Raw genomic sequence first — 56,790 nt, 5'->3', positions numbered from 1 at the left:
ACCTGCGCGGCGATCGCACCCGCGAGTTCCTGCGACGGCTGGTCGCCAACTCGGTCGACAAGCTGAGCAAGCCGGGCAAGGCGCTCTACACCTGCATGCTCAACGAGCAGGGTGGCGTCATCGACGACCTCATCATCTATTTCCTCGCCGAGGACTTCTTCCGCCTCGTGGTCAACGCCTCCACCCGTGAGAAGGATCTGGCCTGGATCCGCCAGCAGGCCGAGCCCTTCGGTGTCGAGGTCGGCGAGCGCGAGGACTTCGGCATGATCGCGGTGCAGGGGCCGCAGGCACGCGAGAAGGTCATCGCCCTGCTGCGCGAAGACGACCGCGCGGCGATCTCCAAACTCGGTCGGTTCGCCGCGCGTACCGCGCAGATGGACGACGGCACCGAGTTGTTCGTCGCCCGCACCGGCTACACCGGTGAGGATGGGTTCGAAGTGGTGGTGCCGCAGGACCGCGCCGTCGCCCTCTGGGAAGCCCTGCTCGCCGCAGGGGTGAAGCCGGCCGGCCTGGGCGCGCGGGACACCCTGCGGCTGGAGGCGGGCATGAACCTGTATGGCCAGGACATGGACGATGCCGTTTCGCCTTACGAGGCCGCGCTCGGATGGACGGTCGCACTCGACGAGGGACGCGACTTCATCGGCCGCGACGTACTGGAGCGGCAGAAGGCGAGCGGTGCCGCGCGCCAGATGATCGGCCTGGTCATGGACGAGCGGGGCGTGCTCCGCCACGGCCAGAAGGTGCTGACCCCGCACGGCGAAGGCGAGATCCTGTCGGGCACGTTCTCGCCGACGCTCGGCAAGGCGATCGCGTTCGCGCGGGTTCCGGCAGGCGACCTCGCGCCCGGCGCCGCGGGCGATGTCCGGGTCGACATCCGCGGCAAGGAAGTGCCGGTGCGGGTGGTGCGATTCCCGTTCGTGCGCGAGGGCCAGGCACAGGACGGCGTGCTTGCCTGACCGCCACGCGCCGGCAATCCCGCCGGCGCCTTCGCTACACTACTTTCCCCTTCCTTCCATCCCGCATCCGGAGCACCCATGAGCGAGATTCCCGGCGACCTGAAGTTCCTGAAATCCCACGAATGGGTCCGCGTCGAAGGCGACGGCAAGGCCACCATCGGCATCTCCGAGCATGCGCAGGGTCTGCTGGGCGACCTGGTCTACGTCGAACTGCCCAACGTCGGCGACCGCATCGAGGCGGGCACCGCGTGCGCGGTGGTCGAGTCGGTGAAGGCGGCGTCGGATGTCTACGCGCCGGTGTCCGGCACCGTGCTCGAGGTCAACACGGCGTTGAACGACAAGCCCGAGACCATCAACGAGGATGCGTTCGGCGACGGCTGGATCTTCACCCTCCAGATGGAGGAGCCGGAGCAGGCGAACGAGCTGCTCGACCCCGACGCCTACGCCGAGCTGCTCGAAGACGACGAGCACTGAGTCGTCGCGCCGCGCAACCGTCCCGGTCGGAACGGGAGCGGTGACCGGAATCCGCGTCGGCGACGGCGCGGATTTTTTGTTGCACGGATGGAGGCGAGCCCGATGCGCGGCTCGAAAACACGGTGGCGGGTTCGCGCAAAAACGTCGCAATCGTGCTTGTGCGTTGCGAAACACGTACCGGACACCCACCCTCCGCACGGAAAACCGGGTGGTGAAATTATCGCCAACCCGGTGCCGCGGGAATTTCCGGTCGCGTTCGCCTGCGCGCGGCAAGCATCGACGACCGATACGCTGCAGGCCACGCTGCGCTTGGCTTTCAGCGCGTGCCACCACCATCGCTTTGCCATTCCTCCAAACGCGCCGATCGCAGCAGATGACACGGGCGCTGGAAGCCAAGCACAGCAGGCCTTGCAGCCATCGAAAAAAAATCGCGGACACTTGTTGACACTATGAAAAACCGTGATTAGGTTTCGCCAAGCAGACGTTTCCTGCGGAAGCGAGTGAGCAAAGACAACGCGACAACGCGGGCAACAAACCGGACCTCCGCCCTGATGCTCAAAACGGTGGACGCGGCATTCCTGTCCCCGGCGGAATCGGCACTCGCGAAATCGCGGAAACCTCCCTTGCATGCAACCCGGTTCGCCAACGGCGGATCGGGTTTTTGTTTGCCCGGCAGCCGCGGTTCCGGCGGGCGGCATCATGCGAGGCGAGGTGCGGATCCGATCCGGTGCCGACAGGTGCCGGCGGTTGGTCGCGGGGTCGCCCCCCGCGGCATTGCTACTGGGCTGTACACCCCGATAGACCACTGACGAGGAGCCATCACATGGCCACGAAGAAAGCTGCGAAGAAGAAGCCTGCTGCCAAGAAGGCGGCGAAGAAGACTGCCAAGCCGGCAGCCAAGAAGGCCGCTGCCAAGAAGACCGCAGGCAAGTCCGCGGCCAAGAAGGCGGTGAAGAAGCCGGCCGCCAAGAAGGCCGTCAAGAAGAGCGCCGCCAAGAAGTCGGTGAAGAAGGCGACCGCCAAGAAGGCGGCGACCAAGAAGACCGCCAGCAAGAAGACCGCGACCAGGAAGACCGCCAAGAAGGCCACCGCGAAGAAGGCGACGGCAAAGAAGGCCACGGCCAAGAAGGCGGTGAAGAAGTCGGCCAGCAAGAAGACCGCGACCAAGAAGACCGCCAAGAAGGCGGCGACCAAGCGTCCGGCCGCCAAGAAGACGGCTGCCAAGAAGCCGGCGGCGAAGAAGGCTGCCGCGAAGAAGCCGGCCGCCAAGAAGACGGCTGCGAAGAAGCCGACCCGCCGCGCCACCAAGAAGCAGCAGGCCCCGACCGCGATGCCGGCCACTCCGGCACCGATGATCTAAGCCGACCCGGTACCGCAACACCGCAAATGCACCCTCCCCCGCGGCCCAGGCGGGGGAGGGTTTTTTAATGGGCAGGATCAGGCGTGGTGAAGCGCTACCCGCGCAATGCCGGGCAACGCGCAATCCGCGCGAAGTCGCCCGCTACCAGCGACGCGGGTGCATCACCGTGGCGCGGCGGTTGCGCGGGTCGCGGTGCTGCCGGGGGCGGTGCGGCCGTTCTCCGCGTACCAGGTCGGCTGGTCGAAATCGATATCGAGCCAGGCGGTCGCTTCCGACGGAATGCCCAGGGCCCGGTCGACCATCGTCGGCAGCAGGCCGGACGGCAGCGAGCTTTCGCCGTTCCACAACACGGCGATGCCGAGGTCCTGCCCGGGGAGCACGGCGATCATGCCGCGATAGCCCTGCACCGCGCCGGCGTGGTAGACGAGGCGCTCGCCGGCGTAGTCGTACAGTCGCCAGCCCAGGCCGTAGCCGGCCCAGTCCAGCCGCGCGCGCCGCCACGCGGAGCTGCGGGTCTGGTACGGCGTGTCGACCAGCGGCTGGTGCAGGGTGGCCAGCAACGGAGCCGGGATGACATCGGTGCGATGGCCGGTCTGGGCGATCAGCCACTGCGCCATGTCGGTGGCGCTGGCGTTGACACCGGCCGCCGGGGCGACTTCGTAGTAGGTCGGCTTGGGCATCACCGACACCCAGCCGCCGCGGCCGCGCACGTGCGGCTTGGCCCAGCGGGCGCTCGATTCGATGCCTTCCAGGCCGAGGCTGGCGTCGTTCATCCCGAGCGGCTTCAGCAGCCGGTGCTGCACTTCCTGGCTGTAGAAGTCGCCGGTGGTGGCGAACACGATGTCGCCGATCAGGCTGAAGGCGACATTCTGGTAGGCATAGCAGGTGCCCGGTTCGCACTTGAGCGGCGCGTTGGCGAGCTTGCGGGTCAGGGTGCGGTAATCGACGTAGTTTTCGAGGTCACGGTCGTAGGCGTTGTGCGACAGGCCGACGCGGTGGCTGAGCAGGTCGGCCACGGTGATCTTCTGCGCCGCGCCGGGCTGGCTCAGGTGGAAGCCGGGCATGTAGTCGGTGAGCTTGCTGTCCCAGCGGAGCATGCCGTCGCTGACCAGCAGGCCGGTGAGCGTGCCGGCGAACGCCTTCGACAAAGAAGCCAGGCGGAACACCGTATGGGCGTCGACCGGTTCGGCGTCGCTGACGTCGGTGATGCCGTAGCCGCGCGCACTCAGCACCTTGCCGTCGTGGACGATCGCCATGGCCAGGCCGGGCACACGCTGATTAACGACGATCTGCTGCGCCATCGCCTCGAACATGCGTACGTCGAACTCGGGCGGCAGGGGCGCGGCCGGCGGACGAGCCGGTGGCTGCGGAACCGCGGCGGTCGGCGCGGGTGCGGCCTCAGTCGTGCCGGAAGCCGGGACGGCCGATCCGGACGTTGCCGTATCCGGCGCGGGATGAGCACCCCAGGGCAGTGACGTCTGCGCGGCCGAACCCAGGGTCAGGGTCAGCAGGAAAGCGAGCGCACCCAAGCGCCCACCAATGCGAGGGAGCCGGCCGGCTTCGTCTTTCATAGGTCGCTATGCCTGCGTATGCTCGGGGCAACCGATCATAGCGCCGAATTTCCGGACTACGCGAGCAAACATGTTCAGCTTCATGATTTTGTTGGCTTTGTTCCTCCTGTTCATGTTCTGGGCGATCGGCATGTACAACGGCCTCGTCACCGCGCGCAACGCGTTCCGCAACGCGTTCGCCCAGATCGACGTCCAGCTGCAGCGGCGCTTCGAGCTGATCCCCAATCTTGTCGAAACCGCCAGGGCGTATCTCGGCCACGAGCGCGAAACGCTGGAGTCGGTCATCCAGGCGCGCGCGGCCGCGGTGTCCGGACTGGCGGCGGCCAAGTCGCGGCCCGGCGACGCCGGGGCGATGGCGCAGCTGGATGCGGGCGAGCGCCAGCTCGACGGTGCGCTGGGCCGGCTGATGGTGGTGGCCGAGGCGTATCCGGAGCTCAAGGCGGACCGGACCATGGCGCAGCTCACCGAGGAGCTGACCAGTACCGAGAACCGGGTGGCCTTCGCGCGTCAGGCCTACAACGACGCTGTCATGGCATACAACAACAAGCGCGAGGTCTTCCCGTCGAGCCTGATCGCGGGCAACTTCGGCTTTGCCGCGGCCGCACCGCTGTCGTTGCCGGCCGACCAGCCGCAGATGCGGCTGGCCCCGCAGGTGCGGTTCTGACGACCGGCGTGGCGGCTTCCGGCCGCTGACGCCCGGGTGGGGGCCCGGCCATGAACTTCTTCGAACGCCAGGCGTCCGCGCGCCGGACGACGACGCGGCTGGTGGTGCTGTTCGCGCTCGCGGTCGGCGCCATCGTGCTGGCAGTCGACGCGCTGGCGTGGCTGGTGACCGGCGGCAGCGTTGCCGCGGTGGGGGTCGCCACGGTCCTGACCCTGATGGTGATCGGTTGCGGGTCGCTGTACCGCATCGCCGGCCTGGCCGGCGGCGGCGAGGCGATCGCCGCGCAACTCGGCGGTATGCCGGTAGCGGAGGACTGCACCGACGCCGACCTGCGCCGCCTGCGCAACGTCGCCGAAGAGGTCGCCATCGCCTCGGGCGTGCCCGTGCCGCGATTGTACGTGCTCGACCACGAACCGGGCATCAACGCCTTTGCCGCCGGCCACACGCCCGCCGACGCGGTGGTGGCGGTCACCCGGGGCGCGCTGGAACGGCTCAACCGCGACGAGCTGCAAGGCGTGATCGCGCACGAGTTCGCCCACGTCCTCAACGGTGACATGCGCATCAATCTGCGGCTGGTGGGCGTGCTGTACGGCATTTCCATGCTGGGGCTGATCGGCCGGCACGTACTGGATTTCGGCAGCGCCGGCCTGAGCACCCGGGGGCGCGGTCTGGCGTTCGGGGTGATGACGGTCGGAGGGCTGATGATCGTGATCGGCTGGATCGGCTTGCTTTTCGCGCGGCTGATCCGGGCCGGCGTGAGCCGCAGCCGTGAGCGGCTGGCCGACGCCAGCGCGGTGCAGTTCACCCGCCAGAACGCGGGCTTGGCCGGGGCGCTGAAGAAGATCGGCGGGCTGGAGGACGGCTCCGCACTCGCGTCGGGCGGCGCGGAGGAGATCAGTCACATGCTGTTCGGCGAAGGCTCGGGGTGGGGCGGGCGACTCGAGTCCTGGTTCGCCACCCACCCGCCGCTGCTCGAGCGCATCCGCGCACTGGAACCGGGCTTCAACGCGCCCCGGCTGGAGGCGCTTTCGCGCCAGTGGGCAGATCAGCCGCCACACGGCCTGCCGGAAGACATGGCCCTGGGGTTGCATGTTCCCGCGGGCCTGCCGGGAACGGATGCCGAACAGGGCATCAGCGCGGCGATGGTGGCCGCGCACGTCGGCAGCCCGGACGGCGACGACCAGCGCCGTGCGGATGCGGTCGTCGGTGGATTGGGCGAGCCCTTGAGGGCGTTGGCACGCGACCGCGAAGCGGTGATGCCGATGCTGCTCGGGCTGCTCCTCGACCGCGACGGTGCCGTGGCGCGACGGCAGTTGTTCGGGATCGGAGGGCGGCTCGGCGCGCCCGTGGCGGAACGTGCGCGTGACCTGCACGAGCGCCACCTCGCGCCGCTGCACCCCATGCTGCGCCTGCCGCTGGCCGAGCTCGCGTTTCCGGTGCTGCGGCGGCGCCCGCGTCCGCAACGCGAACTCTTCCTCGACGCGGTGGACGCCATGGTGTCGGCCGACGGTGGCGTTTCCCTGTTCGAGCACTGTCTGGGGCGTCTGCTGGTGGTCCAGCTGCGCGAATCACTCGACCCGGGACGCCACGTCGCTTTCGGACGTCGCAAGCCGGGGGCGCTCAGAAACGAGATCGCGACCCTGCTTGGGGTGGTCGCGCAGGCGGGGCATGCCGACCAGGCATCCGCCCGCCATGCCTATCTCGCCGGCATGCAGCGCGTCCTCCCGCGCGAGCACATCCCCTACCAGCCGCCGCGTGATTTCGTGCGCGCGCTCGACACGGTGTGGTCGCCGCTGGACGCGCTCGACCCGCTGGCCAAGCAGGTGCTCGTCGAGGCGGTCACCGTGGCGATCAGCCACGACGGCCGGGTCAGCGTCGCCGAAGCCGAGCTGCTGCGCACCGTATGCGCCGTGCTGCATTGCCCGTTGCCGCCGGTATTCGGTGCCGTCCACTGACAGCGGCGGCCGTCTTCGGCTACCGTGCCGCATCGTCCGCCGGCCTCCGTCCTTGACCTCCGTTGCCACCTCACGCCTGCATCGCTTCCGTGGTGCGCTGGCCGAGTCGCCGCCGTTGTGGTGGTCGCTGCTGTACTTCTTCAGCCTGCTGTGCGGCTACTACGTGCTGCGGCCGGTGCGCGATGCGATGGGCGCGTCGGGCGACGCCGCAACGGTGTTTCCGCGCTGGCTGGTCGAGCTCTCTGCAGGTGCCGGTTTCCCGCTTGGCGACTACACGCTGCAGGTGCTGTTCAGCGTGGTGTTCGTCGCGATGGTGTTGCTGCAACCGGTGTACGGCGCGCTGGTCGCGCGATTCCCGCGGCGGGTGTTCCTGCCGGTGGTGTACCTGGTCTTCATCGCTTGCCTTGGCGGCTTTTACTGGCTGTTCGACACCGGCGTGTCCGGCCGCGGCGCCGCCTTCTACATCTGGAGCGCGGTGTTCAACCTGTTCGCGGTCGCCGTGTTCTGGAGCTTCATGGCCGACGTGTTCGACAACGAGCACGCCAAGCGCTTCTACGGCTACATCGGCGCGGGAGGCACGATCGGCGCGCTGGTGGGGCCGGCGATCACGCGCTGGCTGGTCGGACCGCTCGGCGTGGCGAACCTGCTGCTGGTGTCCGCCGGATTCCTTGCCGTGTGCCTGCTGTGCATCCTGCGCCTGCGTCCCTGGGCGTTGCAGCGCGAACGCCTGCACGGCGAGCGCAGCGGCGAGGTGGCGATGGGCGGTTCGGTGCTGGCGGGGCTGCGCCTGGTGTGGGAACGCCCGCTGCTGCGCGCGCTCGCCCTCATGATGCTGTTCGGCGTCGGGGTCGGCACCCTGCTCTACAACGAGCAGGCGGCGATCGTCCGCGAGTTCTACCCGACGGCCGAAGCGGCCACGCGCTACTACGCGACGATCGACTGGGCGGTCAACGGGCTCACCCTGGTGGTCCAGCTGTTCCTGACCCGCTGGCTGCTGCGCCGGCACGGCGTGGCGCCGTCGCTGATGATTCCCGCGTTCGCGATCCTGCTCGGCTACTGCATGCTGACCGCCTCGCCCCTGCCGTTGATGGTGGCGGTGGTGCAGGTGGCGACCCGCGCCGGCGAGTTCTCGTTGGCCAAGCCCGGTCGCGAAACCCTGTACACCCGGGTCGACCGCGAGGCCCGCTACAAGGCCAAGGCGGTGATCGACACCGTGGTCTACCGCGGCGGCGACCTTACGTTCGTATGGGTGCACAAGGCGGTGGCGGTGCTCGGTTCCACGGCGGTGTTCGCGACCGGCGTGGTCGTGGCGCTGGGCTTTGCCGCTGGGGCGTGGGGCGTGGTGCGGGCACAGCGCAGCCTTCCGGCGGATCGCGCGGCCGCCGGGGAGCCCTAGCGGGCAAAAAAAACGGCGGGCCCGGGCCCGCCGTTCTCCATCAATCCGCGGTGGTGGTCAGGCGACCGCGCGCCGGTCTGGCGATTCGTCGCGATAGCCGGCCGAGCGCAGTTCCTCGGGGTCGAAGTCGTCGACGCTGATCGTGTCGACGGTCATCGCGCGCAGCGCTTCCAGCTGGCGGCGCTCGTCGGCGTTGATCCAGCCTTCCCGCACGCCTTCATCTAGCTGCTCGGCGAAGCTCAACGACTCGATGTCGCTGTTCTTGATCGCCTTCAGGAACTTGCGCTCGACCGGTTCGGCCAGCACCACGGCCTGCAGGTAGCTGTTGACCCGGCCGGCCGGGTTGTTCGGGCCCGGGGTGGTGAACACCCCCTCGGCCAGGCGGTCGCGCGCCTCGTTGGGCGACATCAGCAGCGAGGCGGCACGGCGGCCGAGACGGTCGCCCGGCGGGGTGGCGCGACGGCCGAACGGGAAGATCAGGGCCCACAGCAGCCAGCCGACCGGCCGCACCGGGAAGTTGCGCAGCGCGCCCGACAGCGCGACCTCGATCTTGTGCACGGCGTTGAGCAGCGACCAGGCCAGCAGCGGCTGGTCGGCCTCGGGCCGGCCCTGGTCTTCGTAGCGCTTGAGCACGGCGCTGGCGATGTACAGCTGGCTCAGCACGTCGCCGAGGCGACCCGACAGCGACTCCTTGAACTTGAGCTTGCCGCCGAGCAGCAGCATCGAGGTGTCCGCGCAGAGCGCCAGCGCCGCCGAGTAGCGGTTGAGCTTGCGGTAGTAGCGGCGTGTGTAGGCGTCGCCAGGCGCCTTGCCGAGCCGCGCGGCGGTCAGGCCGAACCACAGCGATCGCACCGCGTTGGAGATCGCGAAGCCGATGTGGCCGAACAGGTTGCGGTCGAACTCGCGCACGCGCTCGTCTTCGTCCGCCAGCGTGGTGGCCTTCATCTCCTTGAGCACCCACGGATGGCACAGGATGGCACCCTGGCCGAAGATCATCAGCGAGCGGGTCATGATGTTGGCGCCCTCGACCGTGATCGCGATCGGCGAGGCCTGCCAGCTACGGCCGAGGTAGTTCTTCGGGCCAAGGATGATGCCCTTGCCGCCGTGGATGTCCATCGCATCCTGCGCGACCTGGCGGCCCATCTCGGTGCAGTGGTACTTGGAGATCGTCGACGGCACCGCCGGCAGTTCGCCACGGGTCACCGCCGCGGCGGACGCCTCGGACAACGCACTGATCGTGTACGCGTTGCCGGCGATCCGCGCCAGCGCCTCCTGCACGCCCTCGAAGCGGCCGATCGACAGGCCGAACTGCTTGCGGATCCGCGCGTACGCGCCGGTGACGATGGCGCCGAGCTTGGCGCCGCCACTGGCGGTGGAGGGCAGGGTGATCGAGCGGCCGATCGACAGGCATTCGACCAGCATCTGCCAGCCCTTGCCGGCATAGGTCTCGCCACCGATCAGCTGGCTCAGCGGGATGAACACCTCGCGACCGTGCAGCGGACCGTTCTGGAACGGGCTGTTGAGCGGGAAGTGGCGGCGGCCGATGTCGATCCCCGGGGTTTCGCGCGGCAGCAACGCCAGGCTGATGCCGATGTCGCGCCGGTCGCCGAGCAGGCCGTCCGGGTCGTACATCCGGAACGCCATGCCGATCAGGGTCGCGACCGGCGCGAGGGTGATGTAGCGCTTGTCGAACGTGAGCTTGACCCCGACCACGTTCGCGCCGTTCCAGTCACCCATGCAGACGACGCCGAAGTCCGGGATCGAAGTCGCGTCGGAACCGGCCCACGGGCCGGTCAGGGCGAAGCACGGCACTTCACGGCCATCGGCCAGGCGCGGCAGGTAATGATCCTTCTGCTCCCGGGTGCCGTAGTGCATCAGCAGCTCGGCCGGGCCGAGCGAGTTGGGAACGCCTACGGTCGAGCTGACCACCGAGGAGATCGATGCCAGCTTCTGGATCACCTTGTGGTTGGCCAGCGCGGAGAAGCCGAGGCCGCCATACTCCTTGGGCACGATCATCCCGAAGAACTTGTTCTTCTTGATGAAGTCCCAGACCTGCGGAGGCAGGTCCGCGCGCACGTGGGTGATGTCCCAGTCGTCGGTCATCCGGCATAGCTCTTCGCACGGGCCGTCGAGGAAGGCCTGCTCCTCGGCGGTCAGGGTCGGGGCGGGTTGGTCGAGCAGCACCTGCCAGTCGGGGCGACCCGAGAACAGTTCGCCCTCGAAACCGACCGTGCCCGCCTCGAGCGCCGAGCGCTCGGTCTCCGACAGCGGCGGCAGGATCCTGGTGTAGAAGCCGAGCAACGGTTTGCTGATGAAGGGCAGGCGGATCTGCGGCAGAAGCAGCGGCACCGCGATGATCGCGGCGATCACGCCGGCCACGACGGTGGCCACACCGCTGGCGCCGAGCAGCCAGCACGCCAACAGGACGACGGCGGTCAATACGGCCCAAGTCGGCAACCGCAGGCGATGGTAGGCGGCGAACCCGCCCACCAGGAGGAGGGCAAGGAAAGGGACGGCAATGCTCATGTGGACGCTCCAGCGGCGGTGCGACTGACAATTAAAGGTAATCACTGCGGCGTGACAGGCGCGGGCACTGCCCCGCCGATCAACATACGCACGAGTATGGTAGTCTCTCCGGCACCGTGTCAACTTCACGCGCCTGGCCGCGCTTCAGTACGCTCCCCGTCGGTGCCGTACGGTTGCTACAATCGTGACCTCATGAACACGCCCGCCGCCACCGCCCGTCCCGAACGCAATGGCCGCCTCAGCGCCGACGACTGGGGCCAGGCCGCGCTCGACCTGATCGCCGAGCAGGGCGTGGCCGCGGTGGCTGTCGAACCGCTGGCCCGGCGCCTGGGCGTGACCAAGGGCAGCTTCTACTGGCACTTTCCCTCGCGCGACGCCCTGCTGGTGGCGGCGCTGGAGCGCTGGGAGAAGGTCGAGCAGGAGCAGGTGTTCGGCCAGCTGGAAGCCATCGCCGATCCCAGCGAGCGCCTGCGCGCGCTGTTCAACCTGGTCGCGCACGAATACAAGTCGCACGTCATCTATTCGGAACTGCTCAAGGCCCTCGACCACCCGGCCGTGCAGCCGGTGATCGGGCGGGTGTCCGAGCGCCGGATGGAATACCTGACCGCCTCGTTCCGCCAGGCCGGCCTGGGGCGTACGGATGCCCAGCACCGTGCCCGGCTGGCGTATGCCGCCTACATCGGCTTCCTGCAGCTCAACCTGCAGCTGCACCAGGCCCGGCTGCAGCACGACGAGTTCGAAGCCTACGTCGAGCACGTAATGGCGACCCTGATTCCCTCCGAGTGACCGGCGCGTCCGGGTCCACTCCGTTCCCGTTTTCGAAACCCACCGGCTGGAGGCCAATGCCGTGAATGCCATTTCCGAAGCTGTACCCGTCGCCGCGACTGCCGGCAGCAAACTCGAGGCGCTGAACGCCTGGGTCGCCGAGGTCGCCGCGTTGACCCGTCCCGACCGGATCCACTGGTGCGACGGCAGCGACGCGGAGAACGCGGAACTGGTGCGCGCGATGGAGGCCGACGGCACCCTGATCCGGCTCAACGAGCAGACCCATCCCAACAGCTGGCTGCACCGCTCCAGCCCGGACGACGTGGCGCGCGTCGAGCACCTGACCTTCGTCTGCACGCCCGAGCGCGACGACGCCGGCCCGAACAACCACTGGATGGCCCCGGCCGAGGCCCACGCCAAGATCGACGCGCTGTTCGAAGGCTGCATGGAAGGGCGCACGATGTACGTGATCCCGTACTGCATGGGCCCGATCGATTCGCCGTTGTCGCGTTGCGGCGTCGAGATCACCGACAGCCCGTACGTGGTCGCCAACATGCGCATCATGACCCGCATGGGCGCGCCGGCGCTGGCGCGGATCGAGCGTGAGGCCAGCTTCGTCAAGGGCCTGCACTCCACCGGCGAGCTCGACCCCGATCGCCGCTTCATCATGCATTTCCCCGAGGACCTGACGATCAAGTCATACGGCTCGGGCTACGGCGGCAACGCGCTGCTGGGCAAGAAGTGCCACGCCCTGCGCATCGCCTCCCACCAGGCGCGCAATGAGGGCTGGCTGGCCGAGCACATGCTGATCCTCGGCATCACCAACCCGCAGGGCGAGACCCACCACATTGCCGCGGCCTTCCCGTCGGCCTGTGGCAAGACCAACCTGGCGATGCTGATCCCGCCGGAGGGGTACCTGAAGGACGGCTGGAAGATCACCACGGTCGGTGACGACATCTGCTGGATGCGTCCGGGCAAGGACGGCCGCCTGTACGCGATCAACCCGGAAGCCGGCTTCTTCGGCGTCGCTCCGGGCACCAGCAGGAAGTCCAACCCCAACGCACTGGCCTGCCTGCAGCGCGATGCGATCTTCACCAACGTCGGCGTTACCGCGGACAACCAGCCGTGGTGGGAGGGCCTGGGCTACGGCGAGCCCGCCACCGACTGGCGCGGCGAACCTTACGACGCCGACAAGCGCCCGGCCGCGCACCCCAACTCTCGCTTCACCGTCAGCGCCAAGGCCTGCCCGAGCTACTCGCCGGAAGCCGAGAACCCCGAGGGCGTGCCGATCAGCGCGATTGTCTTCGGCGGCCGTCGCGCCTCGCTGGTGCCGCTGGTGTTCGAGGCCCGCGACTGGACCCACGGCGTCCTCGTCGGCGCCGCGATGGGGTCGGAGACCACCGCCGCCGCGACCGGCGCGGTCGGCGTGATGCGCCGCGACCCGATGGCGATGAAGCCGTTCTGCGGCTACAACTTCGCCGACTACTTCAGCCATTGGCTGTCGTTCGACAACGGCGAGAACAAGCTGCCGAAGATCTTCCACGTCAACTGGTTCCGCAAGGGCGACGACGGCAAGTTCCTCTGGCCCGGCTTCGGCGACAACCTGCGCGTGCTGGAGTGGATGATCGGCCGGGTAAAGGGCGAGGCCAGCGCGGTCGAGACCCCGATCGGCCACCTGCCGTCCACCGCCGACCTCAACCTCGACGGAGTCGAACTGGGCGACGAGGCGCGCGAGAAGCTGTTCGGTTTCGAGCGCGAGGGCTGGAAGGCCGAATTCGACAGCATCGGCGAATACCTCGACACCTACGGTCCGCGGATGCCGCAGGCTTTGAAGGATGAGCAGCAGCGGGTGGCGGAGTCGCTGTAGCCTGCGCGCTTCTAAGACCTCGAAAGCCCCGGCCGAACCCGGGGCTTTCCATTTCCGAAGTCACATCGCCTCAGCGTCGAGGTCGCCCATGGCGGCCACCAGCTCCGCCAGCGCGATCTGCTCCACCTCGGTCAGGTGGGGATTCCAGACGTCGAACAACAGGATCACGCGGGTCGCCGTGCCCTTGTTCCACGCCTCGTGTTCAAACGTGTCGTCGAAGGTGAAACAGCGCCCGGGCTCCCAGGTGTGGACATGGTCGGCCACCCGCAGCCGGCAATCAGGCGGAACTATCAGGGGCAGGTGGGTGACGACGCGGGTGTTGGTGACACCGTGGTGGGGACGGATGTGCGACCCGGGACCCAACACCGAGAACAGCGCTTCGGGCGCGTGCTGGCGGATCCTCACTATCGGCGCCTGGTCGAGTGCTTCAACCGTGCGGGGACACTTGGCAACGTTCTCTTCGAAAGTCTGCCCATGCCGGTAGAAAAAGAACGCGTCCCAGCGTGGCGCGTCCGATTCGCCGTTCCCGCCCAGATAGCTGGACTTCATTCCCGGCGGTGGCTCGCCCAGGAAAGGTTCCAGTTGTGGCTGGTCCCCGAGTACCGCGAGCAGCTCTTCGCGAATCGCGTCGGTGGCGGCCTCCAGCTTCGGATACCACGGGAACAGTTCGCGCGACAGCACGGGCTCCGATGGAAGGTCCGGGAAGTAGAGGAACTGGGGCTTCTGTCTGCTGTCCGGAGGTGTGGCGCGTGTCCCCCCCAGATGGCTGGCGAGGCATCGCTCGACCCGGTCCAGCGATCCGGCGCCAAAGCGCTCCTTCAGCGGGGCCAGCACCGCCGCGAGCAGACGGCCCCTGCCGTCACGGGCGGCCGCCATGGCGTGCTCGACCGCGGACCGGATGCCGGGAGGGGTGGTTGCGGGTGAAGTCCAGTAGCCCAGCGACTGCGCCCTGGAGACAGCGCTGAAGTATTCGATGGTGGCGCCACGGGCATCGCCGCGTCGTTCGAGGATGACGCCAAGATACAGCCGCGCCACGAAGAATTCGGGATCGTTTTTGATCAGTCCACGGAATACCTGCTCGGATTCGTCGAGCTGTCCGGTCCGCAACAGCAGCAGCCCCTTGTTCTTGAGAGTGGGCACGTCGCCCGGATGTGCCAGCAGCGCTCTGTGCAGCAGGTGGCCGGCCTCGGCGACGCGGCCGGCCGACAGCTCAAGGACGGCAACGTAGTTGAGTGCCTCGGCATCGTCGGGCACGGCCTCCAGCAGTGCGCGGAAGTGTTGGAGAGCCTCGCCCGCGCGTCCACTTTCGGCCGCGCTCCGGGCGCGGGCGCGGTGGACGTCTGAAACCGCGGATGGTGTGGTTCCACGCATGTCGGCGGTTGGTCGTTGGTCGAATTTCAATTCTACGTCTCCACAGTATCGCGCCGCCCAAAAGAGAAGCGGCCCCGTTGCCGGGGCCGCCTCCTGACACTCACTTCGATCGACGGATCGATCAGAAGCGCTGGCGGTACTCCATGTAGTAGAACTGCCCGGGGGTGTCGTACTGGTAGTCGAACGAGTTGGAGTTCGCCTGCTGGTACGAAACCGGCGGGTCCTTGTCAAACACGTTGTTCACACCGACCGACACGGTCGCGTTCCAAGGCGTGTTGTAGCGCGCCTGGACGTCGTGGTAGGTGGTGGCGCCAATGTGGTTGCGCGGCTCGGCGCCCGCTTCGACGCGACGATCCGGATCCGAGCAGTGCGACAGCGCGAACGTCGGGCAGTCTTCCTCCATGCCGGAGAAGTAACGGGTAGTCCAGCTCAGACCGAAATCGCCCATGGTCCAGTCGGCATTGAGGTTGGAACGCAGACGCCAGGTCGGCGCACCTGCGCTGTACAGGCCAACCACGTAGTTGAACTCGCCCTCGGGCGTGGAGCGGGACTCGTAGTTGGAGATGTACGAGCTGTCCCACATGAACGAGAAACGGCCCCAAGCGGTCTCGGCCGTACGGTAGCGGGCGCTGACGTCCCAACCTTCGACGTTGGTCTGGGCAAGATTGCGCAGGCCGCGGGCGAGATAGGTGATCGTGCCGAACTGATCGCGGGTCAGCTCACCGTCGACATAGAGAATGTCGCAGAAACCCTGGTCGCCCTCGACGAAGCACTGATCAAGCATGTAGGTCGCGGTCGGACGGCTGATCGCTTCCTCCAGTTCGATTTGCCACCAGTCGACGGAGATGTCGAAGCCGGCCAGGAACTCCGGGCTGTACACAAAGCCCAAGGTCTTGTTGGTCGCGGTCTCCGGACCGAGGTTCTGATTCGGCACCCAGTCAAACGGGAATACCGTTTGGCCGAAGTAGGCTTCGCCCGAGTTCGTGCGCTGGACGTAGTCGGTCGGAATGCCTGCGGCAGCGCAACGCTCCTGCACCTCGGGACGCTCGTAGTACGGGCTGTCGATGGAGCAGGGATCGCCGAACGTATCGTAGCTGGCTGCTGCACCACCGAAGAGATCGTTGATGGTGGGGGCGCGGAAGCCCTGCGCCCAGTTACCACGAACCAGCAGCGAGTCGATCGGCTTCCATTTGAAACCGAACTTGCTGTTGGTGGTCTCGCCGAAGTTGCTGTAGTCGGAGTAGCGGCTGGCAAGGCTGAACTCGAGCAACTGCGCGCCCGGCACATCGGACAGTACCGGCAGCAGGATTTCCGCGTAGAAGTCGTCGAGCGAGTATGCACCCGAGGTCGCCTGGCGGGCATTGCCCGACGTCAGGCCAGCGGACACGAACGCGTCCGGGATGTCGTAACCCGATTCCTTACGGTGCTCGTAACCGGCCGCGAAACCGGCCATGCCACCCGGCAGTTCGAACAGGTCGCCGCTGATGTTCGCGGTGTAGCTCTTGGACGTGTTCTGGTACTTGTCCTTCGCGTTGAACAGGATGTAGCTGAGCATGTCGCCCTGGATTTCGCCCGGGGAGCTCAGCGGGTTGAACGGCGTGCAGCCTTCAATCACGTCGCCGGGAGTACCGCAGACGATGTTGCCGTCGGCATCCATGAAAGACGGGCCGGTGGCATTGCGAAGGTTCTGCATGTTGACGTCGCCAACCTGGGTGTCGATCTGGTCGTTGCGATTGAACGCATAGCCCATATCCCAGTTGAAACCCCGATCGCCGATGTCGAAGAAGCCTTCGAAACCGCCGTAGAAGTGCCACGTCTTGACGTCCTGCTCATAGAAGCGCGCCTGTTCAACCAGGCGGCGGCTCCAGTTCAGCTCGCGCGCCTCGGGCGTGCCGTTGGTCGGGTTGTAGTAGCTGTCCGCCGACAGTCCCTGCTCACCCGACAGATAGCTACCTTCGCCGAGCGGGAAGCCCGCAAGCTGCTGGGCCGACAGGCGCTCGTTGTAGAGAGCGTCCGTCTTGAACGAAACGCTGTCGGTCAGGTCGAAGCGACCCTGCACATACAGCGACGTACGCTCCTGCGGCGTCCGGAGGAAATTGTCCTGCGCGAAGTTGTAGCCATCGCCGCCAGCGCTGCTGAACGGATGGTAGTTGTCCAGGTCGCGTCCATCGGCGCCGTCGTCGAGTACGTACTGGGCAACGGATTCGGCTTCGCTGATGTCGCCGGTGGGGTTGCCAGCGGCATCAAGGAGCTCCCAGATCTGACCGTGGTCGTCGAGCGCGCTGTAGCGCGAGCGACCGAAGCCGAACGCCGGATCGGCGGAGATCTCACGATCACCAGCCATGACCGACTTTTCTTCGTGATGCGAGATGCCGAGCACGATGTTGCCGCGGTCGCTGTTGGCGCCGAGGGTGAAGTCCGCCGAGGTGCGCTCGCCGTCGCCCTGCGAGAACTGGCCGACGTAGGCGTGTGCTTCGGCACCTTCGAAGTTCTGGCGGGTGATGACGTTGACCACACCGGCGATTGCGTCGGAGCCGTAGATGGAGGAAGCGCCGTCCTTCAGGACCTCGATGCGCTCGACCATGGCCGACGGGATGGTGTTGAGGTCGACGCTGCCGCCCAGACCGGTCACCCAGCGACGACCGTTGACCAGCACCAGAGTGCGGTTGGAACCGAGACCACGCAGGTCCACGGTCGACGAGCCGTCGCCGCCATTGTTGACCTGGGTGTTGATCGGAGCACCGTTGACGGCGATGTTCTGCAGCAGTTCGGCGACCGACGTGCGGCCCGACTGCTCGATGTCTTCACGATCCAGCAACAGAATCGGCTGCGAGGTTTCGGCGTCGACCTGGCGGATGCGCGAACCGGTGACTTCGATGCGGTCGAGCGTGGTGGCTTCCTGCTCGGCCGGGGCGGCGTCCTGCGCGAACGCAGAGCCGGTGACGGCGGTGGCGCCCACGACGAGCGCGAAGGAGATCGCGTCGCGGAGCTTGGTGGTCTTCAAGGTCATCTCTCTCTCCAAGTGAGTCTTGGTGTCCCATGGGAACCCCGCCGGTGAAGTCAAGAAAGACGCCAAATCCGGCAAGGTCGGCCGATGGTAGCCCTGCTTTGGAGAAAATTAAAGTGTCGTTAACAAATCGGTCCGAAACCGTTTTTCGTCGCGATAATTACTGTCAAATCAGTAACTTGCTATAAATTCGCGAACGCGAACAGGGTCGGCGGTCGCATTCAGCGTCCAAGCGAGCGAAAAAAAGCGCGATCGGAAGACGTCCGACGTGCACGGTGGTGTAGTCGCTGTACCCGTCCCGCGCGCCTGCGCAGGCATGCGGAAACGCTGCGTATGCAGGTATGGGCCGCCGTCCGGAATTCAGAAGAGGGCAGGCGCGACAAAAAATCCGCCGCCGCGACCGGTCGCTGGACTCAGAGGTCCTGTTCGTAACGGACGTAGGGCACGGTGCCTTCGTCCTGGTCCGCGTTGTCGGGCGCGAACGGGTTCTTGCCGCGGGTGACCACGTTCTCGGCGCCAACGGTGAGCTGGCCGCTCCAGGGGGTGCGCCAGGTCAGCCCGACCCCGAGGCCTTCCCAATGCCCGGGTTCGTCCGGCGTGTCGACGACGCGGCCGACGATATTCGCGCCGAAGTCTCCCAGCCCGGCGCCCACCGTGATGCTCTGGCTGTTCCAGCGATCGGCGAGGGTGGGGACGTCGCCGGCGGGGATGAGTCGCGCGCGTGCCCAGGTGCCGCCGATCGAAACAGTGGCTTCGCGGCCGATGTTCTGCTGGCCGTAGACAGTGAGGGTGTTCTGGTCGAACTGGTTGCTGCGGCCACCGGGGCTGAGCCAGGCCGGCAGGGTGTCGTGGCCCTTGCCGATCGCCAGGGCGAGCCGGGTCCCGGCGCGACTGATGCCGGCGCCGATGCTGGACTGGCGACTGCCGTTGGCGCGCGGACCGTCCTGCTCCAGCGCGGCGAGCAGGCAGTGGTTGGCCAGGTTGCCGATGGTGCCCGCGAGCCCGGTCTTGCGGTCGCACAGCAGGCCGAGTGTGTCCCCGGCCTCGAGTCCGAACGCCGCATCGAGCGTCGTGCGACCTGCACGCCAGCGCGCGCTGGTGGTGGAGCTGCCGGTCGGTTCCAGCAACAGCACGGCTTCGAGCTTGCCGCTGGCGTTGTTCCACACCGGAAGCACGGTGGCGTCCTTGCGTGCGGCCGGTTTGGACTGTGCGTGCACGCCCGTTGCCACGCCAAGGGCGAGCAGCAGGGCTAACGGCAGGCGGAGCAGGCGCACGTCCATCGGTGTCGATACGACCGGAGCGAACCGGCGTAGTTCCCCAATCCAGGTGGATCGATCTTATCGGGTTTATGAATCCTTAACAATCAACGCAGCGTGAAGACGGACTCACTGGGAGCGCGGCGGAGCGCCCAGTTCGGACGCGGAGACGGCCAGCAACCCGCGGATCGCGTCCTCGCTGAAACGATACTGCTCCCCACAGAACTCGCAACGCACCTTGGCCTCGCCTCCGGCCGCCGCCGCGAGCGCCTCGTCTTCGCCCAGCGAGACCAGCATGGATTCGACCCGCTCCCGCGAGCACGAGCAGGCAAACGACAGCGGCTTGTGCCCCAGCAACCGCACACCGTCTTCGTGGAACAGCCGGTCGATGAGGACGTCGCCCGGTACCCGCAGCAGTTCCTCCACGCCCAGCGTGTCGAACAGCGCCCCCACCCGGGTCCACCCGTCGTCATCGCCCGCGTCACCGGGCAGCTTCTGCAGCATCAGTCCGACCGCATGGCCGGCGTCGCTGGCCAGCAGCAACCGTGTGGGGAGTTGCTCGGATTGCCGGAAGTAGTCTTCGAACGCCTCCGACAACGAGGGCGACTGCAGCGACACCAGTCCCTGATAGCGCACCGGCTCGCGGCCGCCGCGGGCGGGATTCTCGATGGTGATCGCCAGTACCGCGCCGTCGCCGAGCTCGCGCAGGTCGCGGGAGACCGCTCCCCCGTCCTCGGAGAGCTGCACGATGCCGCGCGCGGTTCCGGCGGCGGTGCATTCGGCGAAGACCGTGCGCAGGGTGCCGGTACCGCGCAACTGCACCGACAGCCGTCCGTCGACCTTGGCATGACCGGTGAACAGCGCGGCCGCGGCGGTGGCTTCGCCCAGCATCTCCACCGAGGCCGGCGCCTGCGCGAAGGCATCGTCCACGCGCGCGCGGATCTGCTGCCAGGTGTCCTGCAGGCGTACGTGCACGCCGCGCACGCCGGCCTGTTCGATCAGGAACCGGGTAAGGCTGTCGGACGGGGCCGTGGTGGGTTCGGGCCGGTCGGTGGCTCGGGTCATGGGCAGGCACTCCGGTATCGGGCGCATGGCGGATAATGCGCGCGGGATGGCGACGAATGCCCGAAATGGGGGCTCAGGCGGACCGGTGCAAGCAACACGAGAAAACAGGACACCCCGCTGCCGTCGATGGCTGCGCTGGCTGTTCGCACTGCCGTTGCTGTTCGTGCTGGTCACGACGTTGCAGGTGGCGGTGCTGCGTTTCCTGGACCCGCCGTTCACTGCGTTCATGCTGGCTCGCCAGGTCCAGGCGTGGGGCGCGGGCGAGGGGGGCTTCCGGCTCGCCTACGACTGGCGCGACCGCGACGAGGTCTCCACGCACCTGCCGGTGGCGGTGATCGCTTCGGAGGACCAGCGCTTCGCCGACCACCACGGTTTCGACCTGGATGCGATCGAGCAGGCGCGGCGCAGCAACGCGCGCGGCGGCAAGGTGCGCGGCGCCAGCACGATCAGCCAGCAACTGGCCAAGAACCTGTTCCTGTGGAGTGGCCGCAGCTGGGTGCGCAAGGGCATCGAGGCCTGGTACACGCTGCTGATCGAAGCGCTGTGGCCGAAGGCGCGCATCCTCGAGGTGTACGTCAACGTCGCCGAGTTCGGCGACGGGGTTTACGGCGCACAGGCCGCCGCGCGAACGTACTTCGGCAAGGACGCCTCGAAGCTGGGACCGGCCGAAGCGGCGCGGCTGGCCGCGGTGCTGCCGAGCCCCAGGCGGTACAGTGCGGCCCGTCCCGGCCCTTACGTGCAGCGGCGGACCCGGGCCATCCAGCGCCAGATGCGGCAGATCGGCGGAGCGGGTTATCTGGAACGCTTGGACTGACCGGATCTTCCAGTCCGAGGATCTCGACCGTAGGCCTGTAGGAGCGGCTTCAGCCGCGATCGGATGATTGCCCGTCCGCGCCGGTTCCACGATCGCGGCTGAAGCCGCTCCTACAGAGGCCCGGCTGGCGGCTAACATGCCGGCATGAGCGCGAACGCCCCGCACGACTGCCTGACCATCGTCGTCGCCGCCTTCAACGAGGCCGACAGCCTGCCGTTGCTGCAGCCGCGCATCGATGCCGCGCTGGAGGCCGTGCGTGCCGACCACCGCCTCGAGTGCCGCGTGCTCTATGTCGACGACGGCAGCTCGGACGCGACCTGGGCCGTGCTGCAATCGCTGGCGGCACACAACCCGCGCATTGCGCTGCTGCGGTTGTCGCGCAACTTCGGCAAGGAACTCGCGCTGACCGCCGGGCTCGACCACGTCGAGCGCGGCGCGGCATTGATCCTCGACGCCGACGGCCAGGACCCGCCGGAGCTGATTCCGCAATTCGTCGCCAAATGGCGCGAAGGCTTCGACGACGTGTTCGGCACCCGGCTCGAACGCGAGGGCGAGGGCTGGCTCAAGCGCGGCACCGCGCACGCGTTCTACCGGGTGATCGGTCGCCTGTCGAAAACGCCCATTCCCGCCGACACCGGGGATTTCCGCCTGTTGTCGCCGCGCGCACTGGCCGCACTGAGGCAGCTGCGCGAGCGCCACCGCTTCATGAAGGGGCTGTTCGGCTGGGTCGGCTTCAACCGCATCGCGATCCCGTACCACCGGGAACCGCGCGCGGCCGGCGCCAGCAAGTTCAATTTCTGGCGCCTGTGGAACCTGGCCCTGGAGGGCATCACCAGCTTCTCGACCGCGCCATTGCGGCTGGCCACGTACCTGGGCCTGCTGACCGCGGTGGTGGCCTTTGCCTACGGCGCGTGGGTGATCGCCAAGGCGCTGCTGTTCGGCGATCCGGTACAGGGCTGGCCGACCATGATGGCGGTGATCCTGTTCCTCGGCGGGGTGCAATTGATCGCCCTGGGACTGATCGGCGAGTACCTGGGCCGGCTCTACGAAGAGTCCAAGCAGCGGCCGCTCTACCTTGTTGACGCGTGGCTGCCCGGCGCGGGCGTATCCTCCGGGCAGGTCACGGCCCAAGGAGGCAGCCATGCGCAGCGTGCGGCACCTGCTCGAAGCGAAAGCGCCTGAGGTTTTTGCGATCGGCCCCGATGCGCCGGTCATCGACGCGATCCGGCTGATGGCCGAGAAGCGGATCGGCGCGTTGCTGGTGATCCACGAGGGACAGCTGGCCGGAATCATGTCCGAGCGCGACTACGCCCGGAAGATCGTGCTGCAGGGACGCTCCTCGTCGACCACCGCGGTACGCGAGATCATGACCGCGGACGTGGTCAGCGTCGGCCTCGACGACACCGTCGACCGTTGCATGCAGCTGGTGACCCATCGGCGGATCCGCCACCTGCCGGTGGTCCGCGATGGCGAGGTGCTGGGGGTGGTGTCGATCGGCGATCTGGTCAAGGCGGTGATCGAGGACCAGCAGGTCGAGCTGGACCAGTTGCAGCGTTACATCGCCAGCTAGGCTGCTACGCGGTTGTGGTGGCTGTGCTGGCAGGATGACCGACCAGCTCTATTCGCTGCGCGGACGCTCGGCGGCATTCGTCCCTCACACCCGGATAGCGGATTGCTGGAAGTGCCGAGCTGGCCGGCAAGCTTGGCGGAAACCACCGGCCGGGTCGCCTGTCCCTCCACGGCGTTGATCCAGGGCCCCGTTGTCAGCGGGTCGCGACTGACGTCGCTGCTATTCGGCGTACTGGCCGCCGCAGGAGGCGTTCTCGCCCGGTCCGAGTTCCAGCGTGGCCAGCAAAGCGGCGGGGGGCGCGATATTGCCCAGCGTCAGGGCGATCGCCGCGCGCAGGCCGATCCGCCCCAGGTCCGGGCGGAAGCTGGGGTTCTTGAAGGTGCCGTCGACTAGCAGCGGCGAGCGGAACGCGAACAGGCTGCGGTCCTTCGGGCGTGGCTTGATGGTCAGGTCCAGCTGCTCGTCCCGCAGGTTGATCGTGCCTTCGCCGACGAGGATCGTGTCGGTGGTGTCGAAGGCGAGCGAGCGCACGGTCATCAGGCCGTTTTCGACCTTGAAGTCGCCGAAGGCGCAACGTACCGGGATCAGGCGGTCCTCGGTGAGCTTGAACTTGATGATCTCGGCCAGGTCGATGCCGGCCAGTTCCATCAGGAGGTTGCTGATCTTTCCCTGCCCCATGCCGACCGCGAGTTCGCCGTCGCTGCTGCCGAGCATGGCCGCAATCGAGTTGCCGGTGCCGTCCAGCGTGGCGTGTCCACCCACCTGGCCGATCGCGTTCCGTGCGAGTTCCACATCGGGAAGCAGGCTCGACAGGTCCAGGCCCCGCGCGTTGACGTCGGCGCGGGTACTGATCGGAGACTCCCGTGCGTTCATGCGGATCGTCGAGCGGATGTCGCCGCCGGCCACGCCGAAGTTGAGCGGATCCAGCCGCAGCAGGCCGTTTTCCAGCAGCAGGTGCGCGTCCATGTCGTCGATCGGCAATGACGGCGCGTTGATGCGCGTGGCCTTGAGCCGCACATCCGCGTCCATCGCCTGCAGCTTGTCGAGTTCGTAGGGCGTATCGGGCAGGACCCGGGCGCTCGCCTCGCGCGCGGCGTCCTTGGCTGCAAGCTCGGGATTGGTGGTCTCGTCGCCTTCCGCATCGGGTGCGCCACCCACGAAGCCGGCGAGGTCGTCGAAATCCAGCCGCTGCGAGCGCAGGTCGGCGCGCAGGTAGGGGCGCTCACCGCCGGTGTCCACGTTGGCGTCGCCGCCCAGGTCGCTGTCGCCGACCGCGCCGCTGAAATCGTTGAAGAACCAGGTGGTGCCGTCGCGGGTGAAATGGCCCTCGAGGGTGTAGGGCGGGGTCGGCGGCATCGCGATGCCGATGAGCGGGTACAGGTGTTCGAGATTCGCGCCGGCGAGTTCCATCTGGAGGTCGAAGTCGCGCAGGCGCAGCGGATCCAGCAGGGTGCCGCGGGCGTGTGCCCGGGTCGCGCCGGCGCGGGCACGGACGTCGACCCGATAGGGGCTGTCGGGGTCCTGCAGGGCCAGGGGCGACTCGGCCGAGCCTTCCACCGAGAAATCGTTGCCCTGCCACTGGCCACCGCCCTTGACGACGATGGGTGGGGCGACGTCCGCACGGCCGGGGTCGGTGGTGGACACGGCCACGTCGATACTGGTGTTGTTGGCCGCATCGAGGAACGTGAGCCGGCCGTCGTCGACCCAGACCCGGCGGAACTCGACGTCACTGCCACCGGTGGACTCGCCGAACTGCCAGTTGCCGCCGTCCGGGCCCGTTTCAAGATGCAGGCGCGGGGTGGTCAGCCTGATTTCCGGGATACGCACCTGGCCGCGGAACAGCGGCTTGAGGGCGATGCCGATGTCCACGCGGTCGGCCTGTGCCATCACCGGCTGCGCGGCCCATTCGGCGTTGCCGAAACTGAGCCGCTCGGCACTGATCACCGGCACCCAGCCGAGGTCCACGTCCAGGTCGCCGCCGATCTCGAAGTCGCGCCCGGTGCGCGCTTCGACCTCACGCTCGACGGGACCTTTGAACCAGTTCCAGTCCCACAGCACGATCAGGATGACGATGCCCAGCACGAGCAGTGCGAAGGCGGTCAGCCATGGATGCCGGCGGGGCCAGTGCAGTGCGCCGCGTCCATCGGGAGCGGGTTCCGGGCCGCGGACGCGGGGTTCCTCCGGCGGGGGCGTGTGATCGGCCACGGTGCCGCGGTCAGACCGCTTCCTCGCAGGTGAAGGGCCCGCCTTCGTCCTGGCCCAGGACGGCGCCGTCGCCATCGATCGAGAACTCCAGCGCTTCACCGGCAAACAGGGGCGGGCTGCGATCGGCAACCCGGTGCAGTTCGATCACCCGGCCGTCGTCGGCGGTGACCTGCACCACGTCGCCACGCACCGCGACATTCCACCCGCCCTCGCAGCTGTAGCGCATGGTGGTGCTGTCGTCGTCGCTGGCGTCGACGTCCGGCAGGGTCGGCTGCACCGGCGCGGCGCCCGGCTCGGTGGCCGCCGGGGGAGCGAGGTCGTCGTTCCCGGTCTGCCCGCATCCGGCCACGGCCAGGACGCCCAGGCACGCGATCAACAGCAGGGATGTCCTGGCGGCGAAGGTGGAATCAGGGCGCATGCAGCTCTCCGGGCAATCGGGTGTCCACCATCGGCAGCGCGCGGTCAAGCGTGGGTGAACGCGTTGCGAAGGATTCAGCGGTGACATCAATCCGAGCCGGGCAGCGCGTGGCAGTTCAGCGAACTGCCGGTTCGCATCAACCGGATCGAGCGGCCTTCGCGTTGCAGCCCCAGTTCCCCGCCGACATAGGCGTCGATGCCGCCCGCGGAAGCCGATTCCGCGCGCGGCAAGGTGCTCGTGGTGCCGTCCGACAGGTGGACGGTGGCGTCGTAATGACCGTAGCGCACCCGCACCGTGCTGCCGTCGCTGCAGGCGTAGGAGAGCCGGACGCTGCCGCCCCACGGTTCGGGCCCGGCGGATTCGGCGGGCGCCTCCGGAACCGGTGCAGGAGCGGCCGGGGGCGGCGCGGCCGGCGGGCTGGCGACAGGGCTGTCCTGCCCCCCGCAGGCGACCAGCGCCGTGGCGAGCAGCAGCGATGCGGAACCGGCTTGCCTCATATCCACCTCGTCTCCAGCGGAACCGGAGCGAGGCTAGCCGGCGCTCCGGCAGCGCGACGTGAGCGGGCGTGCGCTCAGTCCGGCGCGGCGGCGTGCGCGTGTTCGCGGGTGGCGAGGAATTCGACGTCCGGCGCCCGCTCCTGCGCGAGCTGCAGGTTGACCCGGGTGGGGGCGAGGTACACCAGTTGCCCGGCGGCGTCGACCGCAAGGTTCGTCGCGTTCCGGTCGCGGAACTCCTCGAGCTTCTTCTCGTTGCCGCAGCGCACCCAGCGCGCGGTGGCGATCGTCACCGGCTCGAAGATCGCGTCGACGCCGTACTCGTCCTTGAGCCGGTAGGCGACCACGTCGAACTGCAGCACGCCGACCGCGCCGAGGATCAGGTCGTTGCTCATCAGCGGCCGGAAGAACTGGGTGGCGCCTTCCTCGCTGAGCTGGGCCAGGCCCTTCTGCAGCTGCTTGAGCTTGAGCGGGTCGCGCAGGCGCGCGCGGCGGAACAGTTCCGGCGCGAAGTTCGGGATGCCGGTGAACGACAGCTTCTCGCCCTCGGTGAAGGTGTCGCCGATCGAGATCGTGCCGTGGTTGTGGATGCCGATGACGTCGCCGGAATACGCGGTCTCGGCGATCTCGCGGTCGCTGGCCATGAAGGTCAGCGCGTTGGCCAGCTTCATGTCCTTGCCGCTGCGCACGTGGAAGGCCTTCATGCCGGCCTCGAACTTGCCCGAGCAGATCCGCATGAAGGCGACGCGGTCGCGGTGCTGCGGGTCCATGTTGGCCTGGATCTTGAACACGAAGCCGGTCAGCTTGTCCTCGGTCGGCGCGACTTCGCGGCCGGTGGTCGCGCGCGGGCGCGGTGACGGCGCGTGGCGGACGAAGAAGTCCAGCAGCAGCTGCACGCCAAAGTTGTTGACCGCCGAGCCGAAGAACACCGGGGTCTGCTCGCCGGCGAGGTATTTGTCGAGGTCGAACGGATGGCTCGCGCCCTGCACCAGTTCGAGTTCGTCGCGCAGCTCGGCCAGCGTCGCCGCGCCGATCGCCGCTTCCAGCGCCGGGTCGTCGATCGACTTGAAGATGGTCGAGTCCTGCCGCGTGAAGTTGCGCCCCTGCTCGTACAGGTGGACCTCGCCGCTGACCAGGTGGACCACGCCCTTGAGCCGCTTGCCCATGCCGATCGGCCAGGTGATCGGCGCGCACTGGATGCCCAGCACCGACTCGACCTCGTCGAGCAGCTCGATCGGGTCGCGGCCCTCGCGGTCAAGCTTGTTGATGAAGGTCATGATCGGCGTGTCGCGCAGCCGGCAGACCTCCATCAGCTTGATCGTGCGCTCCTCCACGCCCTTGGCCACGTCGATGACCATCAGCGCCGAGTCGACCGCGGTCAGCACGCGGTAGGTGTCCTCGCCGAAGTCGGCGTGGCCGGGGGTGTCGAGCAGGTTGACGATGTGGCCGTCGTAGGGGAACTGCATCACCGACGAGGTCACCGAGATGCCGCGCTCCTTCTCCAGCGCCATCCAGTCGGAGGTGGCGCTGCGGCTGGTCTTGCGCGACTTGACCGAGCCGGCCATCTGGATCGCGCCGCCGAACAGCAGCAGCTTCTCGGTCAGCGTGGTCTTGCCGGCGTCGGGGTGGGAGATGATGGCGAAGGTGCGGCGGCGCAGGGCTTCTTGGGAAACGTCGGACATGGCGACGGCGCGCGCGTGCGCGCCACGGGGCAATGGGAAGGCGCGGATTATAGCGGCTGGCGAAAACTGCCCACGCAATCACACAAGCGGCGGTTCAGCGCCGTCGGCCACGGCCGATACTGTCAGCGGAGGCGGGGAATCCGCGACGGGTAGAGGAACGAAGGTGCTGATTGTCATCGTGGGGAAGGAGCGCGGTCGGGCCAGCGAGCTGGAGGAGGCGCTGAGCGACTTCGGTCTGGCCTGGGACGTGCTTTGGGTCGAGAGCGCCGCCGCGGCGCTGGCCCTGGGTGCCGAGCGGCCGATCGACGTGGTGGTGAGCGAGGTCGAGGCCGGTGGGCCCGACCTGCTCGGGCAGCTGCGCGAACACCATCCCGAAGCGGTGCGGATCCTGCTGCTCGACCAGGGCCAGGACGCCGACGCCCTGCGCTCGATGGCCAGTGCCCACCGCCTGTTGCGCCAGCCGCTCGACGCCGGTGAGCTGATCGAAGCGGTCGAAAGCGTGGCCGAGCTGCGCGAGCTGCTCGACAACGCCCACCTGAAGGAGGCGGTCGGCCGGATCGAAACGCTGCCGCCGCCGCCCAAGCTCTACCTCGACCTGACCCAGCTGCTGCGCGACCCCGACACCAGCAGCGCCGAAGTCGCCGAACTGCTGGCGCAGGACCCCGCGCTGGCGGCCAAGATGCTGCGCCTGTGCAACTCGGCGTATTTCGCCGCCGGGCGCGTGGTCACCGACATCCGTGCGGCGGTCACCCGCCTGGGCCTGCAGAACACCCAGCGCTTGGTGCTGGCCGCCGAGGCCTTCGGCACGCCGGCCGAGGTCGACGGCGTCGACCGCGAGGCGATGCAGGACCGCGCACTGCGCACCTCGCAACTGGCCGCGCGCATCCTCGGTGGCTCCAGCGCCGAGCTGGCGGCCACCGCCGGCCTGCTGGCCGAGGTCGGCCGGTTGCTGCCCGGCATGCGCTACACGCTGCCCGACGGCACCGAGCAGAATCCCGACGGGCCGCATTTCGCCGAAGGCGGTGCCTACCTGCTGGGCCTGTGGGGCCTGCCGATGCCGATCGTCGAAGCGGTCGCCAACCACCACCAGCCGGCGCGCATGCGGATGGCAGGCTTCTGGGTCGCCGGCGCGGTGCACGTGGCGTCGGCGCTGGTCGCCGGGACCGAGGTCGACGAGGCGTACCTGCGCTCGGTCGGGCAGATCGACAAGCTGCCCAAGTGGCGGCTGCTCAACGAGCAGATGGCCGAGGCGGCGTAAAGCGGCAAGCGGCCGCGGCGGATCTTCCGGAGCGGCCCGCGCCGAGACTGCAGGCCTTTGTAGGAGCGGCTTCAGCCGCGATCGTGGAACCGGCGCGCGCGCACGACCATCCGATCGTGGCTGAAGCCGCTCCTACAGTGCTTCCGTGCCCGGCGCGTTGTCGTCTTGCGCGTCGGCCCCGATCTCCAGCGGCCCGGCCGGCCCGACCATCCGGAACGGCAGCGACAGCAGCCGCATGCCGCGGTTCACCTGCACCACGAAGTGCAGGTGCGGCCCGGTGGTGTAACCGGTGTTCCCCGACAGTCCGACCTGTTGGCCGGCGCGGACACGCTGGCCCGCATGGACCAGCACGCCGCCGGCCTTGAGGTGCGCGTACAGCGCCATCGAACCGTCGTCGTGCAGGATCCGGACGAAGTTGGCGCGGCCGGCGTAGCGGTCGCGGTCCAGGCCGGTACGGTCGAAACCGGCCTCCAGCTGCATCACGACGCCGTCGCGCGCGGCCAGTACCGGGGTGCCGACCGGCGTGGCGAAATCCACCGCGTAGCGGTTTTCCGGATCCACGTGGCTGAAGCGGCCGCCGTACCCCTGGTCGATGCGTGTCGACACGCTGTGCAGCGGCAACCGGTAGACCACGTCCTGCGGCGCCGCGCTCGGATGGCCCGGCAGGCTGTCCATGCGCAGCTCGAAACCGACCGCCCGGACCGGATCGGTGGCATCCAGCACCGCCACCAGCGCGCTGCCGCCGGCCGTCACCGTCGCGCGCGCGGGCAGGGCGGGGCGGCTGCGGACGTTCTCGCGCCGGCTGTAATGCAGCATCACCTCGACCGGCCCGGCGAGGCGGTTGTCGGCCCAGGCCTGCCAGCCACCCTCGACGGCTTCGATCCGCAACCGCGCGATCGCCGCGGGTTCGACGAACACCGGCACCGTACTGACCTCCACGTCATCGCGCGCCGGTCGCCGGTCGCCGTAGTGGGTGATGCCGTCCGCGTCGGTCCAGCGATACACCTGTCCGGCGCGGGCGGCCGGGTGCGGCAGCGACAGGGCCGTTGCAACCGTCACCAGCAGCGCTGCGCCCGCGAGCGGCCGAAACCGCGGCATCGTCAGCCGCCGCACTCCGCGGCCAGGCCGAGGGTCCGGGCGATGTCGCCCAGGTCGAACGCCGCGACCGCGGCATCGTCGTGTACCGCGAACAGCGCGCCCTGCGGGAACGCCCGGGTGGCCGCGGCATGCAGCGCCACGCCATCGGTGAAGGCGGTCGCCTCGCCCTGGAAGCTGCCGGCCGGCTGCAGGCTGTCGCGCTCGAACAGGTGGAACACGGTGCGTGGGGCGAGCTGGTCGACCGCGATCCAGTAGCCGAGGTCCGCCGTGCACGTCCACAGCGCCACGCCCTCGGCTTCCGCGCTGAACATGTCCTGCGGCAGGCTGTGGCCGGTCGCGCGCCCGTCGAGGCGGTACTCCCGCAACGTGGAGGCGGTGCCGCCACCGGCCGCGGGGATGCGCTCGTCGGCGATGAGCAGGCGGTCGCGCGAAGGGTCGCCGGCAATCGACTCCACCACCCGCAGCGCGTGCGCGCCGGTGTCACCGAACGCGCCGGCGTAACGGCTGTGCAGCGCGCCCGAGCGCAGGTCGAACCGCACCCGGTAGCGCCGCACGCGCTGGTCGAGCTCGGCCGCGGGCGGCACCACGTCGAAGCGCTCGCCGTACATGAAGCTGTCGGTCACGTAGATCTCCAGCTCGCCCGGCTCGGTCTCGTTGATCCACAGACCGTAGGGGCTGCGCAACTGCGCCGGGCCGAAGCGGCCGAGCGGCTCGAAGCCGGGCAGGGCGAACGCCTGCACGCGACGGTTGTCGCGCTCGACCACGAACAGGTGGTCGCCGTGCACGGCCACGCCGTTGGGGCGGTCGAATTGTCCGGGCGCGTCACCGGGGCCGCCGACCGCACGCAGGCGCTCGCCGCTGTCGGCGTCGAACACCACCAGCCGGTCGCTGGACTTGGCGCTGGCAATCAGCCAGGTACGGCCGTCGGGCGCCGGCCAAGTGGCGAGCGAGTCGAGTTCGTCGGCCTGATCGTCCGCGGAAACATAGCGTTCGGCGACCACCAGCGGTGCTGGTGCGGCGGCGTTCGACGGGGCGGGTGGTGGCGGCTCGACGGCGGGTGGCGTGCTGGCGCAGGCGCCGACCAGCAGCAACGGGAGCAGAAGACAGGCGCGGGAGGTCATGGGCGCGAAGTGTAAGTGCTGCCGGCGCTGCCGGCCCGCTCCAGTCACCGCTGATATCGTCCGTCCAAAAACAAATCGCTTTATCCGGATAAAGCGATTGACATCCTTGGAAGGCGGCGGCAGACTGCGGCCATCCATCGAGACCGGCTGAGGGACAGGCCCTTTGAAGCCGGGGCAACCCAGCACCGCGCCAGCGGTGTGAAGGTGCCAATTCCTGCGGACCCGGCCCGGCCGGTCTCCGAAAGATGGTTGCGTCGCGCTTCCCGCGGGGAGGGGCGTGCTTCCTTCAGCTCGATGGCCTCCCTCGTCAAGGAAGCCGCCATGAGCCTGCAATCCGTCTCCGTTTCTCCCCCGCGCCGCGAGCCTGGCGCCTCCGTCCTGTCCTGTCCCGGGTCGACTCCGGTGGTTCCCGCCACCGGCGGTGAATTCCGGACGGACCTCGACCTGCGCCATGCAGGCCGCCACACCGTGACCCTTCGTTATGAACGGCTCGGGGACCCGACGCTGCCGGTGGTGTTCGTCGCCGGCGGCATCTCCGCCGACCGCCACGTCGCCGCCACCGACAGCTCCCGCGCGCCGGGCTGGTGGGAAGCGCAATGCGGCACGGGCCGCGCGCTGGACCCGCGTCGCCACTGCCTGCTGTCGTTCGACTGGCTCGGGGCGGACGGCCGTCTCGACCTGCCGCTGGACCCCGCCGACCAGGCCGACGCCATCGCGGCGTTGCTCGATCGGCTCGACATCGGGCACCTGGCCGCGTTCGTCGGCTGCTCGTACGGCGCGATGGTCGGCCTGCAGTTCGCCGCCCGCCATGGCCACCGGCTGGAGCAACTGGTGGCGATCAGCGGCAGCCATCGCGCCCACCCGTACTCGAGCGCGTGGCGTGCCTTGCAGCGCCGTGCCGTCGCGCTGGGCGCGCTGCAGTGCGACGACAGCCACGGCCTCGCGCTGGCCCGGCAACTGGCCATCCTGAGCTACCGGACCGCCGAGGAGTTCGACCGCCGCTTCGACCCCGCGACCGTGGTCGACGGCCGCGTGCGGGTCGGCGCCGAGGACTACCTCGACCACTGCGGCGCGCGCTTCGCCGAACGCGTGGCCCCGACCGGCTTCCTGCGCCTGTCCGAGTCGATCGACCTGCAGGCGCTGGAGCCCGAATCGGTGCGCGTGCCGGTGACCGTCGTGGCGGTGGCCGACGACCGCCTGGTGCCGGTCGCCGACGCCTACGAACTGGTCGAGCGCCTGCGCGGCGAAACCCGGCTGCGCGTCCTGCAGTCGCCGTTCGGCCACGACGCCTTCCTCAAGGAGGAGGCGGCGATCGCCGGCGTGCTGGTCGAAGCGCTGCTCGATGCGGAGGTGGCGGCATGAGCGTCGACCGGTTGCCCGGCGCGGCCGCCACGCGCCGGCCCTGCACCGCCGCCGTGCGTGCCGGCATCGACCGCGACACCGCGTTCGGCGCGGTCACCCCGCCGCTGGTGCTGTCGTCCAACTTCAGCTTCGCCGGCTTCAACGACAAGCGCCGCTACGACTACACCCGCAGCGGCAATCCGACCCGCGACCTGCTGGCGGACGCACTGGCCGAGCTGGAAGGCGGCGCCGGCGGCGTCGTCACCGCCACGGGCATGGCCGCGATCGCCCTGGTGCTGCACGCGCTGCTCAGGCCCGGCGACCGGCTGGTGGTGCCGCACGACGGCTACGGCGGCAGCTGGCGGCTGTTCAACGCACTGGCGGCGAAGGGCGCGTTCGAGTTGCTGACGGTCGACCTGACCGACCCGCGGGCGCTCAGCGATGCGCTCGCCACCGGCCCCGCCGTGGTCTGGATCGAGACCCCGTCCAACCCGCTGCTGCGCATCACCGACCTGCGCTTCGTGATCGAGGCCGCGCACGCCGCCGGTGCGCTGGCGGTGGTCGACAACACCTTCCTGTCGCCGGCGCTGCAGCAGCCGATCGCGTTCGGTGCCGACGTGGTGGTGCACTCGACCACCAAGTACATCAACGGCCACAGCGACGTGGTCGGCGGGGCGGTGATCGCGCGCGACGCGGCGCTGCACGAGTCGCTCGCCTGGTGGGCCAACTGCCTGGGCATCACCGGCGCGCCGTTCGACAGTTTCCTGACCCTGCGCGGCCTGCGCACGCTTGACGCCCGCCTGCGCGTGCACCAGGAGAACACCGCCGCACTGGTCGAGCTGCTCGACGACCACCCTGCGGTGCGCACGGTGCATTACCCCGGCCGGACGGAGCACCCCGGCCACGCGATCGCCGCGCGCCAGCAACGCGGTTTCGGCGCAATGCTCGGCGTGGAGATCGCGGGCGGGGAGCCGGCCGTGCGCGCCTTCATCGACGGCCTGCAGTGCTTCACCCTGGCCGAATCGCTCGGTGGCGTCGAAAGCCTGGTCGCCCACCCGGCGACGATGACCCACGCGGCGATGTCGCCCGAGGCGCGCGCCGCCGCCGGGATAGGCGACGGCCTGCTGCGCCTGTCGGTCGGCATCGAGCACGTCGACGACCTGCGGGCCGACATGGCCGCGGCACTCGAGCGCGTCGCCACGGCGATCGCGGATCGCTGTCGCGTGTCGAAATGAGCGCGCTCGCGAGCGTGGTCGGAGTCCACGCGCAGGCTCCCGTATCGGCGGTGCCGGAAGCGCGCATTGCCCTGCTCGGCACCGGCCAGGTGGGTTCCGCATTGCTGCAGCGGCTGGCTGAACCGCCGTGCGACGCGCGCGGGCGGCTGTCGCTGGTGTACGTGGCCAACTCGCGGCACGCACGCACGCGCGGTGCGCTGCTGCCCTGTCCGGCGGGCGTCGACGACGCGAAGCAGTGGTCGGGCGGTCACGCGGATGACCTGGAACACCGGCTGCCCACCGACCTGCACGATGTCGCGCCGGCACTGGGCGAACACGGGACACGCATCGTCATCGACGCCACCGCCAGTGACGAGGTCGCCGCCCGCCACGCCGGCTGGCTTGCCGGGGGTATCCACGTCGTCACCGCATGCAAGCTCGCGCAGGGCACGTCGCTGCGACGCTGGCGCGAGGTCCAGGCCGCGCGTACGCAGGGCCGCACCGAATACGGTGACGCGGCGACCGTCGGTGCGGGGCTGCCACTGCTGCGTTCGATCCGCGAACTGCGTGCCGGCGGCGACCGCATCCACGCGGTCGCCGGCGTGCTGTCGGGCTCGCTGGCGTGGCTGTTCAACCATTACGACGGCTTGCGGGCGTTCTCCGGCTTCGTCCGGAAGGCGCGCGAAGCCGGTTACACCGAACCCGACCCGCGCGAGGACCTCTCGGGCGAGGACGTGCGCCGCAAGATCCTGATCCTCGCGCGCGCCGCCGGTTACGCACTGGAGAACGACGACGTCGAGGTGGAGTCGCTGGTGCCGGCGCCACTGGCGGACCTGCCGCGCGGGGAGGTCGACGCCGCGCTGCCCGCGCTCGATGCCGCCCTGCGGGAACGCTTCGCCCGCGCCCGCAAGGAAGGCGCCCGGCTGCGTTTCGTCGCGCGCCTGGAGGACGGCTGCGCGCGGGTCGGACTGGAAGCATTGCCCGAGGGCCATCCGCTGGCGGGCGGCGCCGGCACCGACAACCAGGTGGCGATCTGGTCCGATCGCTACCCCACGCAACCGTTGGTCATCCAGGGGCCGGGCGCAGGCGCCGAGGTCACCGCGGCAGGGCTGCTCGACGACGTGCTGCGGATCGCCCGCACGCGGGCCTGAGGCCGGCGCTCAGGCCGGCTCGGGCGTACCACGGGTGCCGAGCAACTGCAGCCGACCCGTCTCCAGCAGCGGATCCGGCCCGGCCTGGAGGTCCTGCAGCAGCGTCGACAGGCGGGTGGTGGCGGTCGGCCGGAACGCCGCCCAGCCGTCGCGGCCGTGGGTCTTGACGTAGTACATCGCCTGGTCGGCGAGTTCGACCATGGTTTCCCAGGTCGGGGTGCCGCGATCGTCGCGGAACATCGGGTACTCCGACAGTCCCACCGAGCAGGTCAGGTGCAACGGCTCGCCGGTGCCGATGTCGAACGCATGGCCGGCCACGGCCGCGCGCAGGCGCTCGCCGACGACCGCGAGGTTGTCCGGTGGCATCGGCCGGAACACCAGCAGGAACTCCTCGCCCCCCCAGCGCACCACGTAGTCGCCGGTACGCACCAGCGCGCTCAGCACCTGGGCGAACTGCTGCAGGACCAGGTCGCCCGCGCGGTGGCCGAAGCGGTCGTTGATCGATTTGAAATAGTCCACGTCGACCAGCGCGAACATCATCACCTCGCCGTGGTGGTTGCCACTTTCGAGTTCGCGGTCGTAATAGGCCAGGTCGGTCGGGAGCTGGCTAGCCATGTGCCGGCGGTTGCGCAGGCCGGTCAGCGGATCGGTCAGGCTGACTTCGCGCAACTGTTCGTTGGCGGCGGCCAGCGCCTCGGTGCGCTGCTGCACCAGCGTCTCCAGCGCGTCGCGCTGGACCCGGTGGCGGCGCAGCTGGTAGCGGTAGCCGGCCAACGCGACCGCGGCGGCCAGCAGCCCCAGCACGACGCGAAACCAGACGGTCTCGTGGAACCGCGGGCGGATCGAGAACGGCAGCCGCGCCGGCCGGGCGCTCGGCACGCCTACGTTGTTGCGCCCGCGCACCTCCAGCACGTAGTCGCCCGGTGGCAGGTTGGTGTAGCGCGCGTTGCGGTTGAGCGGGTCGGCCCGGCTCCAGTCCCTGTCATAGCCGAGCAGGCGGTATTCCACCTGGTTGCTCTTGGGGTCCTGGAAACTCAGCACGGTGAACTCGAACGAAAGGTCGCGGGCATCGGCCGGCAGCTCGGTCCCGGCGACGGCATGCGCGGCGGACCAGCCGTTGCCGGCGTTCACCCGCTCGATCGCCACGGTGGGCGGCAGCGGGTTCATCCGGATCGCGGCGGTGTCCATCGCCACCACGCCGTCGCGCGAGGGCAGCCACAGCGTGGAGCCGCGACGGAAACCCTTGGCGTTGCCGGCGCCGTTGCAGCAATAGCCCTGCTGGCCGCTCATCGGGTCGCCGCGTTCGTTGAGCAGCATCTCGCCACGCACCTCCGCGCGCGTGCCGGCGGCCAGCCCGGCCAGGTCGCCCACCGGCACCCGGGTGATGCCGCGCATGCCGCCGGTCCACAGGTAGCCGCCGTATTCGCTCAGGAAGAACGGCGAATTGGCCGGCATGCCTTGGTCCGGACCGAGCACATGCCAGCGGTCTTCCTGCTGGAAGTAGGTGCGCTCGGAGAAGGTGCCGATCACCAGCCGGCCATCGGCCAGGCGATGGATCGCCATGATGTCGAGGTTGGGCGGCAGGCCCCTGTCCAGCCCGACCACGGCGAAGCGGCTGTCGCGCAGCTCGTACAGCCCGGTCTGGGTGCCGACGTATATGCGGCCGTCCGGGTCCCGGTGGAAGTAGTTCACCCGGTTGTCATCGAGCCCGTCGTCCGGCCCGAACGAGCGCAGTACACCGTCGCGCAGCCGGTACAGGCCTTCCGTGGTGGCGAACCACAGCGTGTCAGGGCCGGTGCGGACGATGCCGCTGATCTGCGCCTGCGCCATGGGCGCCAGCACCGCCGGACGCTGGATTTCACCGGCGCGGGGACCGGCGTGTTCCAGCACCGCCACGCCGCGTCGCGTGCCGATCCACAGGCGGTCCGGCTCGGCCAGCAGGTTGTAGCCCTGCGGGTGCGGGAGGGCGCTGCCGGGCACGACCCCGCGCATGCGGCCATCCTCGAGCACGCTGACGCCGTCGTTGCCGCCGATCCAGATCCGCCGCCCGTCGGGATCAGGGGCCAACGACCAGACGATCGGGTCGGCCAGGCCTTCGGCCGTGCTGTAGCGGCGGGTCCAGCTGTCGCGCAGGCGGGTCAGGCCTTCCCACTGGCTGCCCAGCCACAGGTTGCCTTCGCGGTCCTCGAACGCGGTCCGCAGGCCGCGGATGCCGCCGGGGCTGTCGGAGGCGACGAACTCGACCAGACGCCCGTTGCGGATGCGCGCCAGTCCTTCGTCGCCCCCCGCCCAGAGGCTGCCGGCGCGGTCCACGTACAGCAGCTCCACCGGCACGCCGTGCAGCGCCGGCGTGCCCGCGAACGGTTGCCAGCGCCCCGAATCGAACACGAACAGGCCCTTGGCGGTCGCCGCCCACACCCGGTCCTGGGCGGCGGCGAGTCGGTTCACCGGGGCGTCGCCCGCCGCAGGCGGCAGCGGCAGCGTGTGCCAGCCGGAGCGATCGCGCCGATGCACCGCGCCACGCCCGCCGACCCACAGCGCATTGCCGCCGGCCAGCACCGCATGCGCCATCGCCGGGCTCCCGGCCACGCGATGCAGGCGCTGGTCGCGCGCTTCGAACAGGCCCGAGGTGGTCGCCACCCATATGTGGCCGGTGCTGTCCTCGGCGAAGTCCTGCACGTCCAGGGATGGCCAGCGCTGCGGATCGGCGGCCGGTACCGCGGCGAACCGCTCGCCGTCGTGCACCGCCACGCCCTTGTAACTGCCGATCCAGAGCCGCCCGTCACGCCCGGGGTGCAGCGCATGGATCCAGATGCCGGCCAGCGCCGGTTCGGTTTCCGGCCCGTAGCTGGTGAAGCGCACGCCGTCGAACCGCGCGAGCCCGGCCTGCGTCCCCACCCAGAGATAGCCGTCGCGATCCTGCGCGATCGCCCCCGCGCTGATCTGGGGCAGCCCCTGCTGGATCGACCAGTTGCTGCGGACGTGGTGGTGGAAGCTCTTGTCCAGGTCCAGCGCGTGCGCGGCGGACGCCCAGCACGCCAAGGCGAGCAGAACAGCGAAGAGACGCACCGGGAGCTCCGTCAGGGGATTGGCTATTGCCCGACGGGAGGCAAATTCCGTGCCCCGAAAGACCTGCGGCGGCGTTCGCGGGCGGGGTGCGATGAACGGTTCAGTAAAATTCCGGCCGAGGTCACGGGCGACCGCCTGCCGGGCGGCTCAGCACTCGATGACGTTCACCGCGAGCCCGCCGCGGCTGGTCTCCTTGTACTTGTCCTTCATGTCGTTGCCGGTGTCGCGCATGGTCTTGATGACCTTGTCGAGGCTGACCTTGTGCTTGCCGTCGCCGCGCATCGCCATCCGGCTGGCGTTGATCGCCTTGACCGAGCCCATCGCATTGCGCTCGATGCAGGGGATCTGCACCAGACCGCCAATCGGGTCGCAGGTCAGGCCGAGGTTGTGCTCCATGCCGATCTCGGCCGCGTTCTCGATCCGGCTGACGCTGCCGCCGAGCGCGGCGGTCAGGCCACCGGCGGCCATCGAGCACGCCACGCCGACCTCGCCCTGGCAGCCGACCTCGGCGCCGGAGATCGAGGCGTTCTCCTTGTAGAGGATGCCGATCGCCGCGGCGGTCAGCAGGAAGTCGCGCACGCCCTGCAGGTTCGCGCCGGGGATGAAGTGGTCGTAGTAGTGCAGCACCGACGGGATGATGCCGGCCGCGCCGTTGGTCGGCGCGGTGACGACGCGGCCGCCGGCGGCGTTCTCCTCGTTCACCGCCAGCGCGAACAGGTTGACCCAGTCGAGCATGGTCAGCGGGTCTTCGGCCGTGGCTTCCGGGCGGGCGACCAGCTCGGCGTGCAGCAGCGGCGCGCGGCGGGTCACGTGCAGGCCGCCGGGCAGGGTGCCGCCGGAGCGGATGCCGCGCTCGACGCAGGACTTCATCGCCGCCCAGATCTCGTCCAGGCCGGCGTCGATCTCGTCGCGCGTGCGCCAGACCTGCTCGTTGGCGTACATCAATTCGGCGATGGTGATGCCATGGCGTTCGCACTGGGCGATCAGCTCGTCGCCGGAGTTGAACGGGTACGGCACCTCGGTGGTGTCGGCGACGATCCGGTCCTCGGCCGCCTCGTCCTGGTTGACCACGAAGCCGCCGCCGACCGAGTAGTAGTCGCGCGTGGCGATTACGCCACCGTCGGCGTCGTACGCGGTGAAGCGCATGCCGTTGGTGTGGAACGGCAGCTTCTGGCGCTTGTTCATGATGAGGTCGTGCTTCTCGTCGAAGCCGATCTCGTGGCGACCGAACAGGCGGATGCGCTTGCTCGAACGGATGCGCTCGAGCGCGTCGGGGATGATGTCGGGGTCGATCAGGTTCGGCCAGTGGCCTTCCAGCCCCATCAGCACCGCCTTGTCGGTGCCGTGGCCGCGGCCGGTGAGGGCGAGTGAGCCGAACACTTCCGCGCGGACGCGCGTGGTGCGCTCCAGGTCACCGTTTTCGATCAGCCAGCGCTCGATGAAGCGCGCCGCCGCCCGCATCGGGCCGACGGTGTGCGAGGAGCTCGGCCCGATGCCGATCTTGAACAGGTCGAACGTGCTGACGGCCACTGCGGACTCCAACCGGCGGAGGCCGGCATCTGGCGCCGATCGGACGCGACCGGCCAAACCGATATTCTACGGCGCCGAGCCTTTCGCTTCAGGGCGCGAGGACCGATCCGGCCGCTCCCTCGCTTCCCTCGCCACCAACCCGATGCAAATCCCGATGAACGACTTGCCCGCACCGCTGACCCTGCTCCAGCGCGACGACTGCCACCTGTGCGACCTCGCCCTGGAAGTGCTCGCCGCCGCCCGTGCGCCGGAGTTCGAAAGCGTGTTCATCGACGACGACGTGGCGCTGGAGGCGCGCTACGGCATCCGCGTCCCGGTGTTGCGCGACGAGGTGGGCGGCGCCGAGCTGGACTGGCCGTTCGACGTGCCCGCTGTCCAGCGCTTCCTCGCCAGTCACACGGATCTGTAGGAGCGACGTGAGTCGCGACCCACTGACTCCTGCCATCGCGGCGTTCAACGCGCCGTTTCGATCGCGCGAAACCAGACCGCGTTGAACGTCGGGAACCGGTTGCCAGTGGGTCGCGACTTACGTCGCTCCTACGAACCCCGCTGATCGGGAGCTCGACGTGGTATCCGGGTCAATCCACCGCCCGCAACCGCACCTTCGTGCTGATCGCCACCGGGTTCGGGATCAGTGACAGGTCGGACCAATCACCGCCGCCCACGTTGAAGTCCAGCCGCTGCACGGTCGCCTTACCGTCCAGCAGCGCGGGCGTGCCATCGGTGAAGGTGAAGGTCAGCGTCACCGGGCGGGTGGTGCCACGCAGGGTCAGCTCGCCGTCGGCGGCGTAGCGGCCGTCGCCGAGGTCACGGAACGAGGTGGCGGTGTAGCGCGCCTGCGGGAATCTGGAGGTCGCGAAGAAGTCCGCACCCTGCAGGGTGGCGTCGCGATCGGCGTTGGCGGTGGTGGCGCTGGCCAGCGGAATCGCCACGTCGAGCTTCGCATCCGACAGGTCGGCCGGATCGAAGCTCAGGGCGGTGGTGAACTGGCCGAAGTGGCCGCTGAACACCTCGCCGTCGTACTCGGTCGCGAACGCGAGGGTCGAGCCGGGCGCTTGCACGTAGTCGGTGGCGAGGGCGGGCGCGGCGGCCAGCAGCGCGGCGGCGCCGAGCGCCGGCACGCGGAGGCGGGACAGGGGAAGGCGCGTCATCACGGGGCTCCGGGATCGGTGGGGCGGCGACGCCGCGGCAGCATCCGCCGCAGGGTGTCGTCGCGCTGGAAGACGTGGTGGTAGAACGCGGCGGCGGCGTGGCCGATGACCACGAGCAGCAGCAGCCAGAACAGCCATTCATGTGCGTCGTGGCCGAAATCGGCCAATCCCTCATCCGGCGGGCTGAGCTTCGGCACTTCGGCCAGCCCGTACCAGCGCAGCGGCCGCAGCCCGCTCGCCGAGTCGTACAGCCATCCCGACAGCGGCATAGCCAGGACCAGTGCGTACAGCAGCCAGTGGGTCGCCGAAGCCAGTCGCGCCTGCCAGGTCGGCGTGCCGGGCACCGGGCGCGGCGCGCCGGCGTAGAACCGCCAGCCGATCCGCAGCACCACCAGCGCGAGCAGGGTCAGCCCGGTCGATTTGTGCAGGTCGTAGACCCAGAAGTACTTCGGCGAGCGCGGCAGGCTGTCGAGCGACAGCCCGACCACCGACAGCACCACCAGCAGCAGCACGATCAGCCAATGGAGGCACTGGCTGACCGGGCCCCATCGATCGTCGGTGTTCTTCCAGCTCATCGTTCGGCTCCGTCGATGGCGGCGTCCGGTGTGCCGCCGAACATCCGTTCGGCGAACGCATCGCTGGCGCGGGTGGCCTCGACCTCGATCCGCAGCGCGACCTCGTCGCCGATCATCGACGACCAGGCGTCGATGCCGTAGTCGCTACGGTTCAGCGTGGCGGTCGCGGAGAACCCGGCGGTGCGGCGGAACGGCGGCATCGGGTGGCGTTCGACCGCATTGAGGGTGACGTCGAGACACAGCGGCCGGGTCACGCCGCGCAGGGTGAATTCGCCGCATACCTCGGCGCGGCTGTCGTCGTGCGCGGTGACGGAGTTCGAGACGAACCGCGCGACCGGGTGGTGTTCCCCGTCGAGCAGGTTGCGCGCGAGGGTGGCGCGGTTCCATTCGGCATCGCCCAGGTCCAGCCGGGTGACCGGGATGTCGACCACCAGCCGCGCGCCGCGCCAGTCGCCGGGGGTGTAGAGCAGGCCCCCCTCGCTGCCCGACACCGTGCCCAGCGCTTTGGAGAACCCGGCGTGGGACACCGCGAACATCACCCGGGTGTGGACCGGGTCGAGCTTCCAGGCCGGCGGGTCGTCCCCGGCGTCATCCGGCGGCACGTCCTGCGCGGACGCCGGCGTGACAGCCAGCAGCACGGCGAGCAGCGCCACGGACGGCAGCGCGAGGGGGCGGGCCAAAGTGGCCGGGAAGGGGTTCGATGCCATCCCGGGATTCTAGGCGCAGGTGGTTCCGGCTGCCGGCGCGGGCGTGGCACGAAGCGTTGCGCCGGCCGGAATGCTTGCCGCCGGCGGCACTATCGCCGACGCTTCCGGACGGCGAGGCGGCCTCGTGGCCGCCGCGACGGACCACGGAGGGGACGATGCGCGACGTGAAGCGGTGGGCGGGGTCGAGCAAACTGAAAAGCCTGGCAGCGGGACTGCTGCTGTGGGGACTGGTGGCGAGCGCGGCCACGGCGGGGGCAACGTCGGGGCCGGCGATCCCGGAGATGCCGACCCTGCGGCACATCGGCGTCGCCGACGGGTTGCCGTCGAGCAACATCAACAGCCTCGCGCTCGATCCCGACGGCTATCTCTGGCTGGCGACCACCGACGGATTGGCGCGCTACGACGGCGTGGACATGCGGGTCTGGCGCCACGCGCCGGGCGACCCCGCGTCGCTGCCGGGCAATTACCTCACCGTGCTGCACGTGGACGCACGCGGCCGGGTCTGGGTCGCGCCCGAAGCGCGCGGCCTGAGCGTGCTCGATCCGGCCGCCGGCGACTCGTTCCGCCACTACCGCCAGGCCACCCACCCGGCGATGGGCAGCGACGAGGTGTGGGCGATTGCCAGCCAGGGCGAATCGCTCTGGTTCGGCACCTTTGGCGGCGGCCTGCACCGGCTCGACCCCGACGGCACCATCAGCCGCTACATGCCGCGTGACGGCGATCCGCGCAGCCTGCCGTCGGACATCGTGCTCTCGCTCAGCGTCGACGCGCGCGGCGCGCTCTGGGTGGGGACCACGCAGGGGCTGGCGCGCTGGACCGGGCGCGATTTCGAACGCGTCGCGCTGCCCGGCGACCGGCCGGCCCCGACGATCTTCTCGGCCACGCCGCTCGGCGACAGCCTGTGGGTCGGCGCCAGCAGCGGGCTGTTCAAGCTCGAACCCGACGGCAGCTGGCACCGGCCGACCTGGGCGGCCATGTTCGAGTACCCCAACGCGGTATTCGGCGTGATGCCCGGCCCGCGCGGCGACCTGTGGCTGGCCAGCCACCGGCAGTTGTGGCACGCACCGGCCGGTGCCGTGCCGGTGCCGGTGCCGATCGGCGCGCGGGGACCGGTGGTGCCGATGTACCAGATGCTGCGCCAGCCCGATGGAGCGATGTGGTTCCCCGTCGCCGGTGTCGGCCTCGGGTACCTGCAGCCGGACTGGCGCCGGATCGCGCCGTTCCGCGGCGAGCAGGACGGGCTCTCGGCCGGGTTGTACCTCGGGGTGGCGGTGGCCGCCGATGGCGGCGTGTGGCTGGCCGGCGAGCGCGGACAGCTCGAGCGGCTCGGCAGCGACGGCAGCGTGACCCCGCTCGACGGGGCACTGCTCGAGCGGCTCAACGGCGCCAAGGCGGCCTCGGTCCTGGAAGACCGCGCCGGCGCGCTGTGGGTCGGCCAGACCCGCGGCCTGCTGCGGATCGACCCGGCGCGCGGCACCGCGCAGTACTGGGATCGGCAGAGCGGGGTGGACCCGGCGCTGGGTGGCCATGCCGACCTCGTCGCGCAGGCACCGGACGGCTCGATCTGGATCTCCTTCGCCGGTGCCGGCCTGCAGCAACGCGATGCGGCCACCGGCCGGGTGCTGGCGACCGTGCTCCCCGGCGCGGAGCAGGGCCTTGGCGTGGGCGACAGCGAGGCGCTGGGGTTCGGCCCCGACGGTGCACTGTGGGTCGCCGGCGGGCAGGGCCTGCGACGCTGGGACCCGGTGGCGGGGCAACTGCTCCAAGCGCCCGGCATCGACATCGCCGACCGCGTGTTCGCGTTCGATTTCGACGAGCGTGGCGAACTGTGGCTGCAACGACTGTCCGGACTGGAGCACTACCGCCGCCTGGGTGACCGCTGGCAGCGGGTGGCGTCGGTCGGGGTGGAACAGGGCATTCCCGCCGTCGAAGGCGCGGGGTTGCAGGTCGACCGCGGCGGCCGGGTGTGGCTGGCGAGCCGGCGCGGGCTGTTCCGCTGGGATCCGGAGGGCCGCCACGTCCGCCATTTCGGCCTGCGCGACGGGCTGTCGAGTCAGGAGTTCGTCGAACGCAGCCTCGTACTCTCCGACGACGGCGTGCTGGCGGCATCGCTGGCCGACGGCGGTGTGGTGATGCTGGATACGCGGGTGCCGGACCCGCCGGCGATGGTGCCGGCACTGCATGTCGACCGGGTCGAGGTGCGGCGGGCCGGCGACTGGGTCGCGCTGGAGGCGGGCGCCCCGTTGCGGCTGGCGCCCGGCGAGCGCGAAATGCGCGTGCAACTGCGGCTGCTGTCCTACGACGATCCGCAGGCGAACCGCTATTTCACCCGGCTGGAGGGCTACGACGACGACTGGATCGCCCACGGTGCCAGCGGCGAACGGGTGCTGGCGGGATTGCCGCCGGGGCACTACACCCTGCGGGCGCGGGCGGTCGACGCGGCCGGCAATCCGGCCGCCGAGCAGGTGATGGCGTTCGCGGTGCAGCCGCCGTGGTGGCGGACCGGTTCGGCACTGGCCGGGTTCGCCGCCCTGGCCGCCCTGCTGTTGTGGTGGGGCGCCGACCGCTACCGCGCGCGCCTGCGCCAGCGCCAGACCTGGCAGCGTGCCGAACACGAGCACGAGGTCGCCCGCCAGGCGTCGCTCGCCAAGACCCGCTTCCTCGCCACCCTCGGCCACGAGGTGCGCACGCCGATGACCGGTGTGCTCGGCATGACCGAACTGCTGCTCGGGACCGCGCTCGCACCGTTGCAGCGCAACTACGCCGAGTCCATCCGCGGCGCCGGCGAGCACCTGCTGCGGCTGGTCAACGACGCCCTGGACCTGGCGCGGATCGAATCGGGCAAGCTCGAACTGGCCGACCAGGCTTTCGACCTGCGCGCGCTGGTGGACGAGGTCACCGCGCTGATGGCGCCGCTGGCCGGCGCGCGCGGGCTGGAGTTCCGGCGGGAGGTGGCCACCGATGCGCCGCGCGGACTGCGCGGGGACCCCGGTCGGGTGCGGCAGATCCTGCTCAACCTGCTCGGCAACGCCATCAAGTTCACCGAACGCGGCTGGGTCGCGCTGGACGTCGCCGCCGATGACGCCGGGGTGGTGCTGTGCGTGGCCGACAGCGGCCCCGGGCTCAACGACGAGCAGCAGACGCGCCTGTTCCGTCGCTTCGAACAGGCCGACGGTGCCCGTACCGCGGCGCGCTACGGCGGCAGCGGTCTGGGCCTGGCGATCTGCCAGGAACTCGCGGCGGCGATGGGCGGGTCGATCCGGGTCGACAGCGTGCCCGGCGTGGGCACCCGCTTCGAAGTGCGGCTGCCGCTGCCGGTGGCGCGCCTGGAAGCCGCACCCCTGCCGGCGCGCGCGGCGCCCTCGGCGGGGCGAGCAATCTTGCTGGTGGAGGACGACGCCATGGTGGCCGACGTGATCGCCGGTTTGTTGCGCGCGCAGGGCCATCGGGTGGTCCACGCCGCCCACGGACTGGCGGCGCTGGCCGAAGTGGCGACCGACCGTTTCGATGCCGCCCTGCTCGATCTCGACCTGCCGGGCATGGACGGCCTCCAGCTGGCGCGGCAGCTGCGCTCCCAGAGGTTCGACGCGCGCCTGGTGGCGATCACCGCGCGCGCCGAGGTCGATGTCGAACTGCTGGCCGAGGCCGCGGGTTTCGACGCCTTCCTGCGCAAGCCGGTCACCGGCGCGATGCTGCGCGACGCCCTGGAGTCGGAGCCGGCGCTGGAGGCGCCCTGATCAGCCCGGAATCGAGCGTCGCCCCCGCGCCGGCACGCGCCGACTCAGCGCGCGCTCAGCGTATGCACCGCCTCGACCAGCACCGCGACGTGCTCGGGATTCATGTCCGGCGACATGCCGTGACCGAGGTTGAACACGTGGCCCTCGCGCGAGCCGCCATTGCCGTCGCGGTAGCTGTCGAGCGCGCGCCCCACCTCGCGGCGGATCGCCTCGGGGTCCGCGTACAGCGTCACCGGGTCGAGGTTGCCCTGCAGCGCGACCTGGCCGCCGGTGCGGCGCGCCGCCTCGCCGAGCTCGATGGTCCAGTCGACGCCGACCGCGTCGGTACCGCTGGCGGCAAGGTCGGCGACGTGCAGGCCGTTGCCCTTGCCGAACAGGATCAGCGGCGTACGCGCGTCGCCGTCGCCGCGTTCCAGCTCGGTGGCGATGCGCTCGAGGTAGCGCAGCGAGAACTCGCGGTACATCGCCGGTGACAGCACACCGCCCCAGGTGTCGAACACCTGCAGCGCCTGCGCGCCGGCCGCGCGCTGCGCCGACAGGTAGGCGATGACGGCATCGGTGGTGACATCCAGCAGCCTGTGCATCGCCGCCGGGTCGTTCAGCGCCAGCGACTTCACCCGCGTGAAGTCCTTGCTGCCGCCGCCCTCGACCATGTAGCAGGCCAAGGTCCACGGGCTGCCGGAGAAGCCGATCAGCGGCACGCTGCCGTCGAGCTCGCGGCGGATGGTCGACACCGCGTCCATCACGTAACGCAGGTCGCTGCCCATGTCGGGCACGCCGAGCCGGCCGATGTCGGCGGCGTTGCGCACCGGGCGCTCGAACTTCGGGCCTTCGCCCTCGACGAAGTACAGCCCCAGGCCCATCGCGTCCGGCACGGTGAGGATGTCGGAGAACAGGATCGCCGCGTCCAGCGGGAACCGGCGCAGTGGCTGCAGGGTGACCTCGCAGGCCAGCTCGGGGTTCTTGGCCATCGCCAGGAAGCTGCCGGCGGCCTTGCGGGTGGCACGGTACTCCGGCAGGTAGCGGCCGGCCTGGCGCATCAGCCAGACCGGCGTGCAGTCCACGGGCTGGCGGCGCAGGGCGCGCAGGAAGCGGTCGTTGCGGAGCGGGCTGGTCAAGGTGGAGTCCTCGGAGACACTGGAGTTCTGGAATGCGGTGGGCGCGGCGCGGCGTATATGGCTGGAGAGTTCGCCGGAGCGCGCCCGGCATCGCGCGATGGCGCGCATGGTACGCGGCGGCGGCGGTCGACGTTCCGGGTTGGGGCGGGACGCAGCCTCCCGCGGCTCAGCGGCGGCCGTCCATGCCTTGGCTGAACATCAACTGGAAGCCGCGCTTGAGCTGCTGGTCGCGTGCCTGCTCCAGCGCCTGCAGCGCGCTGTCGCGGTCGAGGAACTGCTCGCGCCGCAACTGGCTGCGCCCGCCGATCTGCCCGGCCTCGCGCACCAGCGTCCAGCCGCCGAGCAGGTCCGGCTGCAGCATCAGCTGCACGAAGCGCGGAGCCTCGGGGCCGTCGGGCCGTTGTTGCAGGAGCAGTCGCATGGGCCGGATTGTACGGGGCGGCGGCGGTGGCGCGGTGTGTCGACGGTCGCCCCGGAGGTTCAGCGTGGCACCCGGTTCGCAACGCTCCTACAGCGGTTTCGAGTCCGCGGCGGGCATGCCCTGCTCCAGCACCCCCAGCACCGCGCCATCGTCGATCCCGGCCACCACCTTCGCCGCACCCGCGCGATCCCACAGGATGAAGCGGATGCCGCCGGCGTCGGCCTTCTTGTCGAGCCGCATCCGCTCCAGCAACGCGGGCGGTGCGAGCCCGGCGGGCACAGCGGTCGGCAGGCCGAGCCGCTGCAGCAGCGTGTGCAGGCGTTCGGCGTCGCCGGTCGGGGCCAGCCCCAGCGCGGCCGACAGTCGCGCCGCCAGCACCATGCCGACCGCGACCGCCTCGCCGTGGTTGAGGCCGTCGGCGCTGCCGGCGTAGCCCTGTTCGGCCTCGATCGCATGGCCGAAGGTGTGGCCGAAGTTGAGCAGGGCGCGCTCGCCGCGTTCGAACGGATCGCGCTCCACCACCTCTGCCTTGTACCGGCACGAGCGCGCGATCGCTTCGGCCAGCGCGTCGTCGTCGCGCGCCAGCAGTGGGTCGGCGTGGGCATCGAGCCAGTCGAGGAACGCGGCATCGAAGATCGCGCCGTACTTCACCACCTCGGCCAGGCCGGCGCGCAGTTCGCGGTCGGGCAGGGTACGCAGGGCGCGGGTGTCGGCGACCACCGCGCGCGGCGGGTGGAAGGCGCCGACCAGGTTCTTGCCGGCCGGCAGGTCGACCGCGGTCTTGCCACCCACGGAGGAATCGACCATCGCCAGCAGTGTGGTGGGCGCCTGCACCACGTCGATGCCGCGCATCCAGCACGCGGCGGCGAAGCCGGCGAGGTCGCCGACCACGCCGCCGCCGAGCGCCACCACCGTCGCGTCGCGGGTGGCCCCCAGCCTCGCCAGCGCATCGAGCACTTCGCCGAATCGCTGCAGGGTCTTTTCGTGTTCGCCCGGGGGCATCACGAAGCGGGCGATCGCCAGATCGGGACGGGTGTCGAGCAGGCCGGCTTCGACGGCATTCGCGTACAGCGGCGCGACGTGCCCGTCGCTCACCACCAGTGCATGGCGTCCCCGGAGGTGGCGTGCGAGCGCCCCGCCGTCCTCGAGCAGGCCGGGTCCGATCGTAATGGTGTAGGGGCGGTCGCCGCCCACGTTGACCACGCGCTGCATGCTCATGCCGCGGCTCCGCGCTGCCAGCGTTGTTGCAACTCGCCCGCCAGCCGCGCGCCGGCGTCGGCGGCGGCGAGGCCGTCGGTATCGAAGGCGAGGTCGGCCACGTGCGCATAGAGCGGCGTACGCAGGCGCGCCATCTCGTGCAGCACCGCGTCGCGGTCCGGACGCTGCAGCAGCGGCCGGCTGCGGTCGCGTTCGAGCCTGGCCAGCTGTTGCGCCGGGCTGACCTGCAGGTGGACGACGAAACCGCGCGTGCGCAGCAGATGCCGGTTGTCGGGATCGAGCACGGCGCCGCCGCCCGTGGCCAGCAGCACGCCATCGCCGGCCAGCAGTTCGGCCAGCACCGCCCGCTCGCGCGCGCGGAAACCGGCCTCGCCTTCGCACTCGAAGATGGTGCCGACGCTGGCGCCGGTGCGCTGCTCGATCTCGCAATCGGCGTCGGCCAGGCGCAGCGCGAAATGTTCGGCGAGGTGGCGGCCGATGCTGCTTTTGCCGGCGCCGGTGGGGCCGACCAGGATGAGGTTGGCGGCGGGATTCATGGCGCCGATTGTAGGCGGCGGCTTTGCGCCGGTTGCGATGGCTTAACACCGCCCGGCCCAGCATGGCCCGTCCGGGCATCCGCCCCCGCACAGGAGAATCCCATGGCAGTCGCAAAGGTCATCGAACTCAACGCCTCGTCCACCAGGAGCGTCGAGGACGCGGTGCAGTCGGGACTGCGCAAGGCGGCCGAATCGGTGAAGGGCATCAAGGGCGCCTGGATCAAGGAGGTCAAGGTGGTGACCGACGAGGACGGCAACATCCAGGAGTGGCGGGTCGACATGAAGGTGACCTTCGTCGTCCAGTAGGCGGCAGCGCCTTCAGGCGAGCGGTCGCCGCTGCGCGTCGAGCCGCACGGTCCGCTCGGCGATGCCGGGCAGCACCTGCCAGCCATGGCGGCTGACCCGTTCGAACAGGTGGATGAAGCGTTCGACCTGCGGCCGGGTCATCGCCGCGCGACCGGGGTTGGCCGCCTGCAGCGTGCATTCCTGTTGCCAGCGCCAGTCCGGCACGATTTCGAAGCCCGGCCCCTGCAGGAACAGCAGGCGCTCCAGCAGCGCCCACAGCGGCGGGTAGTCACGGCCGAGCGAGGCGTTGCAATAACGGCGCCACGTGCCGTCGGCGTCCTCGTCGCGCTCGAGTGCGTTGACCGGTTCGGCCAGCGCCGCCGGTTCCTGCGCCGGCACCTTCTGGAACCAGCCCTCGAACAGCACGAGGTCGGCGCCCTTCTGCAGCGGCCACTCGGTGGTGGGCAGGCGACGGTCGGCGATCTTGTCGAACCGAGGCAGCCGCACCGCGCGGCCGTCGCGCAGCGCCTCGACCACCTCGCACGCGAGCGCGACGTCGTGGGTGCCGGGCGGGCCGCGCGTGGCCAGCAGCGGGTGCACCTCGCGGCCGAGCGCCAACCGCTCGGGCTGGTCGAGATAGAAGTCGTCGATCGACAGGACCACCGCGCGCATGCCGCGACGTGCCGCCAGGTCGGCCACCTGCGCCGACAGGGTCGACTTGCCGGTGCCCTGCAGGCCGGCGATCGAGTACACCCGGCAATCGTGCGCGAGAGCGTCGTCGAGCACGGCGGCGACGAACTCCGGCGCATAGCCGGCGTGGGTTTCGGGGGTGGAGTGCAGGGGCGGCGTCATCCGGACACAATAGCCGAATGGACACTCCCGACCTGCTGAAAGACGCGCTCGCGACCTTCGACGAGCTGTTCGCCCAGGCCCGCACCGCGGGCGAGCCCGACCCGACCGCGATGGTGGTCGCCACCGCCGGGCTGGACGCGCGGCCGTCGGCGCGCACGGTTCTGCTGAAGGCCCACGACGCGCGCGGTTTCGTCTTCTACACCCACCTGGACGGCCGCAAGGGCCGCGAGCTGCAGGCCAACCCGCACGCGGCGCTGCTGTTCCACTGGCCGCGGGTGCAGGAAGGCGTGCAGGTGCGGATCGAGGGCCCGGTGGAGCTGGTGTCCGACGAGGAGGCCGACGCCTACTTCGCCAGCCGCGCGCGCGGCAGCCAGGTCGGCGCTTGGGCATCCAAGCAGTCCGAGACCATGGAAACGCGGCAGCGCTTCGAGGAGCGCATCGCCGAGGTCGAGCACGAGTTCGAAGGCCGCGACGTCGCCCGCCCGCCGCGCTGGTCCGGCCTGCGCGTGCGGCCGATGTCGATCGAGTTCTGGTACGCCCGCGGCCACCGCCTGCACGAGCGCACCGTCTACGAAAGCGACGTCGCCGGCATCTGGTCGAAGCGGATGCTGTATCCGTGACCGGCCCGCGGCGCATCGTCTGCCTGACCGAGGAACCGACCGAGACCCTCTACGCCCTCGGCGAGCAGGACCGCATCGTCGGTATCAGCGGCTTCACCGTGCGCCCGCCGGTCGCGCGGAAAGAGAAGCCCAAGGTCAGCGCGTTCACCAGCGCCAAGGTCGGCGAGATCCTCAAGCTGCAGCCCGACTTCGTGGTCGGGTTCTCCGACATCCAGGCCGACATCGCCGCCGAGCTGATCCGCCACGGCATCGAGGTCTGGATCAGCAACCACCGCAGCGTCGACGGCATCCTCGGCTACATCCGCCGGCTCGGCGCGCTGGTCGGCGCGGCCGAACGCGCCAACGCGTATGCCGACGATCTGCAACGCGGCCTCGAACACATCGCCGGGGCCGCCGCCCGTCTGCCGCGGCGGCCGAAGGTCTACTTCGAGGAATGGGACGAGCCGCCGATCACCGGCATCCGCTGGGTCGCCGAGCTGGTCCGGATCGCCGGCGGCGACGACGTCTTCCCCGAGCGCGCCGCCGAGCCGCTGGCGAAGCAGCGCATCCTCGAGGACGCGTCGGACGTGGTGCGCCGCGCGCCGGACATCATCCTCGGCTCGTGGTGCGGCAAGAAGTTCCGCCCGGAAAAGGTCGCCGCGCGGCCGGGCTGGGACGCGATCCCCGCGGTGCGCGACGGCGAGCTGCACGAGATCAAGTCGCCGATGATCCTGCAGCCCGGCCCGGCGGCGCTGACCGACGGCGTCGGTGCGATCGCCGCGATCATCCGGGACTGGGCCGTGCGCCACGGATGACGCCGCTCCTACAAAAGCGCGGGATACACGAGGCCGGGATGGCCGGTGCAAGGCGCGGCGCGACCCTACCTCCGGTCGAAATCCCGGCTGAACTGCATGCGCGCCGGCGGGGCGCCCTCGCGCCGGATCTCGACGTCGAACGCGAGCGTCTCCGGCAGGTCCACCCGGAGCGTGCCGACGTGGTCGACCAGGCCGCCGGCGTGCAGCTCGCGCATCGCGACTTCGTGCCGGTTGCCACGCAGGTCGGTGGCGGTCGCGCTCACCGCCGCCGGTACCGAGACCTCCTGCGCCGGCGGACCCTCGCGCACGCCGACCAGCAGCATCACCGTGCCTTCCTCGCGCTCGATGCCGTACTGCGCGGCCACCGCTTCGGAGAGCGTGGCGGTCTGCATGACGGTGGCGCGGATGGTGGTGCTGCCGGCCTGCAGGATTTCCTCCTGCGGCACGGCGGCATGGCCACGGGAAGGGGGCTCGCCACTGCAACCGGCGAGCACGAGCGCGGCGCACAGCAGCGCGGCGAATCGCATCCGGCCGGCGTCAGTCATCGTTCGCCGCCGACAGCTCGCGCCCGCGCTCGGTCGCCGCGGTCACCGCCCGGTCGACCAGCTCCCGCAGTCCGCCGGCTTCGAACGTCTCGATCGCGGCCTGGGTGGTGCCGCCGGGCGAGGTGACCTTGCGGCGCAGCGCGTCGGCCGGCTCGTCCAGCTCGGTCAGCATCTTCGCCGCGCCCAGCAGGGTCTGGCTGGCGAGCTGGCGCGCGGTGGCCGCTGGCAGGCCCTGCCGTTCGCCCGCCGCCTGCATCGCCTCGGCCAGCAGGAACACGTATGCCGGGCCGCTGCCGGACACCGCGGTCACCGCGTCCATCTGCGCTTCTTCCCCGATCCACACGACGGGTCCCACCGCCTCGATCAGGTGCTCGGCCTGCCCGCGCTGGTTCGTTTCGACGTGCGCGTTGGCGAACAGCCCGGTGATGCCGGCGCCGAGCAGGGCGGGGGTATTGGGCATCGCGCGCACGACCGGGACGTCGCCGCCCAGCCAGTTGGACAGCTGCAGCGAGGTGATGCCGGCGGCCACCGAAATCGAGACCGGCCGGGTGGCCTGCGCCACCGGCGCCAGGTCGTTGCAGACGGCGCGCATCACCTGCGGCTTGACCGCGAGCAACCACACCGCGGCGCCCTCGACCGCCTCCGCCGCGGTGGCGAAGCAGCGCACGCCAAAGTCGGCCTGCAACGATTCGCGCAGGGCGTCCACCGGTTCGGCGACCCGCACCCGGGCCGGGTCCGCGCCGCGGGCGATCATCCCGCCAATCAGGCTGCGCGCCATGTTGCCGCCGCCGATGAAGGCGACCACGGGGGAGTCGGGAGAACTGGAGGCTGACTGGGTCATGCGCGTGGAATCCTCGTGCTGCGAATCAGGCGACAGTGTAAGAGGACGGCCCAAACGCTGCTTACCGGCGAGGTAGGAGCGACGTCAGTCGCGACCCACTGACCTCCGGGTCGACGTCGCTTCCACACGGTGGGTGGTCGCGCGATCGGACCGGTGCGTTGATGGCCGTGCTTCGGGCGGCCAGTGGGTCGCGACTCACGTCGCTCCTACGCACGGCCAACCGGGGCAGGGTCTCACTTCCGCGGCCGCGCCCCGAACAGCGCCGTGCCGATCCGCACCATCGTCGCGCCTTCCGAGATCGCCACCGCGGCGTCAGCGCTCATGCCCATCGACAGCGTGTCGACCTGCGGGTACTGCGCGCGCAGTCGATCGAACAGCTCGCGGGTGCGGCGGAACGCCGGGCGGCCCGATTCCGGGTCGTCGTGCGGGGTCGGGATCACCATCAATCCACGCAAGCGCAGCAGCGGTTTGGCCGCGACCGCCGCCGCCAGCGCAGCCACCTCTTCGGGCCGGCAGCCGTGCTTGCTCGCCTCGTCGTCGATATTGACCTGGAGCAGCACGTTCAGCGGCCCGCGTGCGGGGTCGCGATGCCTGGCCAGCGCCGCCACCAGCTTGGGGCGGTCGACGGTCTGCACCCAGTCGAACAGGGTGGCGGCTTCGCGCGCCTTGTTGGATTGCAGGTGGCCGATCAGGTGCCACTCCAGCGAGGCGGCGCGTGCACCCATTCCGGACTGCTTGGCGGCCGCCTCCTGCACGTAGTTTTCCCCGAACGCACGCTGGCCGCCGTCGGCCAGCGCGTCCACCGCGGCGGCCGGCTGGGTCTTGCTGACCGCCAGCAGCCGCGGCACCGGCCGGCCGGCCGCCTCGGCCGCGGACCGGAGCTGCCGGGAAACCTCGTTCAGACGGTGGGCGGGGTCGTTCAGCGGGGGCGTGGTCACGGTGTTCATCCTGGGCGGGCGCCATCACGGCCATCCTGTGACAACGGGCTGGATTGGCGGCGCGGGTCGGGGGCTATACTGCCGGCCAGGGGTTTTTCGTGCATCGGTCAAGTCGCGGGCAGTGCCCGGGACGGCTGGCGGCACCATCATCGCAGTGCGGGGGAGCACGCATGGATATCGCCGAACTGTTGGCGTTTTCGGTCAAGAACAAGGCATCCGACCTGCACCTGTCGGCCGGCTTGCCGCCGATGATCCGGGTCGACGGCGATGTCCGCCGCATCAACATCCCGGCGCTGGACCACAAGGCCGTGCACGCGCTGGTCTACGACATCATGTCGGACAAGCAGCGGCGCGACTTCGAAGAGTTCCTCGAAGTCGACTTCTCGTTCGAGATCCCCGGCCTGGCGCGCTTCCGCGTCAACGCGTTCAACCAGAATCGCGGCGCCGGCGCGGTGTTCCGTACGATTCCGTCCGAGGTGCTCACGCTCGAGGACCTCGGCACGCCGCGGATCTTCAAGGAGCTGATCGACCAGCCGCAGGGCCTGATCCTGGTCACCGGCCCGACCGGCTCGGGCAAGTCGACCACGCTGGCGGCGATGATCGACCACCTCAACAAGAACGAATACGCGCACATCCTCTCGGTCGAGGACCCGATCGAGTTCGTGCACACCTCGCAGAAGTCGCTGATCAACCAGCGCGAGGTCCACCGCGACACCCACGGCTTCAACGAGGCGCTGCGCTCGGCGCTGCGCGAGGATCCGGATTACATCCTCGTCGGCGAGTTGCGTGACCTGGAGACCATCCGCCTGGCGCTGACCGCCGCGGAAACCGGCCACCTCGTGTTCGGCACCCTGCACACCTCGTCGGCGGCCAAGACCGTCGACCGCATCATCGACGTGTTCCCCGCCGGCGAGAAGCCGATGGTGCGCTCGATGCTGTCGGAGTCGCTGCGCGCGGTCATCTCGCAGGCGCTGCTGAAGAAGGTCGGCGGCGGACGCACCGCGGCGTGGGAAATCATGGTCGGTACACCGGCGATCCGTAACCTCATCCGCGAGGACAAGGTCGCCCAGATGTATTCGGCGATCCAGACCGGCCAGCAGGCCGGCATGATGACCCTCGACCAGCACCTGCAGGACCTGGTCAAGCGCGGCCTGATCCTGAAGCCGCAGGCCCGCGAGTACGCCAAGGACAAGCGCCTGTTCGACTGACGGACCGACCTACCGACACCGGCTGCCGGGCCTGCTGTCCGGCGTCCAGAGGAATACCGCGATGAGCACCACCCCCGGCACCAACCCGACGTCCGCGACCCCGGCCACCGGCTCCACCCCGGCCGGCCCGATCGACTTCACTTCGTTCCTGAAGCTGATGGCGCACCAGAAGGCGTCCGACCTGTTCATCACCGCCGGCATGCCGCCGTCGATGAAGGTCAACGGCAAGCTGCAGCCGATCACGCCCAACCCGCTGACGCCGCAGCAGAGCCGCGACCTCGTGCTCAACGTGATGAACCCGATGCAGCGCGAGGAGTTCGAGAAGACCCACGAGGCCAACTTCGCGATCGGCGTCGCCGGCGTCGGCCGCTTCCGCGTGTCGTGCTTCTACCAGCGCAACCAGGTCGGCATGGTGCTGCGCCGGATCGAGACCAAGATCCCCACCATCGAAGAGCTCAGCCTGCCGCCGGTGATCAAGACGCTGGCGATGACCAAGCGCGGCATCATCATCTTCGTCGGCGCCACCGGCACGGGTAAATCCACCTCGCTGGCGGCGATGATCGGCTACCGCAACCAGAACTCGACCGGCCACATCATCACCATCGAGGACCCGATCGAGTTCGTGCACAAGCACGAGGGCTGCATCATCACCCAGCGCGAGGTCGGCATCGACACCGACAGCTGGGAGAACGCGCTCAAGAACACCCTGCGCCAGGCGCCGGACGTGATCATGATCGGCGAGGTGCGCACCCGCGAAGGCATGGACCACGCGATCGCCTTCGCCGAAACCGGCCACCTGGTGCTGTGCACCCTGCACGCCAACAACGCCAACCAGGCGATGGACCGCATCATCAACTTCTTCCCCGAGGACAGGCGCGGCCAGCTGCTGATGGACCTGTCGCTGAACCTCAAGGGCGTGGTCGCGCAGCAGCTGATCCCGACCCCGGACGGCAAGGGCCGGCGCGTCGCCATGGAAATCCTGCTCGGCACCCCGCTGGTGCAGGACTACATCCGCGACGGCGAGATCCACAAGCTCAAGGAAGTGATGAAGGAGTCCGTGCAGCTGGGCATGAAGACCTTCGACCAGGCCCTGTTCGAGCTGTACCAGGCCGGCGAGATCAGCTACGAGGACGCGCTGCGCTACGCCGACTCGCAGAACGAGGTGCGCCTGCGCATCAAGCTAGCCCAGGGCGGTGACGCCAAGACGCTGTCGGCGGGGCTGGACGGAGTGGAAGTCGCCGAGCTGCGCTGAGCGGCGGGCACGCTCCACCCGGGATACGCGGTGGTGTACCTGTAGGAGCGGCTTCAGCCGCGATCCGGAATTGTCCGCCCGCGCCGACTTCCCGATCGCGGCTGAAGCCGCTCCTACGAGAGCCCGGGCTCTTTCCCGATCGGCCGTATCTCACCACGCCCGGGACACGGCACCGGCAGCCCGAGCTTTTTCATCAACCCCTGTGCGTCGAACGGTGCATGCACCTTCGCGTCGTTGTCGAAGTAGCAGTACACGTCGCGGCCAGCGCGCTTCTTTGCGGGCGCCGCCGCGCGCGTGGCGTCCGCCGGCTCCCCTCCCGTGCTCCAGTGCCGGATGCGCTCGGCCCACCATTCCAGCGCCGGGTCCGAGTAGCCGCTGACATACAGCTCCGCGTCGCCATGCAGGCGCAGGTAGACGAAGTCGGCGGTGACATCCTCCAGGTACGGCCAGCGTCCGGCGGTATCGGCGAACACCAGCGCAACGCCGTGCCGTCGCAGCAGCGCGATGAACGCCGGGTCGTCGAAGCTCGGGTGGCGCACCTCCAGGGCGTGCCGCAGCGGGCGGTTGGCATCGACAGCGAGCGCGCTGCGGCCGCGCATCAGTTCGACGTCGCGCCGGCGCGCCAGCGACAGCGCCGCCGCGGTATCGCGGGGCAGCCGGCCAAGGAAATCCTCGAGGACGTCGGGGTTGAACTTCATGCTCGGCGGCAGCTGCCACAGCAGCGGGCCGAGCTTGGCGCCCAGCCGCAGCACGCCCGAGGCGAAGAAGTTCGCCAGCGGCCGGTCGATGTCACG

General features: G+C 69.7%; 49 protein-coding genes and 1 riboswitch (2 of these 50 cut by a window edge). Of the genes, 23 read left to right on the top strand and 26 right to left on the bottom strand.

Annotated features, from left to right (window positions below; translation table 11 throughout):
* The 4 genes from gcvT to U8331_RS11610 all read left to right on the top strand — a co-directional run.
* A protein-coding gene (gene gcvT / locus U8331_RS11625) for a glycine cleavage system aminomethyltransferase GcvT (protein ID WP_481131193.1) crosses the window boundary here: on the top strand, positions 1-956 show its 3' portion. Its footprint begins 166 nt before the window's first position; 956 of the gene's 1,122 nt are visible here — the last part of the coding sequence; its start codon lies off the left edge, out of view; the stop codon is at positions 954-956.
* Between the two features lie 78 nt (positions 957-1,034).
* Entirely contained in the window at positions 1,035-1,430 is a 396-nt protein-coding gene (gene gcvH, locus U8331_RS11620) for a glycine cleavage system protein GcvH (protein WP_481131192.1), read from the top strand.
* A 102-nt stretch (positions 1,431-1,532) separates the two neighbouring features.
* A complete protein-coding gene (locus U8331_RS11615; RefSeq protein ID WP_481131191.1) occupies positions 1,533-1,883 on the top strand; it encodes a hypothetical protein in 351 nt (116 codons plus the stop codon).
* Between the two features lie 370 nt (positions 1,884-2,253).
* Positions 2,254-2,790 carry a histidine biosynthesis protein HisIE gene (locus tag U8331_RS11610; RefSeq protein ID WP_481131190.1) on the top strand — a complete coding sequence of 179 codons (537 nt, stop codon included), beginning with the start codon at positions 2,254-2,256 and terminating at the stop codon, positions 2,788-2,790.
* Positions 2,791-2,951: 161 nt separating this feature from the next.
* Here U8331_RS11610 and U8331_RS11605 read toward each other — a convergent pair whose 3' ends face one another.
* The gene (locus U8331_RS11605) at positions 2,952-4,361 is read right to left on the bottom strand and encodes a serine hydrolase domain-containing protein (protein ID WP_481131189.1); all 1,410 of its coding nucleotides are present in this window, start codon (positions 4,359-4,361) and stop codon (positions 2,952-2,954) included.
* 82 nt (positions 4,362-4,443) lie between these two features.
* On the opposite strand from U8331_RS11605, the gene U8331_RS11600 reads away from it, so the two are divergent.
* The 3 genes from U8331_RS11600 to U8331_RS11590 are packed head-to-tail and all read left to right on the top strand — an operon-like array spanning position 4,444 to position 8,376.
* Entirely contained in the window at positions 4,444-5,025 is a 582-nt protein-coding gene (locus U8331_RS11600) for a LemA family protein (RefSeq protein ID WP_481131188.1), read from the top strand.
* A 50-nt stretch (positions 5,026-5,075) separates the two neighbouring features.
* The gene (locus U8331_RS11595; RefSeq protein ID WP_481131187.1) at positions 5,076-6,980 is read left to right on the top strand and encodes a M48 family metallopeptidase; all 1,905 of its coding nucleotides are present in this window, start codon (positions 5,076-5,078) and stop codon (positions 6,978-6,980) included.
* Between the two features lie 52 nt (positions 6,981-7,032).
* A complete protein-coding gene (locus U8331_RS11590) occupies positions 7,033-8,376 on the top strand; it encodes an NTP/NDP exchange transporter (protein ID WP_481131186.1) in 1,344 nt (447 codons plus the stop codon).
* A 57-nt stretch (positions 8,377-8,433) separates the two neighbouring features.
* Here U8331_RS11590 and U8331_RS11585 read toward each other — a convergent pair whose 3' ends face one another.
* Positions 8,434-10,902 (bottom strand): acyl-CoA dehydrogenase, encoded by a 2,469-nt coding sequence (locus U8331_RS11585; RefSeq protein ID WP_481131185.1) that lies wholly within the window; start codon positions 10,900-10,902, stop codon positions 8,434-8,436.
* Positions 10,903-11,094: 192 nt separating this feature from the next.
* Between U8331_RS11585 and U8331_RS11580 the strand changes: the two genes are divergently transcribed.
* Together U8331_RS11580 and U8331_RS11575 are read left to right on the top strand one after the other, a co-directional pair.
* Entirely contained in the window at positions 11,095-11,688 is a 594-nt protein-coding gene (locus tag U8331_RS11580) for a TetR/AcrR family transcriptional regulator (RefSeq protein WP_481131184.1), read from the top strand.
* A 61-nt stretch (positions 11,689-11,749) separates the two neighbouring features.
* Positions 11,750-13,534 (top strand): phosphoenolpyruvate carboxykinase (GTP), encoded by a 1,785-nt coding sequence (locus U8331_RS11575; RefSeq protein ID WP_481131183.1) that lies wholly within the window; start codon positions 11,750-11,752, stop codon positions 13,532-13,534.
* Between the two features lie 60 nt (positions 13,535-13,594).
* On the opposite strand, the gene U8331_RS11570 is transcribed toward U8331_RS11575, so the two are convergent.
* The 4 genes from U8331_RS11570 to hslO all read right to left on the bottom strand — a co-directional run bounded on the left by U8331_RS11570 (position 13,595) and on the right by hslO (position 20,233).
* Positions 13,595-14,935 (bottom strand): aspartyl/asparaginyl beta-hydroxylase domain-containing protein, encoded by a 1,341-nt coding sequence (locus U8331_RS11570; protein WP_481131182.1) that lies wholly within the window; start codon positions 14,933-14,935, stop codon positions 13,595-13,597.
* A 91-nt stretch (positions 14,936-15,026) separates the two neighbouring features.
* Positions 15,027-17,915, bottom strand: a complete 2,889-nt coding sequence (locus U8331_RS11565; RefSeq protein ID WP_481131181.1) for a TonB-dependent receptor — start codon at positions 17,913-17,915, stop codon at positions 15,027-15,029.
* A 410-nt stretch (positions 17,916-18,325) separates the two neighbouring features.
* Positions 18,326-19,186, bottom strand: coding sequence for an XOO1806 family protein (locus tag U8331_RS11560; protein ID WP_481131180.1), 861 nt, complete (start codon positions 19,184-19,186; stop codon positions 18,326-18,328).
* 111 nt (positions 19,187-19,297) lie between these two features.
* Positions 19,298-20,233, bottom strand: a complete 936-nt coding sequence (hslO, locus tag U8331_RS11555) for an Hsp33 family molecular chaperone HslO (protein WP_481131179.1) — start codon at positions 20,231-20,233, stop codon at positions 19,298-19,300.
* Between the two features lie 46 nt (positions 20,234-20,279).
* Here hslO and mtgA point away from each other — a divergent pair, with 46 nt between their 5' ends.
* From mtgA to U8331_RS11540, 3 genes are all read left to right on the top strand, one after another.
* Positions 20,280-21,047, top strand: a complete 768-nt coding sequence (mtgA, locus tag U8331_RS11550; RefSeq protein ID WP_481131178.1) for a monofunctional biosynthetic peptidoglycan transglycosylase — start codon at positions 20,280-20,282, stop codon at positions 21,045-21,047.
* A gap of 144 nt (positions 21,048-21,191) precedes the next feature.
* Positions 21,192-22,229, top strand: coding sequence for a glycosyltransferase family 2 protein (locus U8331_RS11545; protein ID WP_481131177.1), 1,038 nt, complete (start codon positions 21,192-21,194; stop codon positions 22,227-22,229).
* Positions 22,189-22,617, top strand: a complete 429-nt coding sequence (locus U8331_RS11540) for a CBS domain-containing protein (RefSeq protein ID WP_481131176.1) — start codon at positions 22,189-22,191, stop codon at positions 22,615-22,617. The genes U8331_RS11545 and U8331_RS11540 overlap by 41 nt, the downstream gene beginning before the upstream one ends.
* 219 nt (positions 22,618-22,836) lie before the next feature.
* Here the strand turns inward: U8331_RS11540 and U8331_RS11535 are convergent, their stop codons facing one another.
* The 4 genes from U8331_RS11535 to U8331_RS11520 all read right to left on the bottom strand — a co-directional run bounded on the left by U8331_RS11535 (position 22,837) and on the right by U8331_RS11520 (position 27,416).
* On the bottom strand, positions 22,837-24,822 hold the full coding sequence (locus tag U8331_RS11535; protein ID WP_481131175.1) for an AsmA family protein: 1,986 nt from the start codon (positions 24,820-24,822) through the stop codon (positions 22,837-22,839).
* A 10-nt stretch (positions 24,823-24,832) separates the two neighbouring features.
* Positions 24,833-25,240, bottom strand: a complete 408-nt coding sequence (locus U8331_RS11530; protein ID WP_481131174.1) for a hypothetical protein — start codon at positions 25,238-25,240, stop codon at positions 24,833-24,835.
* Positions 25,241-25,326: 86 nt separating this feature from the next.
* Entirely contained in the window at positions 25,327-25,737 is a 411-nt protein-coding gene (locus U8331_RS11525) for a hypothetical protein (RefSeq protein ID WP_481131173.1), read from the bottom strand.
* Positions 25,738-25,811: 74 nt separating this feature from the next.
* Positions 25,812-27,416 (bottom strand): peptide chain release factor 3, encoded by a 1,605-nt coding sequence (locus U8331_RS11520; protein ID WP_481131172.1) that lies wholly within the window; start codon positions 27,414-27,416, stop codon positions 25,812-25,814.
* 163 nt (positions 27,417-27,579) lie between these two features.
* Between U8331_RS11520 and U8331_RS11515 the strand changes: the two genes are divergently transcribed.
* A complete protein-coding gene (locus U8331_RS11515; RefSeq protein WP_481131171.1) occupies positions 27,580-28,674 on the top strand; it encodes an HDOD domain-containing protein in 1,095 nt (364 codons plus the stop codon).
* Between the two features lie 132 nt (positions 28,675-28,806).
* Here U8331_RS11515 and U8331_RS11510 read toward each other — a convergent pair whose 3' ends face one another.
* Both U8331_RS11510 and U8331_RS11505 read right to left on the bottom strand, forming a co-directional pair.
* Entirely contained in the window at positions 28,807-29,733 is a 927-nt protein-coding gene (locus U8331_RS11510) for a peptidoglycan DD-metalloendopeptidase family protein (RefSeq protein WP_481131170.1), read from the bottom strand.
* A 41-nt stretch (positions 29,734-29,774) separates the two neighbouring features.
* The gene (locus U8331_RS11505; protein ID WP_481131169.1) at positions 29,775-30,893 is read right to left on the bottom strand and encodes a YncE family protein; all 1,119 of its coding nucleotides are present in this window, start codon (positions 30,891-30,893) and stop codon (positions 29,775-29,777) included.
* 131 nt (positions 30,894-31,024) lie between these two features.
* A riboswitch (SAM riboswitch) is annotated at positions 31,025-31,145 on the top strand.
* Positions 31,146-31,214: 69 nt separating this feature from the next.
* Between U8331_RS11505 and metX the strand changes: the two genes are divergently transcribed.
* From metX to U8331_RS11490, 3 genes are read left to right on the top strand one after another with little or no spacing between them, the layout of a single operon-like run.
* The gene (gene metX, locus U8331_RS11500) at positions 31,215-32,255 is read left to right on the top strand and encodes a homoserine O-succinyltransferase MetX (RefSeq protein ID WP_481131168.1); all 1,041 of its coding nucleotides are present in this window, start codon (positions 31,215-31,217) and stop codon (positions 32,253-32,255) included.
* The gene (gene metB / locus U8331_RS11495; protein ID WP_481131167.1) at positions 32,252-33,469 is read left to right on the top strand and encodes a cystathionine gamma-synthase; all 1,218 of its coding nucleotides are present in this window, start codon (positions 32,252-32,254) and stop codon (positions 33,467-33,469) included. The genes metX and metB overlap by 4 nt, the downstream gene beginning before the upstream one ends.
* Positions 33,466-34,599, top strand: coding sequence for a homoserine dehydrogenase family protein (locus U8331_RS11490; protein ID WP_481131166.1), 1,134 nt, complete (start codon positions 33,466-33,468; stop codon positions 34,597-34,599). Before metB ends, U8331_RS11490 begins: the two co-directional genes overlap by 4 nt.
* 9 nt (positions 34,600-34,608) lie before the next feature.
* On the opposite strand, the gene U8331_RS11485 is transcribed toward U8331_RS11490, so the two are convergent.
* A complete protein-coding gene (locus U8331_RS11485; RefSeq protein WP_481131165.1) occupies positions 34,609-37,668 on the bottom strand; it encodes a diguanylate cyclase domain-containing protein in 3,060 nt (1,019 codons plus the stop codon).
* Between the two features lie 147 nt (positions 37,669-37,815).
* The gene (locus U8331_RS11480; RefSeq protein ID WP_481131164.1) at positions 37,816-39,198 is read right to left on the bottom strand and encodes an L-serine ammonia-lyase; all 1,383 of its coding nucleotides are present in this window, start codon (positions 39,196-39,198) and stop codon (positions 37,816-37,818) included.
* Positions 39,199-39,352: 154 nt separating this feature from the next.
* On the opposite strand from U8331_RS11480, the gene U8331_RS11475 reads away from it, so the two are divergent.
* Positions 39,353-39,607, top strand: a complete 255-nt coding sequence (locus tag U8331_RS11475) for a glutaredoxin family protein (protein ID WP_481131163.1) — start codon at positions 39,353-39,355, stop codon at positions 39,605-39,607.
* Between the two features lie 169 nt (positions 39,608-39,776).
* Here U8331_RS11475 and U8331_RS11470 read toward each other — a convergent pair whose 3' ends face one another.
* Genes U8331_RS11470 through U8331_RS11460 form a run of 3 tightly spaced genes read right to left on the bottom strand, consistent with a single transcriptional unit; the run spans position 39,777 to position 41,631 of the window.
* The gene (locus U8331_RS11470; RefSeq protein WP_481131162.1) at positions 39,777-40,349 is read right to left on the bottom strand and encodes a YceI family protein; all 573 of its coding nucleotides are present in this window, start codon (positions 40,347-40,349) and stop codon (positions 39,777-39,779) included.
* Positions 40,349-40,924: a cytochrome b gene (locus U8331_RS11465; RefSeq protein WP_481131161.1), complete on the bottom strand. Its 576-nt coding sequence runs from the start codon at positions 40,922-40,924 to the stop codon at positions 40,349-40,351. Before U8331_RS11465 ends, U8331_RS11470 begins: the two co-directional genes overlap by 1 nt.
* Complete coding sequence (locus U8331_RS11460; RefSeq protein ID WP_481131160.1) at positions 40,921-41,631, bottom strand: YceI family protein; 711 nt, start codon at positions 41,629-41,631, stop codon at positions 40,921-40,923. The genes U8331_RS11465 and U8331_RS11460 overlap by 4 nt, the downstream gene beginning before the upstream one ends.
* 155 nt (positions 41,632-41,786) lie before the next feature.
* Between U8331_RS11460 and U8331_RS11455 the strand changes: the two genes are divergently transcribed.
* Positions 41,787-45,368, top strand: a complete 3,582-nt coding sequence (locus tag U8331_RS11455; RefSeq protein WP_481131159.1) for a sensor histidine kinase — start codon at positions 41,787-41,789, stop codon at positions 45,366-45,368.
* Positions 45,369-45,412: 44 nt separating this feature from the next.
* Here U8331_RS11455 and hemE read toward each other — a convergent pair whose 3' ends face one another.
* The 4 genes from hemE to U8331_RS11435 form a co-directional block, all read right to left on the bottom strand.
* The gene (gene hemE, locus U8331_RS11450; RefSeq protein ID WP_481131158.1) at positions 45,413-46,486 is read right to left on the bottom strand and encodes a uroporphyrinogen decarboxylase; all 1,074 of its coding nucleotides are present in this window, start codon (positions 46,484-46,486) and stop codon (positions 45,413-45,415) included.
* Between the two features lie 166 nt (positions 46,487-46,652).
* A complete protein-coding gene (locus tag U8331_RS11445; protein WP_481131157.1) occupies positions 46,653-46,907 on the bottom strand; it encodes a WGR domain-containing protein in 255 nt (84 codons plus the stop codon).
* A gap of 87 nt (positions 46,908-46,994) precedes the next feature.
* Positions 46,995-48,125: a 3-dehydroquinate synthase gene (gene aroB / locus U8331_RS11440; protein WP_481131156.1), complete on the bottom strand. Its 1,131-nt coding sequence runs from the start codon at positions 48,123-48,125 to the stop codon at positions 46,995-46,997.
* On the bottom strand, positions 48,122-48,661 hold the full coding sequence (locus tag U8331_RS11435; protein ID WP_481131155.1) for a shikimate kinase: 540 nt from the start codon (positions 48,659-48,661) through the stop codon (positions 48,122-48,124). Before U8331_RS11435 ends, aroB begins: the two co-directional genes overlap by 4 nt.
* 102 nt (positions 48,662-48,763) lie before the next feature.
* On the opposite strand from U8331_RS11435, the gene U8331_RS11430 reads away from it, so the two are divergent.
* Positions 48,764-48,967: a dodecin family protein gene (locus U8331_RS11430; protein WP_481131154.1), complete on the top strand. Its 204-nt coding sequence runs from the start codon at positions 48,764-48,766 to the stop codon at positions 48,965-48,967.
* Positions 48,968-48,979: 12 nt separating this feature from the next.
* On the opposite strand, the gene U8331_RS11425 is transcribed toward U8331_RS11430, so the two are convergent.
* Complete coding sequence (locus U8331_RS11425) at positions 48,980-49,798, bottom strand: kinase (RefSeq protein WP_481131153.1); 819 nt, start codon at positions 49,796-49,798, stop codon at positions 48,980-48,982.
* Between the two features lie 17 nt (positions 49,799-49,815).
* Between U8331_RS11425 and pdxH the strand changes: the two genes are divergently transcribed.
* Entirely contained in the window at positions 49,816-50,418 is a 603-nt protein-coding gene (gene pdxH / locus U8331_RS11420) for a pyridoxamine 5'-phosphate oxidase (protein WP_481131152.1), read from the top strand.
* Positions 50,415-51,212 (top strand): cobalamin-binding protein, encoded by a 798-nt coding sequence (locus U8331_RS11415; RefSeq protein WP_481131151.1) that lies wholly within the window; start codon positions 50,415-50,417, stop codon positions 51,210-51,212. Before pdxH ends, U8331_RS11415 begins: the two co-directional genes overlap by 4 nt.
* Positions 51,213-51,277: 65 nt before the next feature.
* On the opposite strand, the gene U8331_RS11410 is transcribed toward U8331_RS11415, so the two are convergent.
* From U8331_RS11410 to U8331_RS11400, 3 genes are all read right to left on the bottom strand, one after another.
* Positions 51,278-51,757, bottom strand: a complete 480-nt coding sequence (locus U8331_RS11410) for a DUF4426 domain-containing protein (protein WP_481131150.1) — start codon at positions 51,755-51,757, stop codon at positions 51,278-51,280.
* The gene (gene proC / locus U8331_RS11405; RefSeq protein ID WP_481131149.1) at positions 51,750-52,598 is read right to left on the bottom strand and encodes a pyrroline-5-carboxylate reductase; all 849 of its coding nucleotides are present in this window, start codon (positions 52,596-52,598) and stop codon (positions 51,750-51,752) included. Before proC ends, U8331_RS11410 begins: the two co-directional genes overlap by 8 nt.
* Before the next feature lie 233 nt (positions 52,599-52,831).
* Positions 52,832-53,545, bottom strand: a complete 714-nt coding sequence (locus U8331_RS11400) for a YggS family pyridoxal phosphate-dependent enzyme (protein ID WP_481131148.1) — start codon at positions 53,543-53,545, stop codon at positions 52,832-52,834.
* A gap of 161 nt (positions 53,546-53,706) precedes the next feature.
* Between U8331_RS11400 and U8331_RS11395 the strand changes: the two genes are divergently transcribed.
* Both U8331_RS11395 and U8331_RS11390 read left to right on the top strand, forming a co-directional pair.
* Entirely contained in the window at positions 53,707-54,744 is a 1,038-nt protein-coding gene (locus U8331_RS11395) for a type IV pilus twitching motility protein PilT (protein WP_481131147.1), read from the top strand.
* Between the two features lie 157 nt (positions 54,745-54,901).
* Positions 54,902-55,996, top strand: coding sequence for a PilT/PilU family type 4a pilus ATPase (locus U8331_RS11390; protein WP_481132965.1), 1,095 nt, complete (start codon positions 54,902-54,904; stop codon positions 55,994-55,996).
* A 113-nt stretch (positions 55,997-56,109) separates the two neighbouring features.
* On the opposite strand, the gene U8331_RS11385 is transcribed toward U8331_RS11390, so the two are convergent.
* Positions 56,110-56,790, bottom strand: partial view of a DUF72 domain-containing protein gene (locus U8331_RS11385; protein WP_481131146.1) — the 3' portion only. 246 nt of this gene lie beyond the right edge of the window; only the last 681 of its 927 coding nucleotides appear in the window; the start codon falls outside the window, past its right edge; it ends in the stop codon at positions 56,110-56,112.

The organism is Lysobacter sp. CC-YZS074 (genome assembly GCF_056739745.1).
Note: the sequence above shows the minus strand (reverse complement) of the source record. Positions and strands in the feature narration are given on the sequence as shown.

What these genes read in the sequence shown, in the direction of transcription:
- gcvH (WP_481131192.1), top strand. Translation starts at nt 1,035, where the DNA reads ATGAGCGAGATTCCCGGCGACCTGAAGTTCCTGAAATCCCACGAATGG.
- U8331_RS11615 (WP_481131191.1), top strand. Translation starts at nt 1,533, where the DNA reads ATGCGCGGCTCGAAAACACGGTGGCGGGTTCGCGCAAAAACGTCGCAA.
- U8331_RS11610 (WP_481131190.1), top strand. Translation starts at nt 2,254, where the DNA reads ATGGCCACGAAGAAAGCTGCGAAGAAGAAGCCTGCTGCCAAGAAGGCG.
- U8331_RS11605 (WP_481131189.1), bottom strand. Translation starts at nt 4,361, where the DNA reads ATGAAAGACGAAGCCGGCCGGCTCCCTCGCATTGGTGGGCGCTTGGGT.
- U8331_RS11600 (WP_481131188.1), top strand. Translation starts at nt 4,444, where the DNA reads ATGATTTTGTTGGCTTTGTTCCTCCTGTTCATGTTCTGGGCGATCGGC.
- U8331_RS11595 (WP_481131187.1), top strand. Translation starts at nt 5,076, where the DNA reads ATGAACTTCTTCGAACGCCAGGCGTCCGCGCGCCGGACGACGACGCGG.
- U8331_RS11585 (WP_481131185.1), bottom strand. Translation starts at nt 10,902, where the DNA reads ATGAGCATTGCCGTCCCTTTCCTTGCCCTCCTCCTGGTGGGCGGGTTC.
- U8331_RS11580 (WP_481131184.1), top strand. Translation starts at nt 11,095, where the DNA reads ATGAACACGCCCGCCGCCACCGCCCGTCCCGAACGCAATGGCCGCCTC.
- U8331_RS11565 (WP_481131181.1), bottom strand. Translation starts at nt 17,915, where the DNA reads ATGACCTTGAAGACCACCAAGCTCCGCGACGCGATCTCCTTCGCGCTC.
- hslO (WP_481131179.1), bottom strand. Translation starts at nt 20,233, where the DNA reads ATGACCCGAGCCACCGACCGGCCCGAACCCACCACGGCCCCGTCCGAC.
- mtgA (WP_481131178.1), top strand. Translation starts at nt 20,280, where the DNA reads ATGGCGACGAATGCCCGAAATGGGGGCTCAGGCGGACCGGTGCAAGCA.
- U8331_RS11545 (WP_481131177.1), top strand. Translation starts at nt 21,192, where the DNA reads ATGAGCGCGAACGCCCCGCACGACTGCCTGACCATCGTCGTCGCCGCC.
- U8331_RS11540 (WP_481131176.1), top strand. Translation starts at nt 22,189, where the DNA reads ATGCGCAGCGTGCGGCACCTGCTCGAAGCGAAAGCGCCTGAGGTTTTT.
- U8331_RS11530 (WP_481131174.1), bottom strand. Translation starts at nt 25,240, where the DNA reads ATGCGCCCTGATTCCACCTTCGCCGCCAGGACATCCCTGCTGTTGATC.
- U8331_RS11525 (WP_481131173.1), bottom strand. Translation starts at nt 25,737, where the DNA reads ATGAGGCAAGCCGGTTCCGCATCGCTGCTGCTCGCCACGGCGCTGGTC.
- U8331_RS11520 (WP_481131172.1), bottom strand. Translation starts at nt 27,416, where the DNA reads ATGTCCGACGTTTCCCAAGAAGCCCTGCGCCGCCGCACCTTCGCCATC.
- U8331_RS11505 (WP_481131169.1), bottom strand. Translation starts at nt 30,893, where the DNA reads ATGACCTCCCGCGCCTGTCTTCTGCTCCCGTTGCTGCTGGTCGGCGCC.
- metX (WP_481131168.1), top strand. Translation starts at nt 31,215, where the DNA reads ATGAGCCTGCAATCCGTCTCCGTTTCTCCCCCGCGCCGCGAGCCTGGC.
- metB (WP_481131167.1), top strand. Translation starts at nt 32,252, where the DNA reads ATGAGCGTCGACCGGTTGCCCGGCGCGGCCGCCACGCGCCGGCCCTGC.
- U8331_RS11490 (WP_481131166.1), top strand. Translation starts at nt 33,466, where the DNA reads ATGAGCGCGCTCGCGAGCGTGGTCGGAGTCCACGCGCAGGCTCCCGTA.
- U8331_RS11475 (WP_481131163.1), top strand. Translation starts at nt 39,353, where the DNA reads ATGAACGACTTGCCCGCACCGCTGACCCTGCTCCAGCGCGACGACTGC.
- U8331_RS11470 (WP_481131162.1), bottom strand. Translation starts at nt 40,349, where the DNA reads ATGACGCGCCTTCCCCTGTCCCGCCTCCGCGTGCCGGCGCTCGGCGCC.
- U8331_RS11465 (WP_481131161.1), bottom strand. Translation starts at nt 40,924, where the DNA reads ATGAGCTGGAAGAACACCGACGATCGATGGGGCCCGGTCAGCCAGTGC.
- U8331_RS11460 (WP_481131160.1), bottom strand. Translation starts at nt 41,631, where the DNA reads ATGGCATCGAACCCCTTCCCGGCCACTTTGGCCCGCCCCCTCGCGCTG.
- U8331_RS11455 (WP_481131159.1), top strand. Translation starts at nt 41,787, where the DNA reads ATGCGCGACGTGAAGCGGTGGGCGGGGTCGAGCAAACTGAAAAGCCTG.
- U8331_RS11445 (WP_481131157.1), bottom strand. Translation starts at nt 46,907, where the DNA reads ATGCGACTGCTCCTGCAACAACGGCCCGACGGCCCCGAGGCTCCGCGC.
- aroB (WP_481131156.1), bottom strand. Translation starts at nt 48,125, where the DNA reads ATGAGCATGCAGCGCGTGGTCAACGTGGGCGGCGACCGCCCCTACACC.
- U8331_RS11435 (WP_481131155.1), bottom strand. Translation starts at nt 48,661, where the DNA reads ATGAATCCCGCCGCCAACCTCATCCTGGTCGGCCCCACCGGCGCCGGC.
- U8331_RS11430 (WP_481131154.1), top strand. Translation starts at nt 48,764, where the DNA reads ATGGCAGTCGCAAAGGTCATCGAACTCAACGCCTCGTCCACCAGGAGC.
- U8331_RS11425 (WP_481131153.1), bottom strand. Translation starts at nt 49,798, where the DNA reads ATGACGCCGCCCCTGCACTCCACCCCCGAAACCCACGCCGGCTATGCG.
- pdxH (WP_481131152.1), top strand. Translation starts at nt 49,816, where the DNA reads ATGGACACTCCCGACCTGCTGAAAGACGCGCTCGCGACCTTCGACGAG.
- U8331_RS11410 (WP_481131150.1), bottom strand. Translation starts at nt 51,757, where the DNA reads ATGACTGACGCCGGCCGGATGCGATTCGCCGCGCTGCTGTGCGCCGCG.
- proC (WP_481131149.1), bottom strand. Translation starts at nt 52,598, where the DNA reads ATGACCCAGTCAGCCTCCAGTTCTCCCGACTCCCCCGTGGTCGCCTTC.
- U8331_RS11400 (WP_481131148.1), bottom strand. Translation starts at nt 53,545, where the DNA reads ATGAACACCGTGACCACGCCCCCGCTGAACGACCCCGCCCACCGTCTG.
- U8331_RS11395 (WP_481131147.1), top strand. Translation starts at nt 53,707, where the DNA reads ATGGATATCGCCGAACTGTTGGCGTTTTCGGTCAAGAACAAGGCATCC.
- U8331_RS11390 (WP_481132965.1), top strand. Translation starts at nt 54,902, where the DNA reads ATGGCGCACCAGAAGGCGTCCGACCTGTTCATCACCGCCGGCATGCCG.